The 56085-nt window shown below is 73.6% G+C and carries 48 protein-coding genes and 1 pseudogene (1 of these 49 only partly in view); 28 read left to right on the top strand and 21 right to left on the bottom strand.

Features of this window, described 5'->3' with window-relative positions; all coding sequences use genetic code 11:
- From ACFTXQ_RS11935 to dhaK, 3 genes and pseudogenes are all read right to left on the bottom strand, one after another.
- Window positions 1-213: pseudogene (locus tag ACFTXQ_RS11935) on the bottom strand (PTS fructose transporter subunit IIA); the annotation flags it as partial.
- Window positions 210-815: a dihydroxyacetone kinase subunit DhaL gene (gene dhaL / locus ACFTXQ_RS11940; protein WP_382638908.1), complete on the bottom strand. Its 606-nt coding sequence runs from the start codon at window positions 813-815 to the stop codon at window positions 210-212. The gene dhaL and the pseudogene ACFTXQ_RS11935, both read right to left, overlap by 4 nt.
- A 62-nt stretch (window positions 816-877) precedes the next feature.
- Entirely contained in the window at window positions 878-1882 is a 1005-nt protein-coding gene (gene dhaK, locus ACFTXQ_RS11945; protein WP_382638911.1) for a dihydroxyacetone kinase subunit DhaK, read from the bottom strand.
- Window positions 1883-2006: 124 nt separating this feature from the next.
- On the opposite strand from dhaK, the gene ACFTXQ_RS11950 reads away from it, so the two are divergent.
- From ACFTXQ_RS11950 to ACFTXQ_RS11960, 3 genes are all read left to right on the top strand, one after another.
- Window positions 2007-2423 (top strand): VOC family protein, encoded by a 417-nt coding sequence (locus ACFTXQ_RS11950; RefSeq protein ID WP_382638913.1) that lies wholly within the window; start codon window positions 2007-2009, stop codon window positions 2421-2423.
- 90 nt (window positions 2424-2513) lie between these two features.
- Window positions 2514-3485, top strand: a complete 972-nt coding sequence (locus ACFTXQ_RS11955) for an NAD-dependent epimerase/dehydratase family protein (protein ID WP_382638916.1) — start codon at window positions 2514-2516, stop codon at window positions 3483-3485.
- Between the two features lie 86 nt (window positions 3486-3571).
- The gene (locus tag ACFTXQ_RS11960; protein WP_382638919.1) at window positions 3572-4207 is read left to right on the top strand and encodes an alpha-ketoglutarate-dependent dioxygenase AlkB; all 636 of its coding nucleotides are present in this window, start codon (window positions 3572-3574) and stop codon (window positions 4205-4207) included.
- A 30-nt stretch (window positions 4208-4237) separates the two neighbouring features.
- Here the strand turns inward: ACFTXQ_RS11960 and ACFTXQ_RS11965 are convergent, their stop codons facing one another.
- Entirely contained in the window at window positions 4238-4528 is a 291-nt protein-coding gene (locus ACFTXQ_RS11965) for a YkvA family protein (protein WP_382638921.1), read from the bottom strand.
- 50 nt (window positions 4529-4578) lie between these two features.
- Window positions 4579-5043, bottom strand: coding sequence for a MarR family winged helix-turn-helix transcriptional regulator (locus tag ACFTXQ_RS11970; RefSeq protein WP_382638924.1), 465 nt, complete (start codon window positions 5041-5043; stop codon window positions 4579-4581).
- Window positions 5044-5163: 120 nt separating this feature from the next.
- Here ACFTXQ_RS11970 and ACFTXQ_RS11975 point away from each other — a divergent pair, with 120 nt between their 5' ends.
- Window positions 5164-5736, top strand: coding sequence for a DoxX family protein (locus ACFTXQ_RS11975; protein ID WP_382638926.1), 573 nt, complete (start codon window positions 5164-5166; stop codon window positions 5734-5736).
- Window positions 5737-5800: 64 nt separating this feature from the next.
- The gene (locus ACFTXQ_RS11980) at window positions 5801-7600 is read left to right on the top strand and encodes a glycoside hydrolase family 15 protein (protein WP_382638929.1); all 1800 of its coding nucleotides are present in this window, start codon (window positions 5801-5803) and stop codon (window positions 7598-7600) included.
- Between the two features lie 4 nt (window positions 7601-7604).
- Here the strand turns inward: ACFTXQ_RS11980 and ACFTXQ_RS11985 are convergent, their stop codons facing one another.
- Window positions 7605-8426: a helix-turn-helix transcriptional regulator gene (locus ACFTXQ_RS11985; RefSeq protein ID WP_382638931.1), complete on the bottom strand. Its 822-nt coding sequence runs from the start codon at window positions 8424-8426 to the stop codon at window positions 7605-7607.
- Window positions 8427-8563: 137 nt separating this feature from the next.
- Between ACFTXQ_RS11985 and ACFTXQ_RS11990 the strand changes: the two genes are divergently transcribed.
- Window positions 8564-9592: an NAD(P)-dependent alcohol dehydrogenase gene (locus ACFTXQ_RS11990; RefSeq protein ID WP_382638934.1), complete on the top strand. Its 1029-nt coding sequence runs from the start codon at window positions 8564-8566 to the stop codon at window positions 9590-9592.
- Here ACFTXQ_RS11990 and ACFTXQ_RS11995 read toward each other — a convergent pair.
- The 4 genes from ACFTXQ_RS11995 to ACFTXQ_RS12010 all read right to left on the bottom strand — a co-directional run bounded on the left by ACFTXQ_RS11995 (window position 9589) and on the right by ACFTXQ_RS12010 (window position 16932).
- Window positions 9589-11148 carry an alpha/beta fold hydrolase gene (locus ACFTXQ_RS11995; protein WP_382638936.1) on the bottom strand — a complete coding sequence of 520 codons (1560 nt, stop codon included), beginning with the start codon at window positions 11146-11148 and terminating at the stop codon, window positions 9589-9591. The two genes, ACFTXQ_RS11990 and ACFTXQ_RS11995, sit on opposite strands and share 4 nt — an antisense overlap.
- Before the next feature lie 81 nt (window positions 11149-11229).
- The gene (locus tag ACFTXQ_RS12000) at window positions 11230-12780 is read right to left on the bottom strand and encodes an alpha/beta fold hydrolase (protein WP_382638939.1); all 1551 of its coding nucleotides are present in this window, start codon (window positions 12778-12780) and stop codon (window positions 11230-11232) included.
- A gap of 299 nt (window positions 12781-13079) precedes the next feature.
- Window positions 13080-14486 (bottom strand): APC family permease, encoded by a 1407-nt coding sequence (locus tag ACFTXQ_RS12005; RefSeq protein ID WP_382638942.1) that lies wholly within the window; start codon window positions 14484-14486, stop codon window positions 13080-13082.
- Between the two features lie 283 nt (window positions 14487-14769).
- On the bottom strand, window positions 14770-16932 hold the full coding sequence (locus tag ACFTXQ_RS12010) for a SpoIIE family protein phosphatase (RefSeq protein WP_382638945.1): 2163 nt from the start codon (window positions 16930-16932) through the stop codon (window positions 14770-14772).
- Window positions 16933-17103: 171 nt separating this feature from the next.
- Between ACFTXQ_RS12010 and ACFTXQ_RS12015 the strand changes: the two genes are divergently transcribed.
- From ACFTXQ_RS12015 to ACFTXQ_RS12030, 4 genes are all read left to right on the top strand, one after another.
- Window positions 17104-17331, top strand: a complete 228-nt coding sequence (locus tag ACFTXQ_RS12015; protein WP_382638947.1) for a ferrous iron transport protein A — start codon at window positions 17104-17106, stop codon at window positions 17329-17331.
- A complete protein-coding gene (gene feoB, locus ACFTXQ_RS12020) occupies window positions 17328-19475 on the top strand; it encodes a ferrous iron transport protein B (RefSeq protein WP_382638950.1) in 2148 nt (715 codons plus the stop codon). Before ACFTXQ_RS12015 ends, feoB begins: the two co-directional genes overlap by 4 nt.
- Entirely contained in the window at window positions 19472-19756 is a 285-nt protein-coding gene (locus ACFTXQ_RS12025) for a FeoC-like transcriptional regulator (RefSeq protein ID WP_382638953.1), read from the top strand. The genes feoB and ACFTXQ_RS12025 overlap by 4 nt, the downstream gene beginning before the upstream one ends.
- Before the next feature lie 114 nt (window positions 19757-19870).
- Window positions 19871-20611 carry a class I SAM-dependent methyltransferase gene (locus ACFTXQ_RS12030; protein WP_382638955.1) on the top strand — a complete coding sequence of 247 codons (741 nt, stop codon included), beginning with the start codon at window positions 19871-19873 and terminating at the stop codon, window positions 20609-20611.
- 36 nt (window positions 20612-20647) lie between these two features.
- Here the strand turns inward: ACFTXQ_RS12030 and ACFTXQ_RS12035 are convergent, their stop codons facing one another.
- The gene (locus ACFTXQ_RS12035) at window positions 20648-21556 is read right to left on the bottom strand and encodes an alpha/beta hydrolase fold domain-containing protein (RefSeq protein WP_382638957.1); all 909 of its coding nucleotides are present in this window, start codon (window positions 21554-21556) and stop codon (window positions 20648-20650) included.
- Between the two features lie 211 nt (window positions 21557-21767).
- Between ACFTXQ_RS12035 and tdh the strand changes: the two genes are divergently transcribed.
- The 3 genes from tdh to ACFTXQ_RS12050 all read left to right on the top strand — a co-directional run bounded on the left by tdh (window position 21768) and on the right by ACFTXQ_RS12050 (window position 25066).
- Window positions 21768-22796 carry an L-threonine 3-dehydrogenase gene (gene tdh, locus ACFTXQ_RS12040; protein WP_382638960.1) on the top strand — a complete coding sequence of 343 codons (1029 nt, stop codon included), beginning with the start codon at window positions 21768-21770 and terminating at the stop codon, window positions 22794-22796.
- A 134-nt stretch (window positions 22797-22930) separates the two neighbouring features.
- Entirely contained in the window at window positions 22931-24139 is a 1209-nt protein-coding gene (locus ACFTXQ_RS12045) for a glycine C-acetyltransferase (RefSeq protein ID WP_382638963.1), read from the top strand.
- Between the two features lie 12 nt (window positions 24140-24151).
- Window positions 24152-25066, top strand: a complete 915-nt coding sequence (locus ACFTXQ_RS12050; RefSeq protein WP_382638966.1) for a LysR substrate-binding domain-containing protein — start codon at window positions 24152-24154, stop codon at window positions 25064-25066.
- A gap of 34 nt (window positions 25067-25100) precedes the next feature.
- On the opposite strand, the gene ACFTXQ_RS12055 is transcribed toward ACFTXQ_RS12050, so the two are convergent.
- A complete protein-coding gene (locus tag ACFTXQ_RS12055; RefSeq protein ID WP_382638968.1) occupies window positions 25101-25880 on the bottom strand; it encodes a DeoR/GlpR family DNA-binding transcription regulator in 780 nt (259 codons plus the stop codon).
- 146 nt (window positions 25881-26026) lie between these two features.
- On the opposite strand from ACFTXQ_RS12055, the gene ACFTXQ_RS12060 reads away from it, so the two are divergent.
- From ACFTXQ_RS12060 to ACFTXQ_RS12090, 7 genes are all read left to right on the top strand, one after another.
- A complete protein-coding gene (locus tag ACFTXQ_RS12060) occupies window positions 26027-26929 on the top strand; it encodes an SIS domain-containing protein (protein WP_382638969.1) in 903 nt (300 codons plus the stop codon).
- Complete coding sequence (locus ACFTXQ_RS12065; protein ID WP_382638972.1) at window positions 26926-27762, top strand: ketose-bisphosphate aldolase; 837 nt, start codon at window positions 26926-26928, stop codon at window positions 27760-27762. Before ACFTXQ_RS12060 ends, ACFTXQ_RS12065 begins: the two co-directional genes overlap by 4 nt.
- 472 nt (window positions 27763-28234) lie before the next feature.
- Window positions 28235-29407, top strand: coding sequence for an LLM class flavin-dependent oxidoreductase (locus tag ACFTXQ_RS12070; RefSeq protein ID WP_382638975.1), 1173 nt, complete (start codon window positions 28235-28237; stop codon window positions 29405-29407).
- The gene (locus ACFTXQ_RS12075; RefSeq protein WP_382638978.1) at window positions 29404-30468 is read left to right on the top strand and encodes a zinc-binding dehydrogenase; all 1065 of its coding nucleotides are present in this window, start codon (window positions 29404-29406) and stop codon (window positions 30466-30468) included. Before ACFTXQ_RS12070 ends, ACFTXQ_RS12075 begins: the two co-directional genes overlap by 4 nt.
- 287 nt (window positions 30469-30755) lie before the next feature.
- Window positions 30756-31838 carry a hypothetical protein gene (locus ACFTXQ_RS12080; protein ID WP_382638981.1) on the top strand — a complete coding sequence of 361 codons (1083 nt, stop codon included), beginning with the start codon at window positions 30756-30758 and terminating at the stop codon, window positions 31836-31838.
- Between the two features lie 102 nt (window positions 31839-31940).
- Window positions 31941-33659 carry an Ig-like domain-containing protein gene (locus ACFTXQ_RS12085; RefSeq protein ID WP_382639274.1) on the top strand — a complete coding sequence of 573 codons (1719 nt, stop codon included), beginning with the start codon at window positions 31941-31943 and terminating at the stop codon, window positions 33657-33659.
- 140 nt (window positions 33660-33799) lie between these two features.
- Window positions 33800-34990, top strand: a complete 1191-nt coding sequence (locus ACFTXQ_RS12090; protein ID WP_382638984.1) for an acyl-CoA dehydrogenase family protein — start codon at window positions 33800-33802, stop codon at window positions 34988-34990.
- A gap of 8 nt (window positions 34991-34998) precedes the next feature.
- On the opposite strand, the gene ACFTXQ_RS12095 is transcribed toward ACFTXQ_RS12090, so the two are convergent.
- Window positions 34999-35850, bottom strand: coding sequence for a LysR family transcriptional regulator (locus ACFTXQ_RS12095; RefSeq protein ID WP_382638987.1), 852 nt, complete (start codon window positions 35848-35850; stop codon window positions 34999-35001).
- 102 nt (window positions 35851-35952) lie between these two features.
- On the opposite strand from ACFTXQ_RS12095, the gene ACFTXQ_RS12100 reads away from it, so the two are divergent.
- On the top strand, window positions 35953-36684 hold the full coding sequence (locus tag ACFTXQ_RS12100; protein ID WP_382638990.1) for an SDR family NAD(P)-dependent oxidoreductase: 732 nt from the start codon (window positions 35953-35955) through the stop codon (window positions 36682-36684).
- Between the two features lie 44 nt (window positions 36685-36728).
- Here the strand turns inward: ACFTXQ_RS12100 and lysA are convergent, their stop codons facing one another.
- Both lysA and ACFTXQ_RS12110 read right to left on the bottom strand, forming a co-directional pair.
- On the bottom strand, window positions 36729-38066 hold the full coding sequence (lysA, locus tag ACFTXQ_RS12105; protein ID WP_382638993.1) for a diaminopimelate decarboxylase: 1338 nt from the start codon (window positions 38064-38066) through the stop codon (window positions 36729-36731).
- Window positions 38067-38078: 12 nt separating this feature from the next.
- Window positions 38079-38417, bottom strand: coding sequence for an SAV_915 family protein (locus ACFTXQ_RS12110; RefSeq protein ID WP_382638996.1), 339 nt, complete (start codon window positions 38415-38417; stop codon window positions 38079-38081).
- Between the two features lie 141 nt (window positions 38418-38558).
- On the opposite strand from ACFTXQ_RS12110, the gene ACFTXQ_RS12115 reads away from it, so the two are divergent.
- Genes ACFTXQ_RS12115 through ACFTXQ_RS12125 form a run of 3 tightly spaced genes read left to right on the top strand, consistent with a single transcriptional unit; the run spans window position 38559 to window position 43158 of the window.
- Complete coding sequence (locus ACFTXQ_RS12115) at window positions 38559-39497, top strand: oxygenase MpaB family protein (RefSeq protein ID WP_382639000.1); 939 nt, start codon at window positions 38559-38561, stop codon at window positions 39495-39497.
- A gap of 26 nt (window positions 39498-39523) precedes the next feature.
- A complete protein-coding gene (locus tag ACFTXQ_RS12120; RefSeq protein WP_382639003.1) occupies window positions 39524-41581 on the top strand; it encodes a tetratricopeptide repeat protein in 2058 nt (685 codons plus the stop codon).
- Entirely contained in the window at window positions 41578-43158 is a 1581-nt protein-coding gene (locus ACFTXQ_RS12125) for a phytoene desaturase family protein (RefSeq protein ID WP_382639007.1), read from the top strand. Before ACFTXQ_RS12120 ends, ACFTXQ_RS12125 begins: the two co-directional genes overlap by 4 nt.
- A gap of 36 nt (window positions 43159-43194) precedes the next feature.
- Here the strand turns inward: ACFTXQ_RS12125 and ACFTXQ_RS12130 are convergent, their stop codons facing one another.
- Window positions 43195-45048 (bottom strand): serine hydrolase, encoded by a 1854-nt coding sequence (locus tag ACFTXQ_RS12130; protein ID WP_382639008.1) that lies wholly within the window; start codon window positions 45046-45048, stop codon window positions 43195-43197.
- 302 nt (window positions 45049-45350) lie between these two features.
- On the opposite strand from ACFTXQ_RS12130, the gene ACFTXQ_RS12135 reads away from it, so the two are divergent.
- Together ACFTXQ_RS12135 and ACFTXQ_RS12140 are read left to right on the top strand one after the other, a co-directional pair.
- The gene (locus ACFTXQ_RS12135) at window positions 45351-46457 is read left to right on the top strand and encodes an NAD(P)H-dependent flavin oxidoreductase (RefSeq protein WP_382639011.1); all 1107 of its coding nucleotides are present in this window, start codon (window positions 45351-45353) and stop codon (window positions 46455-46457) included.
- A 16-nt stretch (window positions 46458-46473) separates the two neighbouring features.
- Window positions 46474-48024: an acyl-CoA synthetase gene (locus tag ACFTXQ_RS12140; RefSeq protein ID WP_382639013.1), complete on the top strand. Its 1551-nt coding sequence runs from the start codon at window positions 46474-46476 to the stop codon at window positions 48022-48024.
- Window positions 48025-48030: 6 nt separating this feature from the next.
- On the opposite strand, the gene ACFTXQ_RS12145 is transcribed toward ACFTXQ_RS12140, so the two are convergent.
- Window positions 48031-48582: a DinB family protein gene (locus ACFTXQ_RS12145; RefSeq protein WP_382639016.1), complete on the bottom strand. Its 552-nt coding sequence runs from the start codon at window positions 48580-48582 to the stop codon at window positions 48031-48033.
- 168 nt (window positions 48583-48750) lie between these two features.
- Here ACFTXQ_RS12145 and ACFTXQ_RS12150 point away from each other — a divergent pair, with 168 nt between their 5' ends.
- On the top strand, window positions 48751-49854 hold the full coding sequence (locus tag ACFTXQ_RS12150) for a calcium:proton antiporter (RefSeq protein WP_382639019.1): 1104 nt from the start codon (window positions 48751-48753) through the stop codon (window positions 49852-49854).
- A 27-nt stretch (window positions 49855-49881) separates the two neighbouring features.
- Here ACFTXQ_RS12150 and ACFTXQ_RS12155 read toward each other — a convergent pair whose 3' ends face one another.
- Entirely contained in the window at window positions 49882-52332 is a 2451-nt protein-coding gene (locus tag ACFTXQ_RS12155; RefSeq protein ID WP_382639022.1) for a penicillin acylase family protein, read from the bottom strand.
- Between the two features lie 137 nt (window positions 52333-52469).
- Here ACFTXQ_RS12155 and ACFTXQ_RS12160 point away from each other — a divergent pair, with 137 nt between their 5' ends.
- Window positions 52470-53972: a fatty acyl-CoA synthetase gene (locus ACFTXQ_RS12160; RefSeq protein WP_382639025.1), complete on the top strand. Its 1503-nt coding sequence runs from the start codon at window positions 52470-52472 to the stop codon at window positions 53970-53972.
- A gap of 181 nt (window positions 53973-54153) precedes the next feature.
- On the opposite strand, the gene ACFTXQ_RS12165 is transcribed toward ACFTXQ_RS12160, so the two are convergent.
- The 3 genes from ACFTXQ_RS12165 to paaK all read right to left on the bottom strand — a co-directional run.
- Window positions 54154-55053 carry an oxidoreductase gene (locus ACFTXQ_RS12165; RefSeq protein ID WP_382639028.1) on the bottom strand — a complete coding sequence of 300 codons (900 nt, stop codon included), beginning with the start codon at window positions 55051-55053 and terminating at the stop codon, window positions 54154-54156.
- A 70-nt stretch (window positions 55054-55123) separates the two neighbouring features.
- Complete coding sequence (locus ACFTXQ_RS12170; protein ID WP_382639277.1) at window positions 55124-55900, bottom strand: YhjD/YihY/BrkB family envelope integrity protein; 777 nt, start codon at window positions 55898-55900, stop codon at window positions 55124-55126.
- 149 nt (window positions 55901-56049) lie between these two features.
- Window positions 56050-56085, bottom strand: partial view of a phenylacetate--CoA ligase PaaK gene (gene paaK, locus ACFTXQ_RS12175; protein ID WP_382639031.1) — the final stretch only. 1293 nt of this gene lie beyond the right edge of the window; the window shows 36 of its 1329 coding nt (coding positions 1294-1329); the start codon falls outside the window, past its right edge — the gene reads right to left on this strand; its stop codon occupies window positions 56050-56052.

Here is a 56085-nt window from a genome sequence, read left to right on the forward strand (position 1 = left end):
GGCGCCGCGGTCCACTTCTCGCGCGGCCGCGACGATCAACTCCTCGCTCGTGCCGATGCCGCCTTCGGCGGTGCCCCCGGCCGCGGCCACCGGGGCCATCGGGCCGCCCGCCGCCAGGCCCCGCGCCAGCTCGGCCACCGACTCGGCGACCACCGCGCTGTGCGACACCAGCACGATGCCGACCAGGCTGTCCCGCTCCGGGGCGCCCGTCACCGTACGTCCTCGGCGACGTCCGCCAGCGCCCCCAGCAGCAGCGCCGAGGAGGTGGCGCCCGGATCCTGATGGCCGATGCTCCGCTCGCCCAGGTAGCTCGCCCGGCCCTTGCGCGCCAGCATCGGAACCGTCGCCCGCGCGCCGTGCTCCGCCGCGTCGCCGGCCGCCCGGTACGAGGTGCCGAGCGCGGCGGCCCCCGGTACCAGGGCGTCCAGCATCGTCTTGTCGCCGGGCGCCGCCCCGCCCAGCTGGGCCACCGCGGCGACCCCCGCGTACAAGGCCTTGCGCAGCTCCTCGTCGGAGACCTCGGCGGCCTCCCCGAGCTCCTTGCCGGTGCGCCTGAGCAGGGTTCCGTACAGCGGTCCCGAGGCGCCCCCGACCGTCGAGATGAGCGTCCGCCCGGCAAGCTGCAGCACCGCCCCCGGCGCCGCCGGGGGATCGGCGTCCAGGGCGGCCCGTACGGCGGTGAAGCCCCGCAGCAGGTTGCTCCCGTGATCGGCGTCGCCGATGGGGGAGTCGAGCTCGGTCAGCCGGTCCGCCTCGCGTTCCACCGCCGCCGCCGCGGCCGTCATCCACCGCCGGAAGAATTCTGCGTCCCGCACCGGATCTCCTCGCCTCGAACCCGTCTCGCACCCGTCTGGCCGGCCCCCGCCCCACCTTACGGTCAGCGCCCCCAGCGCAGTGCGGTCGTCTGCACGGGCGCGTCCCACAGCCGCAGCAGCTCCTCGTCGGCGCGGCACAGCGTCACCGAACAGCCCGCCATGTCCAACGAGGTGACGTAGTTTCCGACGAGGGTCCGCGCCACCGGCACGCCGCGTGCCCCCAGCACCCGCGCCACCTCCCCGTGGAACCCGTACAGCTCCAGCAGGGGCGTCGCCCCCATCCCGTTGACCAGCGCCAGCACCGGCCCGCCGGCCGGACCCACCTCCGCCAGTTCTTCCAGTACGGCTCCCACCGCGATCTCGGCGATCTCCCGCGCCGGCATCATCGCGCGCCGCTCCCGGCCCGGCTCGCCGTGGATCCCGATGCCCAGCTCCAGTTCCCCGTCCGGCAGGTCGAAGGTCGGACTGCCCTTCGCGGGCGTGGTGCAGGCACTGAGCGCCACCCCGAAGCTGCGCGAGCGCTCGTTGACCCGCCGGGCGACCGCCGCGACCCGCTCCAGCGGCGCGCCCTCCTCGGCGGCCGCCCCGGCGATCTTTTCGACGAACAGCGTGGCCCCGGTGCCGCGCCGCCCCGCGGTGTACAGGCTGTCGGTGACGGCGACGTCGTCGTTGACCAGCACCCGCTCGATCCGCAGGCCGTCCTCCTCGGCGAGCTCGGCGGCCATCTCGAAGTTCAGCACGTCACCGGTGTAGTTCTTGACGACGAACAGCACTCCCTGCCCGGCGTCCACGGCCCCGGCGGCCCACAGCATCTGGTCGGGCACGGGCGAGGTGAACACCTCCCCGGGACACGCGGCCGACAGCATCCCGTACCCCACGAACCCCGCGTGCAGCGGCTCGTGCCCGGAACCGCCGCCGGACACCAGCCCGACGCGCCCGCCCTCCCGCGCGTCACGCCGTACGACCACCCGGCGCTCCACGTCGACGTCCAGCTCGGGATGGGCCGCCGCCATCCCCCGCAGGGCGTCGGCGACCACGGTCTCAGGACTGTTGACGAGCATCTTCACGGTCATCTCCTCGGTGTTCCGTCGAGCCTGTCCGGCGTGCCTGGCGCGCGACCGGCGGCCGCCACCAGCAGTCTGGAGCCAGGGGGCCACCGGAACCGACTCTGCACCACGAAAGGAAGACCTCGTGCCTTCTCGACTCAACCCGTACATCAGCTTCGACGGAGACGCCCGGCAGGCCATGGAGTTCTACCAGGAGGTCTTCGGCGGCACCCTGAACTCGCACACCTACGGCGAGTTCGGTGCCAAGGAGGCCGGGGCCGCCGCGGACCGGATCATGCACAGCATGCTGGAGACCGACGGCGGCTTCACCCTCATGGGCGCCGACAACCCGCCCGGGCAGCCGCACAACCCCGGCACCAACATCTCCGTCAGCGTGAGCGGGGAGGACGCCGACGAGCTGCGCGGCTACTGGGACAAGCTCTCCGCCGGCGGCACGGTCGCGGTGCCGCTGGAGAAGCAGATGTGGGGCGACGTGTTCGGCATGTGCACCGACCGCTTCGGCATCACCTGGCTGGTCAACATCAACCAGCACCAGGCATAGGCGGGCCGGGCCGCACCCCGATCGCCGGCTCCCGTCCGCCGTCAGCGAAGCCGCCTGCCCGACCGGTGCGCGAGGTGCTTGGTTGGGGGGATGGAGATCCTGGTTCTGGGCGGAACGGCGTGGGTGGGCCGGGAGTTGTCGCGGCAGGCCCTGGGGCGCGGTCACCGGGTGACGTGCCTCGCGCGCGGTGAGAGCGGCGAAGTGGCGGACGGTGCACGGCTGGTGGCCGCCGACCGGCGCGACCCCGGGGCGTACGCGCCGCTGTTCGACCGGGAGTGGGACGCCGTCTTCGAGGTGTCGTGGCAGCCGGGCTTCGTCCGCGGGGCGCTCGACGCCCTCGGCGACCGTGCCGGGCACTGGACGTACGTCTCCTCCGTGAGCGCCTACGTCTCGCACGCCGTCCCGGACGCGGACGAGTCCGCGGCCCTCCATCCCCCGACCGACCGGAGCGAGGCGGACCGCGCGATCTACGGCCAGGCCAAGGTCGCCTGCGAGCAGGCCTCGACGGCCGCCGTGGGCGACCGCCTCCTGACCGCCCGCGCCGGCCTCATCGGCGGCCCGGGCGATCACAGCGGCCGCTCCGGCTACTGGGTGGCCCGCGCCGCACGCGACCCCCGGGGCCCCATGCTGGTGCCCGACGCACCGGAGCTGCCCACCCAGGCGATCGACGTACGGGACTTGGCCGGCTGGCTGCTCGACTCGGCCGCGGCAGGGACCACCGGCACCTACGACGCCGCCGGGCCCGTCGTTCCGCTCGCCGAGTGGATCGACCTGTCCCGCTCCGTCGGCGGCCACACCGGACCGGTCGTCACCGCCGGCTCGGACTGGCTGCTCGCGCACGGCGTGGCCCAGTACATGGGGGACGAGTCGCTGCCGCTGTGGCTGGTCGACGCGGGCTGGACCAGCGGATCCGCGGCGCGCGCCGCGGGACTCCGGCACCGGCCCCGGGCGGACCTGCTCGCCGACACGCTCCGCTGGGAACGCGCGCAGGGCCTGGACCGGACCCGGCGGGCGGGCCTGAGTGCGCGCCGCGAGCGCGAGCTCCTCGACGCCCTCGGCTGATCGCCCCGCTCCGCCGGCCCGACGGACCGACGCAACGCGGCCCGTTAATCGTGCACGTGTTCGGTTCGTGGGGTTAGGCTGGCAGCATGCACGCAGTCCAAGGCCTCCAGGGATCCCTCTTCGACCAGGGGGACGAGATCCGGCTGGGGCCGCTCGCCGGGATCCGGCGCACCGAGCTCGGTGCGGGAGCCTGGGTGGACCACCTCCCCGGCTGGCTGAGCGGCAGCGACGCGCTCTTCGAGCGGCTCGCCGCCGAGGTGCCCTGGCATGCCGAGCGGCGGCAGATGTACGAGCGCGAGGTCGAGGTGCCCCGGCTGCTCGCCTTCTACGGGGAGGGGGAGGAGCTGCCGCACCCCGCCCTCGTCGAGGCACGCGAGACCCTCACCGGCCATTACGCGCCCGAGCTCGGCGAGCCCTTCACCACGGCGGGGCTCTGCCTCTACCGCGACGGCCGCGACAGCGTGGCCTGGCACGGGGACCGGACCGGCCGGTCCTCCACCGAGGACACCATGGTCGCCATCGTCTCCGTCGGCGACCCGCGCGACCTCGCCTTCCGCCCCCGCGACGGCGGCCCCACCCTGTTGCGGCTGCCCCTGGGCCACGGGGACCTCGTGGTCATGGGCGGCTCCTGCCAGCGGACCATGGAGCACGCCGTACCGAAGTCCGCGCGGGCCGTCGGCCCCCGCATCAGCATCCAGTTCCGGACACGGGGAGTCCGCTGACCGGCGGCCGGCGGTCCGGGGCCGCGGCCGTCACGAGGGGGCGGGGTCCTTGCCGGGCAGCCGCGCCGCCGCGGCGTGGAGGGAGCGCAGGGCCAGCAGCAGGATGCCGATGTCGTCCAGGTACACCGGATCCGGAATCAGATCCACCGGTGAGACCGTGTACGCCACGGCGACCCAGAACAGGGCCTTGTCGCGCAGCGGGATCCCGGCGTCGAGCAGCAGCCGCCGCGCCTTGAAGACCCGTACGAGAAGTACGGCCGCGTAGAGCGCGAGACCGGCCGCGACGACCGCGGCCAGTGTGAGCCAGACCTTTCCGTCCATTTCGGCCGTATACCCCTGTCGGGCGCCCGTGTACCGCGCGGCGCGGCCGCTCAGGTGCCCTGGGCGCGCAGTCGCCTGCCGACCTCGCCCAGCCCGTCGGCGAGCGCGTCGAGCTGTTCGGGGGTGAGCACGTCGACGAGGATCTCGCGGACCGTGGCCACGTGCCCCGGCGCCGCCTCGTCCAGCCGGGCGCTGCCGGCCTCGGTGAGGACCGCGAAGACGCCGCGCACGTCCGAGGGGCAGCTGCGGCGGCGGACCAGCCCGGCCTTCTCCATCTGGGTGATCTGGTAGGTCAGCCCGCTCTTGGAGTTGATCAGGCCGTTGGCGAGTTCGGTCATGCGCAGCTCGCGCCCGGGGGCCGCGGCGAGTCGAACGAGGATCTCGTACTGCGGGTGGGAGAGTCCTGAGTCGTCCTTCAGCTGCTGGTCGAGGCGGCGGTTCACCAGGGCCGACGCGGCCAGGAATCCACTCCAGGCCCGCATCTCGCGGTCGTCCAGCCATCTCGTTTCAGCCATGGCACCAGGGTACACGGGTTGTTCGAATTTGAATCACTGGTTAGGGTCAATGGCTGGCGGTTCGAATTTGAACAACCCATCCCCGCTCCTCGGGCCGCCCGACCGGAAGGAACCCCCACGATGACCAGCCCCTCCGTCACCTCGCCGAACGCGAACGCGAACGCCAACACGCGGACGACCGGGTTCGCGCAGGCCGTCGCCCTGTCCACCCCGGGCCACGACACCGGCCTGCTGCTCCTGCGCCTCGTCCTCGGCCTCACCATGGCCGCGCACGGCACCCAGAAGCTCTTCGGCTGGTTCGGGGGCGGCGGCATCAGCGGCACCGGCCAGTTCTTCACCGCCAGCGGCTACCCCGCCGGAGACGCCATGGCCGTCCTCGCCGGCCTCACCGAGACCCTGGGCGGCCTCGGCCTCGCCGCCGGACTGCTCACCCCGCTCGCCGGCGCCGCCATCGTCGGCACCCTCATCAACGCCATCGCCGTCCACGGCACGGGATCCTTCTTCGCCCCCGCCGGCATCGAGTACGAACTGCTGCTGACCGCCGGCGCCGCGGCCCTCGCTCTCACCGGCCCCGGCCGCTACGCCGTCGACCGCCTCCTGCCCGTGCTCCGCGGCCACCGCCTGGCCCACGGCGCCCTCGCCGTCGCCCTCGGTGTCGTCCTCGCCGCAGTGCTGCTCCTCGTACGCGGCTGACGCGCCCGAGGGTGTCCGGGGCCCCGCCTGATTGGCCCCGGACATTCGGGGGAAGAGCGTACGAATGACACAACCCATCGAAGACTACGCACTCATCGGCGACCTCATGACCAGCGGTCTGGTCGGCCGTGACGGGTCCATCGACTGGCTGTGCCTGCCCCGCTTCGACTCGGGGGCCTGTTTCGCCAGGCTCCTCGGCGACGAGGAGAACGGTCACTGGCGCATCGCCCCCCTCGGCGCCGCCGCGGGCGAGCGGTGCACCCGCCGGGCCTACGTCGACGGCTCGCTCATCCTGGAGTCCTACTGGGAGACCGACACCGGCACCGTCAAGGTCATCGACTTCATGCCGCAGCGCGACGTCGCCCCCGACGTGGTGCGCATCGTCGAAGGCGTCTCCGGCAGGGTCAGGATGGGCAGCACCCTGCGCCTGCGTTTCGACTACGGGCACGTCGTCCCCTGGGTCCGCCGCAGCGACGGCGACCGGGTCGCCGTCGCCGGACCCGACTCCGCCTGGTTCCGCAGCGAACCCCCGGTCCGCACCTGGGGCGAGGACAACAGCACCCGCTCCCAGTTCCCGATCACCGAGGGCCGGCGCGTCGCCTTCGTGCTCACCTGGCACCCCTCGCACGAACCGCGCCCCGAACCCTGCGATCCGTTCGAAGCCCTGGAGCAGAGCCTCGCCGACTGGCGGGAATGGACCGCCCAGTGCCGCTACGAGGGCCCCTACCGGGAGGCGGTCACCCGCTCCCTGATCACCCTCAAGGCCCTCACCTACGCCCCGACCGGAGGCATCGCCGCCGCGGCCACCACCTCCCTTCCCGAGGAGCTCGGCGGCGTCCGCAACTGGGACTACCGCTACTGCTGGCTGCGCGACTCCACCCTCACCCTCGGCTCGCTCCTCTCCACCGGCTTCCTCGACGAGGCCCTCGCCTGGCGCGCCTGGCTGCTGCGCGCCGTCGCCGGTGATCCCGCCGACCTCCAGATCATGTACGGGATCGCGGGCGAGCGGCGGATCCCCGAGGTCGAGCTGCCCTGGCTGCGCGGCTACGGCTCCTCCGCCCCCGTGCGCGTCGGCAACGCCGCCGTCGACCAGCTCCAGCTCGACGTCTACGGCGAAGTCCTCGACTCCCTCCACCTGGCCCGCGCCTCCGGGATCCCCTCCGAACACCACGCCTGGCGGATCCAGCTCGCGCTGCTCGACTTCCTGGAGCAGAACTGGCACCGCCCCGACGAAGGACTGTGGGAGGTACGCGGCCCGCGCCGCCACTTCGTGCACTCCAAGGTGATGGCCTGGGTCGCCGCCGACCGGGCCGTACAGACCCTGGAGCGCGACCCTTCGATGGCCGGCGCCGAGGACGTGGAGCGCTGGCGCGCCATGAGGGACGCGGTGCACCGCGACGTCTGCGAGCAGGGCTACGACCCCGAACGGGGCACCTTCACCCAGTACTACGGCTCCCGGGAACTGGACGCCGCGACCCTCCTCATCCCCCGGGTCGGCTTCCTGCCGCCCGACGACCCACGGGTCATCGGCACCGTCGACGCCGTCCGCGAGGAGCTGGGGCGCAGCGGCCTGGTCCGCCGCTACAGCACCGAAGGGCCCTCCGTCGACGGCCTGCCCGGCGACGAAGGGGCCTTCCTGGCCTGCTCGTTCTGGCTGGCCGACGCGCTCTACCTGACGGGCCGGCGCAAGGAGGCCCGCGCCCTCTTCGAGCGGCTGCTGGACGTACGCAACGACGTGGGGCTGCTCGCCGAGGAGTACGACCCCATCGCCGGACGCCAACTCGGCAACTTCCCCCAGGCGTTCAGCCACGTCGGCCTGGTCAACACCGCACTCACCCTGGCCCGGGAGGAAGCCGGGGACTGACCGGTCAGGCGCCCACGCCCGCCTCGCGGTCGGCCTCGCGGCGGCGCAGCAGGTCGGCGGTGGCCGCGTCGGCGGGCAGGAACGCCTCCAGGTGCAGCTCGGCCAGCGTGACGTCCACGGCCGTCGCGAAGGAGGTCAGGGTGGTCAGCAGCCGCAGTTCACCGCCCGCGCTGCGCAGCCGCAGCGGCACGGCGAAGCCCAGGTGGTCCGGCCCGGGCGGCGCCTCCTCCGGCAGGTAGCCGCGCAACTCCGCTATCAGGCGGTCCAGTTCCGGGTCCGGATGAGCCTGCGCGCGACCCCGTAGGTTCTCCACGACGTGCCGGCCCCACGCCGCCAGGTTCAGCACGCGCGGCGCCATGCCCCGGGGGTGCAGCGCGAGCCGCAGCACGTTCACCGGCGGCGCGAGCAGGTGTTCGGCCGCGTCCTCGGTGAGCACCCCGAACGCCTCGTTCGCCAGCACCAGTTCACCGCGCGGCCCGGCGACCACCGCCGGGTACGGCAGATGGCCGGTCAGTACGCTGCTCAGGGCCGTCATGGCCGGCTCCAGGGCGGCGCCGTCCCGGGGGGACTCCGCGTACGCGGGAGCGTAACCCGCCGCCAGCAGCATCGAGTTGCGCTCCCGGAGGGTCAGTCCCAGGGACTCGGCGAGCCGCACCACCATCGCCCGTCCCGGCCTCGACCGGCCGCTCTCGATGAAGCTGAGGTGGCGCTGCGTCGTGCCGGCGAGGGTGGCCAGTTCGAGCTGGCTCATCCGGCGCAGCGCCCGCCGTCGGCGCACTTCGAGCGAGAAGGAGGAGGGCTCGGCGGGGGCGGTGGCGGCGACCATGGAGCCTTTCTAGCCGCTGCCCGGCGGACCGGGCGATTCCCCGGAGGGAATTGCCGCGCGTGTTCGGGCCCGCGCACCATCGGCACCCGTAACGACCTGACGACCCATGGATCTGCGGAACCGCCCTGGAGGCCGGGATGCGTGCGTACCACCTGGAAACGTTCGGCGACATCGACGGGATCGTGCTGCGCGACAGCGGGCCCGCGATTCCGGAGCCGGCCGGCCCGAACGACATCGTCGTCGCGGTGAAGGCCGCCTCGCTCAACCGGCGCGACCTGATGATCCTCCACGGGCGCTACCCGCTGCCCGCCGTCCCCGGAGTGGTCGCGCTCAGCGACGGCGCGGGCGAGGTGGTGGCCGTGGGGGACGCGGTGACCCGGTTCGCCGTCGGCGACCGCGTCGCCGGCACGTACTTCCCGCGCTGGCACTCCGGCCGGATCACCCCGGAAGCCATCGATCAGCCCGGCTGCACCCTCGACGGCATGCTGGCCCAGTACGCCGTCCTGGACGAGCAGAGCGCCGTACGGGTCCCGGCCCACCTCACCTGGGAGGAGGCGGCCACCCTGCCCTGCGCGGCGGTGACCGCGTGGAGCTCCCTGACCGGGGGCGAACCCCTGCTGCCGGGGCAGACCGTCCTGACCCTCGGCACCGGCCCGGTCGCCCTGTTCGCCGTGCAGTTCGCGAAGCTGATGGGCTGCCGAGTCGTGTCGACGACCTCGGACGGCGGGAAGGCGGACCGGCTCAAGGCGCTGGGCGCGGACGCGGTCGTCGACTACGTACGCCACCCCGAATGGGGCGCGAAGGTGAAGGAGCTGACGGAGGGGCGGGGAGCCGACCTCGTCGTGGAGACGGGCGGGCCGCAGACCATCGAACAGTCGGTGCGCGCCGCGTCCCTCTACGGCCACATCGCCCTGCTCATCACGGGCAGCGCCCGCACGTCCGGGATCGAGGTGTCGAACGCGGCCTACGCGTCGAGCCTGGCGACGATCCGCCGGGTCTTCGTCGGCAGCCGGGCCCGGTTCGAGGACATGAACCGGGCCGTGGCCGCCCATGAACTGCGGCCGGTGATAGGCCGCGTGCACTCCTTCGAGGAGACGCACGCGGCCTACCGGGGTTATGCCGATGACGCGCCGTTCGGGAAGGTCGTCATCCGGGTCGCCGACTAGGACGTTCCGGCTGCAGGGCCGATCTCGAACTCGGGTGCCTCCAGGGTCTTCAGGCATGCGGTGTTCGGTGCGGCCGGGTCGTCGAAGAACGAGACGCCGATCTCCTGGGCGCACTTCGACGTGGCGAACACGACGTGCGGCTCGTAGGGGATGGTGACGACCTTGGCCTTGCCGAGCGTACGGGCGACGTAAGGCCCGTTGTCCGCCCCGGTCTGGGAGTCGAAGCTGCCCGACAGGGCGAGGGTGGGGATGTCACCGCTGGTGGCGTCCCGGATCGAGCGCGGCGCCGCGGGGACGTTCCAGGCCTCGCAGTCGGGTCGCAGGAAGGTGAGCTGCGGGGCCTGGGCCTGCACCGAGCGGGGGAAGCTCGGGAACGCTTCCTGTCCGCCCTTGAGCGCCTGCTCCTGGGTCTCGAACGGGGTCCACTCGCTGCAGAAGACGCCGTAGACGAGCCCGTGCGCGGTCCGGCCCATGGCCGCCGGGCTGTACTTGCCGCCCGCGTACTGCTTCGCGATCCGCTCCGGCTTGCCGTTGGCCAGCTCGTCCAGGGCGGCGGGCACCTGCTCCGCCACGTGGGTGGCCGAGGTCATCCAGCTCACCAGGGCTCCGCCGTCCAGCACGACCTTCACCGGCTTGTCGCTGCCGGGGACCGTGACGGTGGTGGTGACCGGCTTGGCTTCGAGGTCGCTGACGAGCTTTTCGAAGGTGGCCCACAGGTTCGGATAGCGCTTGTTGCACGCCGGCTGCTTCTCGCATTCCTTGAACAGGCCGTCGACGCCCTGCTTGAAGCTGCTCCACGTCGAGACCGACCCGCCCCTGGACGGCGGCAGGATGCCGTCGAGAGCCACCGAGCGCAGCCCGTCGGGGTGCAGGCGCATGTAGACCAGCGCCAGGTGGGTGCCGTAGGAGATGGCGTACAGGTTCCACTGCTTGATGCCGAGCGCGGTGCGCAGGGCCTCGTAGTCGGCGGCGCTCTCGGGGTCGTTGTAGGTGCCGAGGTCGAGCCCGCGGGCCGCCAGCTGGTCGCGGCAGGCCTTCGTGGCCTCGACGTGCAGGCGCTCGGTGGACGGGTCGTCGGAGACGAGGCCGACCGCGCGGGCGTTGAACTCGTCGATGTTGGGGCACAGGGCCGTCGGTTCGGCCGAGTACGTACCGCGCTGGGACATGAGGATCACGTCACGGTCGCGGTTCAGGCCGCCGCCGATCGCCATCTTCGCCTCGCCGACCGCGTCGTCCCCCGGGCCGCCCGCGAGCCACACGATCGGGTCGGGTTTCGGGGTGGTGGACGCGGCGGGCACGATCGCGACACCGAGTCTGATCGTTTTGCCGCTCGGTTTGGCGTGGTTCTCGGGCACGGTGAGCGTTCCGCACCGGGCCCCTTTGAGCTCCTCGATCGGCTCCGGCGTCTTGGGGCAGGGGCCCGGTTCGTAGCGGGCGTCGCCCACCGTCCGAGCGACCGTGCCGAGGGGCGTTCCGGGACCGGGAGTGGTGTCGGTGCGGGACTGCGCCTGGGCGGGCGCCGCGAGCAGGCCGGTGACGAGGAGACCGGTCGCCATGCCGGCCGGCGTGGCCAGGAGCCGTCGTCGTGCGGTGCGGCGATGACGCGGTGCGTGGTGGAGTCTCATCTGCCCTCCCGGTTACTTCGGGATGATCGTGAAGGGTTCGGGCTCGAGGTCGTTCACGCAACCGGTGTCGGGCGCGGTCGGGCGAGCGAGGAACGAGGCCAGCACGCGCTGTGCGCACGGCGACTGCGGGACCACCCAGTGGCCGATTCCGGGCACCTGTATGGCGGTCGACTCGGACAGGTCGCGGATCACGCCCTGCGCGTAACTCGCCCCGGTCTTCACGTCGAACGTGCCGGAGATGACGAGCGCCGGCACCGAGCTGACCGTGGCCTGGCGCTGGACCTTCGCGCGGTCCGCGACGTTCCAGACCCCGCACACCGCGTACTGGAAGGGCAGCTGCGGCGGCTGGGCCAGGACCGTGTCCGGCCACTCGGGGTAGACCTTCTGACCGGCCTTCAGCACATCGGCTTCCGAGTACCCCGGAGCCCACTCGCTGCACGCGATCGAGTTCGTCAGGCCGTGCGCGACCTCGCCGAGCTTCGGCACCGAGCCGGCCGCGCGGGCCTGCGCGAAGCGCTCCGGGTTTCCGTTGGCGAGTTCCTCGAGGGCCGCGGGGATGTCCTTGGGCCGGGGGGTGAAGGCGACGATCAGGTTCAGCAGCGCGCCTCCGTCGAGGACGGTCTTGACCGGCTTCCCCCCGTCCGGCGGTGTGACGTTCAGCGTCAGGGGGTTGGCCTCCAGCTTGCGCACCTGCTCCGTCAGCAGGCCCGGGAGGTCGGGGTAGCGGTCCTTGCAGGCGGGCTGCGCCGCGCACGCCGCGAAGATGTTGCGGATCCCCTCACTGGTACTGGCCCACGTCCACGGCAGGTTCACCGTCTGGGGAGGGGTGATCGAGTCGATCGCCACCGCGCGGATTCCCTCGGGGTACAGGCGCAGGTACGTGAGGGCCAGGTCGCTGCCGTACGAGTACCCGTAGACGTTCCACAGGGGGATGTTCAGCGCCTTGCGCAGGTCGGCGAAGTCCGCGGCGTTCTCGGTGGAGTTGTAGGAGTTCAGGTCCACGCCGTCGGCCACGAGGCGGGCCCGGCAGTCCGTCACCGCCTTCAGCATGTCCGCTTCGGCCTGCTGTGAGTCGTAGCCGAGGCCCACGGCCTGAGCGCTCGACCGGTCGACCTCCGGGCAGGCGAGGTTCGGCTGGTCGTAGAGGTTGCCGCGCTGGGCCATGACGATGAGCTCGCGGTCCTTGTTCAGGCCGGAGTCGATGAGGAACGGGATGTCGTCGATGGTGTCGGCACCCGGTCCGCCCGCCATGAACACCAGCGGCTCCACGGCCGGCTTCGCCGAGACGGCCGGAATGCGCGCCACGGCCAGCTTGATGGTCCGTCCGCCGGGGCGGGAGCGGTTCTCGGGGACTTCGAGGAAGCCGCACCGTGCGTTGCCCAGCGCTTCGATGGGCTCGGGCGGCTTCGGACAGGGCCCGGGTACGAACCGGGAGGGGGCTGCCGGACTGGGTCCCGCGGGTTGCGCGGGCGCTGACGCGGCGCTGCTGGGTGTGGGGCCGAAGGCTGCCACGCAGAGCAGAGCGGCCGCGGCAGTCACCCCGGGGATGCTGGGCTTTGGCATGGGGGTCTCGTTCCTCTGCCGACATCGGCGGCGGCCCTGCCGGGCCAGGCCGCAGCGGTTTGGGCGGAACGCGCGCTATTCGACGCTACCCCGGGGCGTGTTCACCCGCATGCGGAGCGATCGTGACCCCTGGGCCGGGTGCGGAACCGACGGGATTCGAACCCGCGGGACCCACAGCCAGGTCCGGCTGTGGGCCGCTAGCCGTCGGCACCGGGAGACCTCCGGTGCCGACGGTGCAATGGACCGCTCTGCCACAGCCCCGCACCCTGGCGGGACCGCGCGATCCCGTTGCCGAGACCTTACGCGGCGGTTTCCTCGCCGTCCTCCGGAATACTGACCAGCCAGCGCGTCTCGCGCCGCGGCCGCAGGTACAGCGCCCAGTACAGGGTGGCCGCGGCGGTGATCCCGCCGGTCCACAGCAGGTACTGGGTCTCCTGCTGGGTCAGGATGTACGCGAAGACGACGATGAGCACGATCGGCACGGCCGGCCACAGCGGCATGCGCCAGGCGACCGTCTCGCGGTGCGCCCCCCGCCGGCTGAACAGCGCGGCCACCGCGACGAGCAGGTACATGCCGGTCACGGAGACGCCGGTGACCCCGTACAGGGTGTCGAGGTTGACGAAGCACAGCGCCGCGCCCGGGACACCGACGACCAGGGTCGCCACCCACGGCGAGCCGAAGCGGCCCAGCTTGGACAGGGCGTTGTTCACCGGCGTCGGCCAGGCCTTGTCGCGGGCCGAGGCGAAGAGCACGCGCGAGTTCTGGATGACCATGACGATGCCCGCGTTGATGATGGCGAGGGCCACGCACAGGCTCACGAAGGTGCCGACGGCCGAGTTGGACCAGGCGGTCACCATCCCGCCGAGGTCACCGGCGGCCAGCGCGTCCAGATCGGGGGAACCCATGGTGATGGCGATGACCGGGACGAGGATGACGGCCGTGGAGATGGCGAGCGTCAGGAGCACGGTGCGGGCGACGTTGCGCCGCGGGTTCTCCAGCTCCTCCGAGAGGTAGACGGCCGTGGAGAAGCCCTGGGTGACGAACAGGGCGATGGCGAGTCCGGCGATGACCATTCCCGCGGTGACCGCGGAGGTGCCGCCGCCCTCGGCGGCGACGGTGCCGTGCACCAGCGCGTCGGCGCCGCGCTCGCTGTGCGCGAAGCCCAGCACGGCGACCACTGCGGCGGCGACGACCTCGAGCACCAGGAAGATGCCGGTGATCCAGGCGTTGGCCCGCAGGTCGAGGAGTCCGGCGAGCGTGGCGAGCAGCATGACGCCGCCGCCCGCGATCGGCGCCGGTATGTGGATCACCGGGGCGAGGTAGTCGGCCGTGCCCATGGCGATGACGGGCGGCACGATCATGACGACCAGCAGGGACAGGACGAACACCAGCCACCCGGCGAGCCGGCCGGCCATCGTCGAGACCATCGCGTACTCGCCGCCCGCGCTGGGGATGAGCGTGCCCAGCTCGGAGTAGCAGAACGCGACGCCGATACAGAGCAGCGAGCCGATGGCGATGGTGAGGGCGGTCCAGGTGCCGAGGCCCGCGAAGAGATCGGGCACGACGACGAAGAGGGTCGAAGCGGGCGTCACGCAGGACAGCGTGAGCAGGGTCCCTCCGACGACGCCGATGGAACGCTTGAGCTTCTGGGGGACGGGCCCGGTGGCGGGGGAGAGGGCCTGTGGTGCGCTGATGGTGTCAGTCATCGGTGCGGAGTTCCGATCGGCAGATGCGGTGAATGAGCGGGGGAGCGGTATCGCCTCCGAGGCGGTGGTGAGCAAGTGGTTCCGTGGCTCCCGGGCCGACATGCAATCTCCGCGAGAACCGCAGGTCAATAGCTGTTCACCTGCGGATTCCGTCGTCTGGGAGGCCGCCTGCCCCGATCCGCGACGTAAAGGCCGTGTTAAGGCTGCACGAAGGGCGTGTGCGGGAACCGCAGCCCGCCTGGCGAAGAATTTTCCTCCGCTTTGCCGGAGCGGATCCGGTGATCTACGGCCCGGTGAGGCCTCCCGTACGGGATGCCAGGAGCAGGGCGATGTCGTCCGGCCGGTCGGCGACCCGGCCCGCCTCGCCGATCAGCCGGTCCGCCGTCTCGGTCAGCGGCGCCGGGGCCGTCTCGGCCAGCGACAGCCGCAGCCGCTCCACCCCGAGGTCGATGTCGGTGCCCGGCACCTCCACCAGCCCGTCCGTGTACAGGGCGAGCACCGAGCCCGGCGCCAGCCGCAGTTCGGTGACCGGGTACACGGCCTCCGGGTCGATGCCCAGCACCACCCCGCCGGCCAGGTCCAGCACCTCGGTCCGGCCGTCGGGGTGGCGCAGCAGCGGCTGGGGGTGCCCGGCCCGGACGGCCCGGGTGTCTCCCGACGCCGGGTCGAGCAGCACGTAGCAGCAGCTGGCGAACTGGCCCGGATCCAGGTCGATCAGCAGCTGGTTCGTGCCGGCCACCACCTGCTCCGGTGTGCTCCCGCTCAGCGCGAAGGCCCGTACGGCGCTGCGGAGTTGGCCCATGGTCGCGGCGGCCGGCACCCCGTGGCCCTGGACGTCACCGATCACCAGGGCCAGCAGACCCCCGCCGGTCTCGATGACGTCGTACCAGTCGCCGCCGACGTCCATCCCCGCCGTGCCGGGCAGGTAGCGGCCCACCGTGTCCACGTTCTCCCGCACCGGCAGCCGGTGCGGGAGCAGGGCGGACTGGAGGCCCCGGGCGAGGGCCGCCTCGGTGTCGTAGCGCCGCGCCCGCTCCAGGGCCTGCGCGATCAGCCCGGCCAGCGCGGTCAGGACCGTACGCTCCTCCGGGCTGAAGCCGCGCGGCTGCTCGAAGCCGAGGATGCACGAGCCGACCGGCCGGCCGGAGGCGATCAGAGGCAGGAAGGCACGGGCGCCCTCGGAGGCGTCCAGCGGGATGCCCGGATAGGCGGCGGCCAGGTGCTCCATCGACTCGAAGAACATCGGCCGGCCCGAGGTCAGGGTCTCCACGCCGGGCAGCCGCACGTCGAGCGCGACCCCGTCGAAGCGGTCCAGGAAGCCCTTCGGGAAGCCGGTCTCCCAGGCGAGGTGCAGGTGCCGCTCGTCGAGCAGGTAGATCGCCAGCTGCCGGCCGCCGAAGGCCGGCAGCAGTTCGTCGGTGACCACCGCCGACACCTGGCGGGCCGTGACGGCCTCGGTCAGCGCGATGGCCAGGGCCACCGGCCGGTACAGCGCGGAGGCCCGGTCGGCCGGTGAGCCCAGCCCGGCGCCCGGGCGGACCGCGGACGGCGGCGCGTAGCCCGGCTCCGGAGCCGCACTGATCGTCACCGTCACCCCGCCGGGGCCCGGGTGCAGGTCCACCGACAGCCACTCGCCGGGCGGGTGCCGGCCGCGCCGGGCCGCGAAGCGCACCGGCCCGCTGGACAGGAACACCCCGCGGAAGTGGTCCTCGTACGCCGGGTGTCCGAGCCAGGGCAGCGCTTCCCACAGCACCTGCCCGCGCAACTGCTCCGCGCTGCTGCCGAACATCTCCTCGGCGGCGGCGTTGACGAAGCCGATCCTGCCCTGCCGGTCCATGGACAGCACGGCCTGCGCCAGCCGGTCGACGGCCTCCCGGGCGCCCGCGGCGGACGCGTCCGCTCCGGCGGGCGCCGGCGGCGGGTCCGCGGCCAGCGGTGCACCCTCCCAGATCACCTCGGCGCCGGCCGCGGTCAGCTCCGCCAGGCCCCGCGCCAGCCGGTCCGCGGTCTCGCGCAGCCGCTTGCGGTCGGCGGCCCCCACCGGCAGCCCGGGCGTCGCCGGGCGCAGCACGAACAGCACCCCGAACCGCTCGCGGCCCGCGGTGACCGGCTCGTACAGCGAGCCGAAGGGGAACGGCAGCCCGGCCATCAGCTGGGGGAAGCGGGCCATGGCCGACTCCGCGTCGGGCAGGTACAGCGAGTGCCCGGAGCGGTAGACCTCGGCCACCGGGTACGGGCGGTTCACCTGCATCCGCCCCCAGGGCCGGAACAGGGGCACCGGGAGCCCCGCGACCGCGGCCAGCAGGAGCAGGCCCTCGGTGCCGGAGCGCAGGTACACCCCGCCCGCGTACCCGCCGACGGCCGCCACCGCATCGACGGCGGCCCGGGCGAGCACCTGGGCCGTGGCGTCGGGGACGGGGCCGTCGTTGTCCGGTCTCGCCGTCACACCGCCAGGATGCGCCCTCCGTGGCGTGGGGTGCATCCGGGGGCCGCGCCGGCGCTTCGGGCGTGCCGAAAGTCCCGCCTCATCGAGGCCTTTTGAGGGCGGTTCCAGGCGGTCCGGGCTGCTTAGGGTTACCTAAGAACCCCCGAAGAACTCGAAGAAGGGCGCGCACCCGTGCCGTCACTCAACGACAGCCGTCCCGGCACCACCGTACGGATCACCGCGATCGATCCCGGCCAGTGCGGCGGCAGCCGCAGACGGCTCCTGGAGTTCGGCTTCGTACCCGGCGCCGACGTCACCGTGATCGCACGGGGCGCCACCGGCGGTGTGCTCGTCGGGCTGGGGGAGGCCCGCGTGGCGCTGGACTCCCGGACGGCCGGGCGGCTGCGGTGCGCGCGATGAGCTGCCACGGGGCCGCGGCCGAGGCCGTGACCGCCTTGGCCGTCCGGGACCCCTTCGTCGCCCTCGTCGGGAACCCCAATGTCGGCAAGTCGACCCTCTTCAACGCCCTGACCGGAGCCCACCAGCGCGTCGGCAACTGGCCCGGCAAGACCGTCTCCGTCGCCCAGGGCACCTGGCGCGCCCCCGGGCGCCCGCCGCTGCGCGTCGCCGACCTGCCCGGCTCCTACAGCCTGCTGCCCGACTCCCCGGACGAGGCGCTGGTCCGCGACGTACTGACCGCCCCGGCCGGGGACCGTCCCGACCTGGTCGTCTTCGCGCTCGACGCCGCCAACCCGGCCCGCAACCTCTATCTGCTCTCGCAGGTCCTCGACACCCGTATCCCCGTCGTCGTCGCGCTCACCATGACCGATGTCGCCGCCCGGCGCGGCACGGCCCCCGACCCCGAGGCCCTGGCCCGCGAACTCGCGCTGCCCGTCGTACCGGTGGAGGCGCGTGCCGGCGCCGGGCTCGGTCTGCTCGCCGACACCGTGGCCGACGCCCTGCGGGGAGCCGCTCCCGGTCCGCGGCAGGCTCCCCGCTGGTCGGCCGGTTCCCCCTTCGATGCCGAACTGGAGGAGCTCGTACGGGAAGCAGCGCGGGCGCGGCACCCGTACCCGGCACGCTGGCTGGCCGTCGGCCTGCTCTGCGGCGAACGGCCGCCCGGGGTGCCGCAGGAGCTCGCCGAGTGCGCCCGGCAGAGCGCCGAACGCCTCGCGCACGCCGGGGAAGAGGACAGCGGGGGCGGGGAAGGCGCCGACGCCGAACTCCTCGTCGCCGAAGCCCGCTACGACTGGGCGCACGCCGCCATCGAGCGCGCCGCGCCCCGGCCCGCGCAGACCCGGCCCACCCTCACCGACCGCGTGGACCGGCTGCTGCTGTCCCGCTCCTTCGGCATCCCGTTCTTCCTCGCCGTGATGTGGGGCGTGTTCCAGGCCACCACCACCCTCGCCCAACCCCTCCAGGACGCCCTCGGCGACCTCGTCTCCGGCCCGGTCAGCGGCGGCGCCCACCGGCTGCTGGAGGCCGCGCACGCCCCCGGCTGGCTCACCGGGCTGCTGGTGGACGGCCTGATCAACGGGGTCGGCCAGCTGCTCACCTTCGTGCCGCTGATGGTCATCATGTTCGCGCTGCTGGCCCTGCTGGAGGACTCCGGCTACTTCTCCCGCGCCGCCTTCGTCGCCGACCGGCTCATGCGCACCCTGCGGCTGCCCGGCCGCGCCTTCCTCCCGCTCGTCGTCGGCTTCGGCTGCAACGTCCCCGCCCTCGCGAGCACCCGCATCCTCAGCCGCCGCCCGCACCGGCTGCTCGTCGGCCTGCTCATCCCGTACATGAGCTGCACCGCCCGCCTCGCCGTCTACGTGATGATCGCCGGCGTCTTCTTCGGCTCGCACTCCGGCACCGTCGTCTTCTTCCTCTACGTGGCCTCCGTGCTGCTGGTCGTCGGCATGGGGCTGCTGCTGCGACCCCTGCTCTTCCCCGGCATGCGCGAGGAGCCGCTGGTCCTGGAACTGCCGCCCTACCGGCTGCCCACCCTCCGCGTCACCGGCGCCCAGGTCCGGCAGCGGCTCGCCGCCTTCCTGCGGACCGCGGGCGGCATCATCGTGGCCACCGCCGCCGGGGTCTGGCTGCTCATGGCCATCCCGGCGGGCGCGGCCACGGGGGCCGGCGCGGCTCCGGACGCCGGCTTCGGGAAGGTCGGCGTCGAGCAGAGCGTCTTCGGCACCGTCACCGAGGCCGCCTCCCCCTTCCTGGCGCCGGCCGGCTTCGGCGACTGGCACGCCACCGCCGCGCTCGCCACCGGGCTCATCGCCAAGGAGGGCGTGATCTCCACCCTCGGCCAGACCTACGCGGCCGGGGAGGACGGGGGACCGGACCTGGCCGCCCGCCTGCACGCCACCTTCGAGGAGTCCTCCGGCGGGCACCCGCAGGCCGCCGCGCTCGCCTTCCTCGTCTTCGTCCTCGCCTACACCCCCTGCATGGCCACCGTCGCCGCGCAGCGCGCCGAGATCGGCACCCGGCTCACCCTCATCGGGCTCGGGCTCCAGCTCGCAGCCGCCTGGCTGCTGGCCACCGGGGTCTTCCAGATCGCGCGGCTGCTGTGGTGAGCGGGCCCGGGAGGCTGCGCCGGCTGCTGAGGGAGTTCGAGGAGGCCGCCCCGGGCGAGGGACTGCCGCAGATCGCCGCCCGCCTGGGCATCAGCCCGTCCGAGGCCGCCGACCTGGCCGGCTACTGGGTCCGCAAGGGCCGCCTGAAGCGGGAGGAGATCGGTGCTCCGGAATGCGACGGGTGCTTCTTCGCCGGCCGCGGCTGTGCCACCGCCTGCCCGGACGGGCCTTCCCGCCCGGCGCTGATCACGCTGAGCCCCGTACGGGAACGGCGGCGATAGGCCGACCGCTTCCCTCGTCCGGGGGACGCACGGGCGTACGGGCCGTCCCCCGACGCGCCGCGGGGCACCATACGCACGCGTCCCACCCCCCGGCAGGCCACCGGAAGGCAGAGCATGCGGTACCAGTACGACACCATCGGCGAGCGTTTCGCGGAGTCCAAGAGCACGGCCGCCTTCTCGGCGGCCGACACCCACACCCTCCTCGGCGCACTCGACGCGCTCGGCGGGGTCCGAGGGCTCGACACCCTCGACCTGGCCTGCGGGTACGGCTACAACACCCGGCTGCTGGCCCGCGGCGGCGCCCGCCGCACCGTCGGCGTCGACATCTCGGAGGAGATGATCAGACTCGCCCGGCAGCACGAGGCCGCCGAGGAGCGGCCGGGCAGTATCGAATACCTCGTCGCCGACGCCGCGGGCCTCCCCGACCTCGGTCCCTTCGACCTCGCCACCGCCGTCTACCTCTTCAACTACGCGCCCGACCGCGCCTCCCTGCACGCGATGTTCCGCTCCGCCCGCGCCAACCTGCGCCCCGGCGGGAAACTCCTCGCCATCGTCCCCAACGCGGGCGCGTTCCCGCGCGTGGACTGGTCCCCGTACGGGGTCCGCATCCTCGACCGCGTCACCGAAGGCGACGCGCCGCTGCTGAAGGCGCACTTCCTGACCGAGCCGCCGGTCCCCTTCGAGTTCCGCGAATGGGCCCACGCCGACATGGCCGAAGCGGCCGTCGACGCGGGCTTCGCCACCGTCGGCTGGCAGCCCAACCGCACCCCGCCCGCCGACGCCGTGCGCGACGAGGCGTACTGGACGGCGTACCGCGCCTGGCCGATCAGCTCGCTGATGACCTGCACGGCGTAGCGCGGTGCCCGTGGACCGGATCCCGGCGCCGGGGGATCACAGCTCCGCCGCCGCCCGGACCAGCTCGACGATCCGCTCGCGCGCCGCCCGCCCCTCCGGCACCGGCAGCAGGGGATAGGCGTGCGGCAGCCCGGCCTCCTCGTGGAACTCCACCTCGGTCCCCTCCGCCCGCGCCCGGCGCAGCAGCTCCCTGCTGTCCGTGCTCAGCACGTCCCGCGTCCCGGTGAACACCGTCAGCGGCGCCAGCCCGCCGAAGGACCCGTGCAGCGGGCTCACCCGCGGATCGTCGGCGGCCAGGGTCCCGGCGTACAGCCGCCCCGCCTCCCGCAGGCCCGGGCGGGCCAGCAGCGGATCGGCAGCCTCGATGCCGGCCTGGTCCGGATGGCTCATGGTCACGTCCAGCCAGGGCGAGATCAGCACGATCCGGGAGGGCTGCGCCCCCGTCCGGTCGCGCAGCCGCTGCGCCGCGGCCAGCGCCAGCCCGGCTCCGGCCGAGTCGCCTATGAGGACCGTCCCGCCCGCGCCGCCGCCCTCGATCAGACCGCTGAGGAGGTCGGCGGCGACCGGGACCGTCCGGTCGGCCGTACCGCGCGGGGCGAGGATGTACGCGGGGACGACCACGCGCGCGCCCGCCTGTGTGACCAAGGTCCGGATCATCGCCCAGTGCGGGCGGACCAGTTCGCCGATGTAGCCGCCGCCGTGCACGTACAGCACCTGACACGTCGGCTCGCTGCCGAGCGGGGACACGTCGTACACGGGCCAGGCTCCGACGAACGTCCGCGCGATCTCCGCGACCCGGCCCAGCGAGCGCGGCGGCAGGTGCGAAGCGGGCCGGCGCGCGGACTGCGCCACCCGCGTCCGCACCGCCTCGGCGCTCCCGAACCGTCTTCGCCGCCCCGCCGCGATCAGCGCCGCCGACAGCGCCCTGCTGCGCAGACTCGGCACGCCCCTCACCTCCCCATTCCCCCCGGACCTCCCCGGTCCGGTTCCCGGCCCCGTCACGTGAGGAGCATAGGCGTGAAGCTGCGCTGTCGACCCGCTTAAGAAAGTCTCGATGGACTGATCACCACGCCGCTCGGCAGATTGGTGCACGTCACCGACGCCGTCCGGGCCCGCACGCCCGCGGCGCCCCCTTCCGCAGCCTGGAGCCACCCCCATGAAGGCACTCGTCAAGCACAAGGCAGAGCCCGGGCTGTGGCTCATGGACGTCCCCGAGCCCGAGCACGGCCCCGGCGACGTGCTGATCAAGGTGCTGCGCACCGGCATCTGCGGAACCGACCTGCACATCCGCGCCTGGGACGGCTGGGCGCAGGGCGCGGTCAAGACCCCGCTCGTCCTCGGCCACGAGTTCGTCGGCGAGGTCGCGGCGGTCGGCGCGGACGTGCAGGACATCGAGGTTGGCGCGCTGGTCAGCGGCGAGGGCCACCTGGTGTGCGGCAAGTGCCGCAACTGCCTGGCCGGTCGCCGCCACCTGTGCCGCAGCACGATCGGACTGGGAGTCGGCCGCGACGGCGCCTTCGCCGAGTACGTCGTCCTGCCCGCGCAGAACGTGTGGGTGCACCGGACCGCCGTGGACCTGGACGTGGCGGCGATCTTCGACCCGTTCGGCAACGCCGTGCACACGGCGCTGTCCTTCCCGCTCGTCGGCGAGGACGTGCTCATCACCGGCGCCGGCCCGATCGGGATCATGGCGGCGGCCGTGGCCCGGCACGCCGGCGCGCGCAACGTGGTCATCACCGACGTCAGCCCCGAGCGTCTCGAGATCGCCCGGAAGGCGGGCGCCACGCTCGCGGTCAACGTCGCGAAGACCTCCATCGCCGACGCGCAGGCGCAGCTCGGCCTGCGCGAGGGCTTCGACATCGGCCTGGAGATGTCCGGCCGCGCCGAGGCGATGCGCGACATGATCGACAACATGACGCACGGCGGCCGGATCGCCATGCTGGGCCTGCCCGCGCAGGAGTTCCCGGTGGACTGGGCCAAGGTCGTCACCTCGATGATCACCATCAAGGGCATCTACGGCCGCGAGATGTTCGAGACCTGGTACGCGATGACCGTCCTGCTGGAGGGCGGCCTCGACCTGTCCCCGGTCATCACCGGCCGCTACTCGCACCGCGACTTCCAGGCCGCCTTCGACGAGGCGTCCACCGCCCGCAGCGGCAAGATCATCCTGGACTGGACGGCGTAACCGCCCGTCCGCTCCCCCCGCAGACCATCTCCCTCCGGCCGGGCCCCGCACACCCTCCCCCCTCCGCGGGGTCCGGCCCCCTCCCGTCCGCCTCCGGGCCGCCGGACGGCACACCGCACAAGGAGAGCCCCACCATGTTCGAGTCCGTACGCGAGGACCTGCGCAGCACCCTCGACGAGATCCGCGCCGCCGGCCTGCACAAGCCCGAGCGCGTCATCGGCACCCCGCAGAGCGCGGCCGTCGCCGTCACCGCGGGCGGAGCCCCCGGTGAGGTCCTCAACTTCTGCGCCAACAACTACCTGGGGCTGGCCGACCACCCCGAGGTCGTCGCCGCCGCGAAGGACGCCCTCGACCGCTGGGGCTACGGCATGGCCTCCGTCCGCTTCATCTGCGGTACGCAGGAGGTCCACAAGGAGCTGGAGGCGCGGCTGTCGGCGTTCCTCGGCCAGGAGGACACGATCCTCTACTCCTCCTGCTTCGACGCCAACGGCGGTGTCTTCGAAACCCTCCTCGGCGCCGAGGACGCGGTCATCTCCGACGCCCTCAACCACGCCTCGATCATCGACGGCATCCGCCTGTCGAAGGCCCGCCGCTTCCGCTACGCCAACCGCGACATGGCGGAGCTGGAGACCCGGCTCAAGGAGGCCACCGAGGGCGGCGCCCGCCGCAAGCTGATCGTCACCGACGGCGTCTTCTCCATGGACGGCTACGTCGCCCCGCTCCAGGAGATCTGCGACCTCGCCGACCGCTACGACGCCATGGTCATGGTCGACGACTCGCACGCCGTCGGCTTCGTCGGCCCCGGCGGCCGCGGCACCCCCGAGCTGCACGGGGTCATGGACCGCGTCGACATCATCACCGGCACCCTCGGCAAGGCCCTCGGCGGAGCCTCCGGCGGCTACGTCGCCGCGCGCGCCGAGATCGTCGAGCTGCTGCGCCAGCGCTCGCGCCCGTACCTCTTCTCCAACTCCCTCGCCCCGGTCATCGCGGCCGCTTCGCTGAAGGTCCTCGACCTGCTCGAATCGGCGGACGACCTGCGGGAGCGGCTCGCCGCCAACACCGCCCTCTTCCGTACGAAGATGACCGAGGCCGGCTTCGAGATCCTCCCCGGCGACCACGCCATCGCCCCCGTGATGATCGGCGACGCGGCGGAGGCGGCCCGCATGGCCGAGCTGCTCCTGGAGCGCGGGGTCTACGTGATCGGCTTCTCCTACCCGGTGGTCCCGATGGGCGCGGCGCGCATCCGCGTGCAGCTCTCCGCGGCCCACTCCACGGCCGACGTGGAGCGCGCGGTGGCGGCCTTCGCCGACGCCCGGGCGGCGCTGGGCACGTCCGCAGGCTGAGACAATGAAGGGGTGATCGACCCCCGCCGGCTGCGCATCCTGCGGGCCGTGGCGGACCACCGTACGGTGACCGCCGCGGCCGCAGCCCTGTACCTCACCCCCTCCGCCGTCTCCCAGCAGCTCGCGGCGCTGGAACAGGAGACGGGCCATGCCCTGCTCACCCGCAGCGGGCGGGGCGTGCGGCTCACGGCGGCCGGCGAGATCCTGCTCGGCCACGCCCACGAGGTGCTGGCGCAGCTGGAGCGGGCGGAGGCGGAACTCGCGGCCTACGCGGGGGGCTCGGCCGGCGAGGTCACGGTGGCCGCCTTCGCGACCGGGATCGCGGAGGTGCTGGCCCCGGCCATCGCGCGGCTCGCGCTCGAACACCCCGGGATCACACTGCGGGTCCGGGACGCGGAGGGCGACCAGAGCCTGCCGCTGCTGTTGGACGGCGAGGCGGACGTGGCTCTGGCGGTCGAGTACCGGGGCGGCCCGGGGGCCGACGACGCCCGGCTGTCGGTCCTCCCGCTGTACGCGGAGCCCTTCGACGCGGTGCTGCCCTCGGGGCACCCGCTTGCCGACCTGCCCGCGGTGTCGCTGGCGGACCTGTCCGACGCGGACTGGGTGGGCCAGTACCCCGGCAACCCGTGCCACGACGTCACGCTGCTCGCGTGTGAACTGGCGGGGTTCCAGCCCCGGTTCGTGCACTCCTCGGACGACTTCCGGGCGGTGACGGCGCTGGTCGGCGCGGGCGCCGGGGTGGCCCTCGTACCGCGCTCGGCACTGCGGGGCATGGACCTCAAGGAGGTCCAGGTCCGCCCGGTCGCCGGCCCGGCCGCCACCCGGCGGGTCTTCGCGGCCACGCGCCGCGGCGGTGAGGCGCATCCGCTGATCGCACCCGTGCTGGCGGCGCTGGTACGGGAGTCGGAGCGGCTGCCGGCGCATTGACGGGGGCGGTCCGAGCCAGGCGCGGCCCCAGCCGCTACACCCGCAACACTTCGACCCCCGCCCCCTCGAACTCCCGCGTGACCGAGTCCGTCAGGCCCGTGTCCGTCACCAGGACGTCCACCGACGAGGTCGCGCAGATGCGGGCGAAGGCGCGTACGCCCAGCTTGCTGGAGTCGGCCGCGATGACCACCCGGCGGGCCCGTTCGCACAGCAGGCGGTTCACCGAGGCCTCGTCCTCGTGGCGGGTCGCCGCGCCGTCCGCCGGGTCGAAGCCGTCCACGCCGACCACCGCCGTGTCCACCGCGAGCTGGCCGAGCACCTGTTCCGCCAGCGGGCCCGTGAGCTCGTACGACTGGGGGCGGGCCACCCCGCCCGTCAGCACGATCTTGAACTGGGGGCGGATCACCAGTTCGCCCGCGATGTTGAGGGCGTTGGTGACCACCGTCAGGGCCGGGGAGCCCGAGGCCAGGTCCGGGCGGCCGGCCAGGGCGCGGGCCACCTCGGTGGTCGTGGTGCCGCCCGTCAGGCCGATCACCTCGCCCGGGGTGATCAGGCCCGCCACCGCCTCGCTGATGCGGGCCTTCTCGGCGGCGCGGCGCGAGGTGCGGTAGCGCAGGGGGAGTTCGTACGAGACCCCGTGGAGCACCGCCCCGCCGCGCGTGCGGACCAGCAGCTGCTGCTCGGCGAGCTGGTCGAGGTCCCGCCGGATGGTCGCGGCGGACACGCCGAGGGCCTCCGCGGCCGGCTCCACCTCCAGCTCGCCCCGCTCCACCAGCAGATCCAGCAGCGTCTGCCACCGCTCCTTGCGGGTCATGGCCGCCCCCTTTCCGCTCACCTTCGGCCTACCCGCAGACATTAACTCAGGCGCTCCGGCCCGGAATGCTTGAAGTTGCGCGAAAGGAGGGATTATCTTGCAGGAAAACGCATGCAAACGCATTCAGACCCGCCGAGGGAGCCTGTATGAGCCACGTCGCGTACGAATTGGGCACGCAGCCCGCATGCTGGGAGCGGGCCGCCGAACTGGCCCCGGCCCGGCGGGCGGTGCTGCCGCAGGCGGGGGAGCGTACCGCGATCGTGGGGTGCGGGACCTCGTACTACATGGCCCAGGCGGCCGCCGTGTTGCGGGAGGAGGCGGGCCAGGGCGAGACCGACGCCTTCCCCGCATCGGAGTTCCCGCGCCACCGCCGCTACGACCGGGTCGTCGCGCTGACCCGGTCCGGGACCACCACCGAGGTGCTGGACCTGCTGGGCGCGCTGCGCGACGCGGGCGTGCCCACGACCGCGGTCATCGGGGATCCGGCGACCCCGGTGATGACCCTCGCCGACGAGGTCGTCGTCCTGGACTTCGCCGACGAGCAGTCCGTCGTCCAGACCCGCTTCGCGACCACCGCCCTCACCCTCCTGCGCGCCCACGCGGGCCTGCACACCGCGGCCGTCGTCGCCGACGCCCGCACCGCGCTCACCGAGCCGCTGCCCGCCGAGCTGGAGGGACGCGGGCAGTTCACGTTCCTCGGCCGCGGCTGGAGCGTCGGCCTCGCCAACGAAGCCGCGCTGAAGATGCGCGAGGCCTCCCTGTCCTGGGCGGAGTCCTATCCGGCGATGGAGTACCGGCACGGGCCCATCAGCGTCTCCGGGCCCGGCACCGTCACCTGGTCGCTCGACGCGGCGCCCGACGGGCTCGCCGAACAGGTGCGGGCCACCGGTGCCCAGTGGGTGGCCGGGCGGCTCGACCCGCTCGCGGAACTGGTCCGGGTGCACCGCCTTGCGCTCGCCGTCGCCGCCCACCAGGGGCTGGATCCGGACGCGCCCCGCCACCTCACCCGCTCGGTGATCCTCACCACCGGCGAGGAGGCGGTCCGATGAGCCTCGTCCCCGCCGGCGGCCTCGTCCGGGAGGCGGCCGCAGCGGGCCGCGCCGTCGCCGCCTTCAACATCATCACGCTGGAGCACGCCGAAGCGGTCGTCGCCGGAGCGGAGGAGGTGGGGCTGCCGGTCATCCTCCAGCTCAGCGAGAACGCCGTGAAGTTCCGCGGCGGACGGCTGCTGCCGATCTCCCGGGCGGCCGCCGCCTGCGCCGAGGCCGCGGGAGTCCCGGTCGGCCTGCACCTCGACCATGTCAAGAGCTCCGAGCTGCTCCGCCAGGCCGGCGACGCGGGCTACGGCTCGGTGATGTACGACGCCGCGCACCTCCCGTACGCCGAGAACCTGGAGGCGACGCGCTCGGCCGCGGACTGGGCGCACGCCAACGGGCTGTGGATCGAGGCCGAGTTGGGCGAGGTCGGCGGGAAGAACGGCGCCGCCCCGCTGGACCCGCACGCGCCCGGCGCCCGTACCGACCCCGACGAGGCGCGGAGGTTCGTCGCCGACTCCGGGGTGGACGCGCTGGCCGTGGCGATCGGCAGCAGCCACGCGATGACCAGCCGGACGGCCGCCCTCGACCACGCGCTGCTGGCCAGGCTGGCCAAGGCGGTGGAGGTCCCGCTCGTCCTGCACGGCTCGTCCGGGCTGCCGGACGCCGAGCTGGCGGCCGCCGTTGCGGGCGGCATCCGCAAGGTGAACATCGGGACCGCGCTGAACGTGGCGATGACCGGGGCGATCCGCGATCACCTCACAGGGGCGGACCCCCGCCCCTACCTGACGGCCGCCCGCACGGCGATGACCACGACGGCCGCGGCCATGATCACCGCCCTGACCTGACGCCCCCTGATGCTCCGCCCCGCCCCCGCGCCTCAATCGCCGGCGGGGCTGGACATGGCGGGCCTGGCTGGGCGGGTGCAGCTGAAAGATCGGGGCTCTGCCCCGCACCCCGCGCCTCAATCGCCGGCGAGGCTGAGATTGCCCTGCGGGCAATCCAGCCCAGCACAGCTGCCCGGGCTGAGCCCCCCGTAACCCGTACGTACCCACTCAGGCGCGCCACCCCCAGCCCCGCCGGCGTTTGAGGCGCGGGGTACGGGGCGGAGCCCCGATCGTTGAGCCGCACAGGTCCTTTCAGGCGCGCCACATTCCAGCCCCGCCGGCGTTTGAGGCGCGGGGTGTGGGGCGGAGCCCCGGGGGTGCGGGGTGAAATCCCACTGAGCGGGAGCGCAGCGGCACCGGCATTGAAGGCGCGCCCCCCTCCGTGTTCCGTCGTACGGCAACCGTGCCGAGCCGCGACGGAAGGACACCGCCCATGCCCCAGCCGTACCTCCCCACCTCCTACGGGGTGTTCCTCGCCCCCTACCACCGGCCCGACCGCGACCCCGCCCTCCAGATCCGCCGCGACCTCGACCTCGTCGCGGCCCTGGACCGGCTCGGGTACGACGAGGTGTGGGTGGGGGAGCACCACTCGGCCGGCTACGAGATCATCGCCTCGCCCGAGTTGTTCCTCGCGGCGGCCGCCGAGCGGACCGGCCGGATCAGGCTGGGGACGGGGGTCAACTCCCTCCCGTACCACCAGCCGTTCGTCCTCGCCGACCGGATCTGCCAGCTCGACCAGCAGTCCCGCGGCCGCGCCATGCTCGGGGTCGGGCCCGGCCAACTGCCCTCCGACGCCTTCATGATGGGTGTCGACCCGCTGCGATCGCGCGAGATGATGGCCGACTCGCTCGACGCCATCACCCGGCTGCTCCGCGGCGAGACGGTGACCGCCGCCACCGACTGGTTCGCCCTGGAGGAGGCCAGGCTCCAGCTCGGGCCCTACCGCGGGCGGGAGTTGGAGGTGGCCGTGGCCTCGGCGGTCTCGCCCACCGGAGCAATCCTGGCCGGCCGGCACGGGGTCGGGATGCTCTCGCTGGCCGCCGCCGACCCGGCCGGCTACGCCGCCCTCGGCGCCAACTGGGCCGCGCACGAACGGGCCTGCGCCGAGGCCGGCCGGCAGCCCGACCGCTCCGCCTGGCGGCTGGTCACCCCCGTGCACCTCGCCGAGACCCGCGAACAGGCCCTGCGCGAGGCCGAATTCGGCACCCCCGACCTCGTGGCCTACATCGAGGCACTCGGCGGGACCCGGCCGGAAGGCTGCGCCACGCCCGCCGATGCCGTGGACCGCTGGGTCACGGAGGGACTGCCCACCTTCGGCCGGGCCGTCATCGGAACCGCCGAGGACGCGATCGAGCGGATCGGCCGACTCGCCGAGAAGACCGGCGGCTTCGGCACCTTCCTGATCCTCCAGCTCGACCTCGCCGAGCCCGCCGCCGCCCTGCGCAGCCTGGAGCTCTTCGCCGAACGCGTCGTCCCGGCCCTCGCCGGCACCGCCGACGCCCGCCGGGCCGGCCTCGCCTGGGCGGCCCGCAACAGCGAACGGTTCGTCGGGGCCATGCGCCGCTCCACCCTGGAGGCCATCGCACGCAAGGGGGAGGTCCGTTGAGGGCCGCGGTGCTGGAGGGCGGCCGCTTCCGCGTACGCGAGTACGCGGATCCCGTGCCCGGGCCGGGGCAGGCCCTGGTGGAGACGGTGGCCTGCGGCATCTGCGGCTCCGACCTCAGCGCGGTCGCACACACCGAGGACTTCCTCCGGGCGTCCAGGGACAGCGGCACGACCGGCTTCCAATTCGACCCGGACCGGCCCCTGGTCATGGGCCACGAGTTCTCCGGCCGGGTGCTCGCCTACGGGCCCGGCGCGAGCGGGCCCGAGCCGGGGACCGGGGTGGTCGGCCTGCCCTGGGCGCTCGACGCCGGGGGAGTGGTCCGTACGGTCGGCTACAGCAACGCGTTCCCCGGCGGATTCGGCGAGCGGATCGTCGTACAGGCGCAGGCGCTGCTGCCCGTGCCGGCCTCCCTCGACCTCGCACTGGCCTCCCTCACCGAACCGCTGGCCGTCGGCTTCGGCAACATCGCCCGCAGCTCCGCCGCCGAGGGCACCCCCGCCGCGGTGATCGGCTGCGGCCCGGTGGGGCTGGGCGCCGTCGCGGCGCTCCTGGAGCGCGGCGCCGGGCCGGTGGTCGCCTCCGACCCCTCGGCGCTGCGCCGTGCGGCGGCGGCCCGGCTGGGCGCGCACGCCGTGGTGGACCCGGCCGCGGGCGACGACCCGCTGGCCCGCTGCGCGGAGCTGGCCGGGACCGGAGCGCGTCCCACCGTCGTGGTCAACTGCGTGGGCGTGCCCGGCCTGTTGAACCGGCTCCTGCACACCGTCCCGCGCGGCGCCGAAATCCTCCAGATCGGCGGGGTGATGGCCGAGGACGTGATCCGCCCGCTCGTCGGCATCTACAAGGACGTCACCCTCCGGATGTGCCTGACCTATCCGCCGCAGGAGTTCGGCGCCACCCTCGCCCGGCTCGCCGACGGCCGCGTCGACCCGGCGGCACTGGTCACGGGCGAGGCGGGGTTCGGCGGCCTGGACGCGGCCTTCGCCTCACTGCGCCGCCCCGAGGAGCACATCAAGGTCCTGATCAGGCCGGGCCTGGAAGGTGAACAGCTGAGCTACTCGTAGGTACGCATTTGCTAGGTAAAAATGAGATTCCCTCCTTACTTGCAGGCTTATCTGACTGCTACATTCCGCAAGTGCCATCCGCGTGTCACACGAGCGGGGCGGACCACGACCTGGTCCGTCCCGCTCCGGGCGCGCGGTTTCGTACGTCCGCACGGCCCATCCGTCCGCCGATCGAGCGAACAGCCCGCTGCGGTACCGGCCCGCGCCGCATCGGCGCCGTGCCTGCCACCTTGACCCTCGTGCGCGTGGCTTCGCCTGCCCGAGCTCCACCTCCGAAAAGGAGAACAATGATGAGGAAGTTCCTGCTGCGACGCCCCGTCGCAGGCAAGGCGCTGGTCGTGGGCGCCCTGCTCGCCATGGCCGCGCCGGGCATCGCCTACGCCAACACCGTCGCCGTGACGGTGAAGACCCCCGGCGCCACCTCCGGACCCGGCAGCGCCTTCTCCGAGATCTCGACCAACGCCCACTGCAGCAGCGGTCTCATCTCCGGCGGCGGCATCAACCAGGCCATCGGCACGGGCACTTCGTCGAACGGCAACAAGATCAACGGCACCTCGCCGAGCCCCGACGGCAGCACCGAGTACACCGGCTCCACCGGCGTCGTCGGCACCGACGTCACGTACTGGCTCGGCATCGGCGGGAGCGGCGGCGCGGTCAACGCCTCCTTCTCCAGCACCCCGTACGCGATGTGCTTCAGCAGCAACCTGATCAACCACACCCAGGTGGTGATGAACAAGGTCGCCGGCCCCACCACCGCCTCGACGGTGGGTCTCGTCACCGCGACCTGCCCGTCGGGCACCCGGCTGCTCGGCGGCGGGGCCCGCATCACCCCGGCCTCCGTCGGCAGCCTCAAGCCGATCGCCAGCTTCCCCACCTTCAACGACTCCGCGCACAGCTACGGCCAGAAGGCCGCGGCCGATGGTGAGACCAACCCCGACTCCTGGAGCGCCGTGGGCTGGAACGGCGGCGGCGGCGACAGCGGCAACACCACGTACGCCTACGCCATCTGCAGCGGCAACAACATCAACATCAGCGGTACGACCGTCAAGGTCCGCTTCAGCGAGGTGAGCGGCCCGACCGCGGGGACCGCCGGTCTGACCACCACCGTCGGCTGTGGCCAGAACGACGGCAAGCTGGTCAGCGGCGGCGCCGCGATCAGCGGGGGCTCCGTCACGACCACGAACTTCACCGGGCCGGGCTCCCCGGGCGACCACCTCAACGGCAGCTACCCCAGCGACTCCGGGGGCAGCCCGGTCACGGACGGGACCACCACGGCCTCGTACTGGTCGGCCTTCACCCACACCGGCGCGCCCTCCTCGCCGAACACCTACTCCGACGTCTGGGCGCTGTGCGCCAACGACGGCGTCTGAGCCACCCGTAGCACGGTTGCCGCAGCCCCGGCCACGGTCGTGGCCGGCTGCGGCCCCGCACGCCTCGTCTCACAAGTACCGTCGTTTGGAACCCCCTTGAGCATGTACCGATCGAAGATCCTGAAGGCGGCCGGTGCGGCCGGCCTCGTGGCCGCCGCGATGGCGCCCCTCCCCGCGACGGCCGATGCGGCGACCCCGGCCGCCGTCGCTCCCTGCGGCACGGGCGGCGTCTTCACCGCTTCGACGCCCACCTGCACCTATGTCGCTGTCGGTACGGACACCTTCACCGTCCCGGCGGGGGTGACCGAGGTGACGGTCGACCTCTTCGGCGCCGAGGGCGGCAGCGCGGCCGGCTTCGTCGCCCCCGCTCCCCCGAACGCGGGCGCGCCCGGCGGTCTGGGCGGCGAGACCCGCGCGAACCTGGCCGTCACGCCGGGCCAGGACCTCCAGATCACCGTCGGCGGAGTCGGCAGCTCCGGCACCTCCCGGCACGGCGAGTACGCCCGGCCCGGCGGCACCGGCCACGGCTCCGGCGGTGGCGGAGCCCACGGCGGCGGCGGTTCCGGCGGCGGCGCCACCGACCTGCGTACGGGCGCCTTCGGCGGGGCCGACCGGGTCCTGGTGGCCGGCGGCGGCGGTGGCGCGGGCAACGGCGGGCCGCTGCTGCGCGGCGGCAACGGCGGCGGGCTCGAAGCCGAACCCGGCGGCCAGGGCGGCGGACCGGAGGGCTCCGGCCTCGCGGGTGGCGGCGGAACCCAGTCCGCCCACGGGGCGGGCGGCCCCCGCAACAACTCCGTCGGCGCTCCGGGAGCCCCGGGCAGCGACATCGACTCGTGGGGCAGCAAGCCCAACCCCGGGAGCGGTGGCTCCGGCGGCAACGGCGGCATGGGCGGCAACGGTGGGGGTGGCGGTGGCGGCGGCTGGTTCGCCGGTGGCGGCGGCTCCGGCGGCGGCAGGCCCGGCAACATCTACGGGGCGGGCGGCGGCGGGGGCAGCAGCTTCGCGGCGCCGACGGCCACCGGCGTCACCCTCGCCCAGGGCGTCAACCACGGCAACGGCAAGGCGGTCGTCTCCTTCCGCTACGGGGCCTCGGTCACCGTGGCCGCGGACACGGCCACCCCGCTCTTCGGGCGGCCCGTCACCCTCACCGCGACCGTCGCCCCGGCCAACCCGGACGCCGGCGTCCCCGGCGGGCAGGTGACGTTCTTCGACGGGCCGACCCCGATCGGCACCGCCCAGCTCCAGGACGGCCGGGCGAGCATCCGTACCGGCACGCTCCAGCCCACCGCCCACCCGATCACCGCGCGCTACAGCGGTGACCCGGCCTTCACGGCGGCCGGGACGGCGGCGCCCACCGACCTCACCGTCGGGTTCAGCAGCCCCTGCATCACGACGGCGCACACCGGTCCCCTGACCGTCGCCTCCGACGAGGCGCTCTGCATCGGGGCTGGCGGCAGCCAGAGCGGCCCGGTCACCGTGCGGCCCGGCGGCGCGCTCGCCGTCTCCGACGCCACGGTCACCGGCCCGCTGTCGGCCAGTGGTGCCGGCGCCCTCACCATCTGCCGGTCCGACCTCACCGGCCCGGTCACCGTGGAGAAGGGCACCGGCCAGGTGCTCATCGGCTCCGGCCGCGAGGCGGAGGCCTGCGGCGGCAACACCTTCCGCGGCCCGGTGGCCGTCGACTCCAACGCCGGCGGCACCGAGCTGTCGGCCAACACGGTGACCGGCCCGCTGCGCTGCAACGGCAACGAGCCGGTCTTCCTCCAGACGGGCAACACCGTGACCGGCCCCCGGTCCGGACAGTGCCGCCAGGCCGGATAGCGGACTCACGTCCACCGAAGGGGCGGGCGGCGCCCGCCCCTTCGCGCCCGGGTCCCGGCCCTTCCGGATTCTTGCAACAGGTTCTACTCTGACCGCCGCCACACAGCGACCGGCTGGACCGCGAGACTCCCGGAGGGGCCGTGCACCTCGAATACACGCCTGAGCAGCAGCAGTTGCGCACCGAACTGCGCGCCTACTTCGCCGAGCTCGTCCCCGAGGACGTCTACGCCCGCTACGAGGACCCGGCCGCCCAGAAGCGCTTCTACCGGGAGACGATCCGACGCCTCGGCGCCGACGGCTGGCTCGGGGTCGGCTGGCCCGAGGAGTACGGCGGCCGCGGCATGTCCCCGATGGACCAGTTCATCTTCTTCGACGAAGCCGCGCAGGCCGTCGTACCGCTGCCCCTGATGGCGCTCAACACCGTGGGGCCGACCATCATGCAGTTCGGCACCGACGAGCAGAAGTCGTACTTCCTGCCCAGGATCCTCGCGGGCGAGATCGACTTCGCCATCGGCTACAGCGAGCCCGACGCCGGCACCGACCTCGCCGCCCTCAAGTGCAAGGCCGTCCGCGAGGGCGACGAGGAGACCGGCACCTACGTCGTCAACGGACAGAAGATCTGGACCACCAACGGCGACACCGCCGACTGGGTCTGGCTCGCCGTCCGCACCGACCCGGAAGCCCCCGCCCACAAGGGCATCACCATGCTCCTCGTGCCGACCTCCGACCCCGGCTACTCCTGCACCCTCATCAACACCCTCGCCTCCCACGACACCACCGCCAGCTACTACGAGAACATCCGCGTCCCCGCGAGCCGCCGCGTCGGCCAGGAGAACAAGGGCTGGCGCCTGATCACCAACCAGCTCAACCACGAGCGCGTCACCCTCGCCGCCCACGGCACCATGGCCATCCGGGCCCTGCACGACGTCCAGCGCTGGGCCGCCGAGACCAAACTCGCCGACGGCCGCCGCGTCATCGACCTCTCCTGGGTCCGTGGCCGCCTCGCCCGCACCCACGCCCGGCTCGACGCCATGAAGCTGCTCAACTGGCAGATGGTGAACGCCGTCCAGGCCGGCACGCTCACCCCCCAGGACGCCTCCGCCGTCAAGGTCTACGGCTCCGAGGCGCGCAGGGACGCGTACGCCTGGCTGATGGAGATCGTCGGCGCGGCCGGCCCCCTGAAGGACGGCTCGGCCGGCGCCGTCCTGCACGGCGAGCTCGAGCGCGGCTACCGCAGCGCGGTCATCTTCACCTTCGGCGGCGGCAACAACGAGATCCAGCGCGAGATCATCTCCTGGATCGGCCTCGGCATGCCCCGCGTCCGCCGCTGATGGCGGAACTACGGGAGACGTGTCGCAGTGCGGACGAGGTCGGCGACGGCCCTGGACCGACTGTGCGGTGGCCAGGCGATCACGGTGGTGACTTTCGGCGCGTCCGGCACGGGCACGGCGGCGAGGTCATCGGGCAGTTGGGCCCGGCACGACTCCGGTGAGACCGCGCAAGCCCGGCCGAGCGCGACGAGCTGCAACAACTGCGCGTGGTCACGGACCCGCGGGCCGGGGCCGGGCGGGTAGGTGCCGTCCGGGCCGGGCCAACGGGGCAGAGGAAGGCCCGGCAGGTCGGTGATGTCGGCCATGTGCACACGGGCCCGGGCGGTGAGCGGATGCCCGGCCGGCAGCACCACGACCTGGCCCTCCGTGCTGAGCTCTTCGGTGTCGAACCCGGCCGTCGAGTCGAACGGCCGGTGCAGCAGCGCCACGTCGGCCCGGCCCTCGCGCAGGAGTCGCTCCTGCTCGGCCGGCCCGCACAGGATGACGTCGACAGGGACCGCACCGGGTTCGGCCGCGTACGCGTCGAGCAGTCTCGCCAGCAGTTCGCGGGACGCGCTGGCCTTCGTGACCAGGACCAGACCGGGACGCCCGGTCGCGGAAAGGGCAGCGCGGCGGGTCCGCCGCTCGGCGGCGTCGACCGCGTCGAGCGCCGCCCGGCCCTCGGCCAGCAGCACCGAACCGGCCTCGGTCAGCGTGACGGTGCGGCTGGTCCGGTCCAGCAGCGTTACCCCCAGCCGGCGTTCGAGCTGCTGGATCGCCCGTGACAGGGGCGGCTGCGCGATCCCGAGCCGCTGCGCGGCGCGCCCGAAGTGCAGCTCTTCAGCGACCGCGACGAAGTAGCGCAGTTCCCGGGTCTCCATCCGGCCACGCTACCCCGGACCCCGGACCAATACCCGGACGGTATGGCTGCCCACCCGATCGGTCTTGGCCTCCCGCCCGAGTCCGAGGGCAGCATGGTCCCCATGAGCGAACGAACGATTGCGCTGGTCACCGGCGCGAACAAGGGAATCGGCTACGAGATCGCCGCGGGCCTGGGCGCCCGTGGCTGGAGCATCGGCGTCGGCGCCCGCGACGAACAGCGCCGTGAGGCCGCAGTGGAGCGACTGCGAGCGGCCGGCGTCGACGCGTTCGGCGTACCGCTGGACGTGACCGACGACGCGAGCGCGACCGCCGCCGCACGACTGATCGAGGAACGGGCCGGGCGCCTCGACGTGCTCGTCAACAACGCCGCCATCACCGGTGGCATGCCGCAGGAGCCCACCGGGGTCGATCCCGCCACCATCCGGACGGTCGTGGAGACCAACGTGATCGGCGTCATCCGCGTCACCAACGCGATGATGCCGCTGCTGCGCCGCTCCCCCTCACCGCGGATCGTGAACATGTCCAGCAGCGTCGGCTCCCTCACCCGGCAGTCGGGAACCGCTGCTGAACAGACGACGGGTCCGGTGGCCGTGGCGTATGCGCCGTCGAAGTCGTTCCTGAACGCCGTCACCCTCCAGTACGCACGAGAGCTGAGCGGCACGAACATCCTGATCAACGCCGGCTGCCCGGGCTACGTCGCCACCGACCTCAACGGCTTCCGCGGTGTGCGCACCCCGGAGCAGGGCGCGGCGATCGCCATCACACTCGCGACCCTGCCCGACGACGGCCCGACCGGCCGCTTCTTCGACGACGCCGGCGTAGTGCCCTGGTGATGTGCACAGAGGCCATCACCCACCGGGTGAAGAGCGGACACCTCCTACCCGCCGATGTCGCGGCTGCGGAAGTCCTCCAGGGTCTCGCGCCGGACCAGCAGCCGCGCCCCGCCCCCGTGGACCGCGACCACCGGCGGGCGGCCCACGAGGTTGTAACCGGAGGCCATGGACAGCTGGTACGCGCCCGCCACCGGTACGGCCAGTAGGTCGCCGGGGCGGACATCACCCGGAAGGAGGACGTCCGAGGCCAGGACGTCCCCCGCCTCGCAGTGGCGTCCCACCACCGTGGCCGTACGGGGCTCCGCCGTCGAGCCGCGGCCGACGAGCCGGGGCGCGTAGCGGACCCCGTACAGGGCGGGCCGGGGATTGTCGCTCATGCCCCCGTCCACGGCCACGAACACCCGCCCCCCGACGGCGTGCTTGACGGACAGCACCCGGTACAGCGCCACCCCGGCCGGACCCGCGATCGCCCGGCCCGGCTCGACGGCCAGCCGGGGCACGGGCAGCCCCGCCGCCGCGCAGCTCCGGGCCAGTTCCGTACGCAGCCGGCCGGCCAGCGCCGTCAGGTCGAGCGCGGGCTCGCCGGGCCGGTAGGCGACCCCGTGCCCGCCGCCCATGTCGAGCTCGGGGAGCGTGACGCCGTGGGCGTCGCGGATCCGCGCCATCAGCCCCACCATGCGGCGCACGGCGGTCGCGTACGGCTTGACGTCGGTGATCTGCGAACCGATGTGGCAGTGCAGGCCGACCAGTTCGAGCTGCGGCTGACCGAGTATCCGCGCGATCGCGTGCTGGGCCGAGCCGTCCGCCAGGGACAGGCCGAACTTCTGGTCGTCCGTGCCCGTACGGATCTTCTCGTGGCCCCCGGCCGAGATCCCGGGTACCACCCTGACCAGCACCTTCTGGCGGCCGCCCGGTACCGCCGCGGCGGCCAGCCGCGCGATCTCCGACGGACCGTCGATGACGATACGGCCCACTCCGAGCCGCAGCGCCGCCTCGATGTCACGCGGCGACTTCGCGTTGCCGTGCAGCACGATCCGCTCGGGCAGGAAACCCGCCGTGACGGCGAGTTCGAGCTCGCCGGCCGAGCACACGTCGAGCCCCAGCCCCTCCTCGTCGATCCACCGCACCATGGCACGGGAGAGGAAGGCCTTGGCCGCGTACAGCACGTCGGCGTCGGGGAACGCGTCGCGGTACGTCCGGCACCGCGCCCGCACCTCACCCTCGTCCAGGACGTACACGGGAGTGTCGAAGCGCTCGGCGAGCTCCGTCAGCGGCACCCCGCCGACGGCCAGCCCACCGTGCGGGAGGCGGGCCGTGGACGCCGGCCACACGGACAGGTCCTGCGCACCGGCCCCGACCTCGGGAAGAACGGCAATGGTCATGGAATCGTCCCCTCAGAGAGCGCGGACCGGCGCCGGCGCGGCCGCCGCGTCCGGCACCGGAGTGACGGCGGGAGCCGAGAACGTCGGGTCGACCGTGAGCGCGTACGCGCCGAGCGGCGCGGCCAGGGCGCGCAGCGCGGCCTCGGACAGTCGGATCCAGGGCTGCCCCGCCCCGAGGGTGGCGGCCAGCCGCTCCGGACGGGTGAACCCGACGGCGGTGCGCCCGCCCAGCGGGGTGCGGAACATCCGGAGCACCACCTGCGGTGTCCCCGGCCGGACGGGCACGTACAGCGGTCCGGCCGGGGTCCGTTCCTCGGGCTCGGGATCGTCGGCGTACTGGATCAGGCACATCGGGGCCTCCTGGACGTTCGGTTGGTGACGCCGAAGCTATGCCCCCGCGCGGCTCCTCCGCGCCACCCCCTGACGCGGCCTTGACGCCGCACGGCCCGGTCCATACGCATCACTGACGGGCACTACGGGTAGGCCTGCGGGGTGGACGACACCACGAGAGCCGGGACCGGCACGGCCCCCGCCCGCGCCCCCGACCCCGGCCTGTACGGGCCCGGCTCCGTCACCTGGCAGTGCCACGGCGACCCGATGATGTGGATCGCCGGCGTCCGCGCGCTCTACCTCCAGGCCCTGCACCCGCGCGCCGTCCGCGGCGTCATGGAGAACAGCGCTGCTTTCCAAGGTCGAAGGGGCAGACACGACGCCTGGGGGCGGCTGCTGCGCACCGCCGACTTCGTCGGCACCCTCACCTACGGCACCACCGGCGCCGCCGAACGCGCCGGCGCCCGGGTCCGCGCGATCCACCGCACCCTGTCCGCCACCGACCCGGACACCGGCGAGCGCTTCCCCGTGGACGACCCGGACCTCCTGCTGTGGGTGCACTGCGCGCAGATCGACAGCTTCCTGCACGTCCTGCGCCGCTCCGGCGTCCCCCTCACCCCCGCCCAGGCCGACCGCTACGTCGACGAGAACCGCGTCAACGCCCGTCTCGTCGGCCTCGACCCGGCCGGGGTCCCGGCCGACACGGCAGCCCTCGCCGCCTACTTCGAGACGGTCCGCCCCGAGCTCGCCGCCGGCCCCGACGCCCACGACGTGGACGACTTCCTGCGCGCCCCGCCCGTCCACCCGCTCCTCGTACCTGGCCGAAACCTGCTGTGGCGCCCGCTCGCCGGCCTCGCCTACGGATCCCTCCCCGGCTGGGCGCACCGGCTGTACGGGCGGCCCGCACCGGCCCCGCGCAGCGTCACCCGGCGCCTGCGCCTCACCGGACGCCTGCTGCGCAGCATTCCCGCAGGTCTGCGCTGGCAGCTGCCTCCAGGTCACATCTTGAAAGCGATGCGTCGCATGGGCCCCGGGAGTCGCCCCTCGCCGTACACACTGCGCGCGGCAGCGGCCATACTGGACCGGCCGGGGAGGGCGTAGCACGACGACGGGGGCGGCTTCAAGACATGGCGGAGTCCAGACTGATCCAGGGCCGGTACCGGTCGCTCGATCTGATCGGCCGCGGCGGCATGGGCGAGGTGTGGCGCGCCCGCGACGAGTCGCTGGGCCGGCAGGTGGCAGTGAAGTGCCTCAAACCGCTCGGACCGGAACAGGACGCCCACTTCACCCAGGTGCTGCGCGAGCGGTTCCGCCGCGAGGCGCGCGTCGCCGCCTCCCTCCAGCACCGGGGCGTCACCGTCGTCCACGACTTCGGCGACGACAGCGCCGCGGGCGGCCCCCTCTACCTCGTCATGGAGCTGCTCGAAGGCCGCAACCTCAGCCAGCTCCTCGCCGACAACGAGACCCGCCCGCTCCCCGTGGACGTGGTCGTCGACATCGCGGAGCAGATGGCCGCCGCCCTCGGCTACACCCACGACCAGGGCGTGGTCCACCGCGACCTGAAGCCGGCCAACATCATGCGGCTCTCCGACGGCACCGTGAAGATCTGCGACTTCGGCATCGCCCGCCTCGCCCACGACATCGGCTTCACCGCCAAGCTCACCGGCGGCGGCATGGCCATGGGCACCCCGCACTACATGTCGCCCGAGCAGATCGCGGGCGGCGAGGTCGACCACCGCAGCGACCTCTACTCCCTCGGCTGCGTCCTCTACGAGATCGCCACCGGCGCCCCGCCGTTCGACCTCGGCGACTCCTGGTCGGTGCTGGTCGGCCACCGGGACACCGCGCCCGTACCGCCGCGCGAGCACCGCCCCGAACTGCCCGACTACTTCGAGGAGCTCGTCCTCGACCTCCTCGCCAAGCGCCCCGAGGACCGCCCCGGCGACGCCCGCCACCTGCACCGGCGCCTGGTCGAGGCACGCCTCGGCCCCGGCGGGCTGCCCGGCGCCCAGGCCCCGCTCCCGGCCTGGGCCCGCGGGATGACCGCCGGGCGCAAGGCCGGCATCGACGCCCGCCCCGCCAGCGGCGAATGGGCCGTCCTCACCGGCTCCTGGGCGGCCGCCCGCACCGGCAGCCCGCGGATCGTCCGCCCCGCCCCCGACCAGGACCCGCGGCTCACCGCCCCCTACGGGGTGCCCCGTGTCCCCGGCCCCGGGGAAACCGGGCCCGACGCGCTCGCCGCCGGTCACACCCGCGCCTTCGCCCTCAGCCGCGCCGGCCGCCCCGAGGAAGCCCTGGCCGTCTACGAAGGGGTGGCCGAGGGGCGCGCCCGGGTGCTCGGCCCGGACCACCCCGACACCCTCGCGGCCCGCCAGGAGGCGGCGTACGAACTGGGCAGGCTCGGCCGTTATCGGGAGGCCTACGACATCTACGGCGCGGTGCTCGCCGCCCGCCGGCGCACCGTGGGGCCCCGCCACCCCGACACGCTGCGCTGCCGCCACAACCTGGCCTGCGCCCTGGGCGCCCTCGGCCGCTTCTCCGAGGCCCACAAGGCGGCCGCCGAAGTCGCCGCCGACCGGGCCGCCGTGCTCGGCGCCGAGCACGCGGACACCCTCCTGACCCGCTACGAGGTGGCCTACGCGCTCGGACGCCTCGACCGCTGGGAGGAGGCCCTGGCCGGCTTCCGCGAGGTCGCCGCCGTACGGGAGCGGGTCCTCGGCCGCGACCACCCCGACACCCTCGCCGCACGCTACGAGGTCGGCATCGCGCTCGGCCGCACCGGCAACAGCGCCCAGGCCCTGGACCTCTTCCGGGCCCTGGTCCGCGATCGCACCCGGGCCTACGGGGCCGCCGACCCGGAGACGCTCCGCGCCCGGCACGTCCTCGGCGTCAACCTGGGCCGCCTGGACCGCTGGGAGGAGGCCGTCACCGAGGCCCGGCAGGTGGGCGCCGCCCGGGCCAGGGCCCTGGGCGCCGAGCACCCCGACACCCTGGTCAGCCGCCGCGAACTCGCCGCGGGACTGGGCCGGCTGGGCCGCTGGGACGAGGCGCTGCCCATCTACCGGGACCTCGCCGGCATCCGCGAACGGTCCCTCGGCGACGAGCACCCCGAGACCGCCCTGGCCCACGCCGACGAGGCGCACTGTCTGGAGCGGCTCGGCCAGGTGTGCTACCAAGAGCCATGACAGCCATGCGGGGCTCCGGTGCCTTCGGGCGCGACGTATACGACGACGTGATCGTGGGCGGCGGGCACAACGGCCTGGTCGCCGCCGCGTACCTGGCCCGGGCGGGCCGCTCGGTCCTGGTCCTGGAGAGGCTCGGGAACACCGGCGGGGCGGCGATCTCCAGCCGCCCGTTCGCCGGGCTCGACGCCCGCCTGTCGCGGTACTCCTACCTCGTGTCCCTGCTCCCCGCGAAGATCGTGCGCGACCTGGGGCTGCGTTTCTCGGTACGGCGGCGCACGGTGTCCTCGTACACGCCCGTCGAGCGCGGCGGCCGCCCCGGAGGGCTGCTCGTCGGCGGCGGCGAGGCGCGCACCCGGGAGTCGTTCGCGCGGCTGACCGGCTCGGAGCGGGAGTACGAGAGCTGGCGCGCCTTCTACGGGACCACCGGGCGGGTCGCCGAACGGGTGTTCCCGACCCTCACCGAGCCGCTGCCCACCCGGGAGGAGCTGCGGGCCCGGATCGACGACGACGCCGCATGGCGGATGCTGTTCGAGGAGCCCCTCGGGCGGGCGGTGGAGGCGCACTTCGCCGACGACCTGGTGCGGGGCGTCGTCCTCACCGACGGGCTGATCGGCACCTTCGCCGACGCCCACGACCCCTCGCTCGCGCAGAACCGCTGCTTCCTCTACCACGTCATCGGCGGCGGCACCGGCGACTGGGACGTCCCCGTCGGCGGCATGGGCGCCCTCACGGACGCGCTCGCGGCGGCCGCCCGGGAGGCCGGGGCGGAGATCGCCACCGGGCACGAGGTGCTGCGGATCGACACGGACGGGATCGCGCCGGCCGAGGTGGTGTTCCGTACCGCGGTGGGGGAGGGGCGGGTCGTCGGGCGCACGGTGCTGGTGAACGCCTCGCCGCGGGCGCTGGCCGAACTCCTCGGCGAGACCCCGGAGGCAAAGCCGGCCCCCGAGGGCGCCCAGCTCAAGGTCAACATGCTGCTGCGGCGGCTGCCGCGGCTGCGGGACACCGGCGTCGACCCGCGCGAGGCCTTCGCCGGCACCTTCCACATCGCCGAGGGGTACGCCGAACTGGCCCGGGCCTACGCGGAGGCGGCCTCCGGCGAACTGCCGTCCGTGCCGCCCTCGGAGATCTACTGCCACTCGCTGACCGATCCCACGATCCTCGGGCCGGACCTGGTGGAGCAGGGCTACCAGACGCTCACCCTCTTCGGCCTGCACACCCCGGCCCGGCTCTTCGGACACGACAACCAGCAGGCGCGCGAGGTGCTGCTGACCGCCACCCTGGCGCAGCTCGACGCGCACCTCGCCGAACCGCTCACCGACTGCCTCGCCTTCGACGCGGACGGCCGCCCGTGCATCGAGGCGAAGACCCCGCTGGAGCTGGAACGCGACCTGCGGCTGCCCGGCGGCCACATCTTCCACCGGGACCTGTCGTGGCCGTACGCGGGCCAGGGCGGCCGGTGGGGCGTGGAGACCGCCCACCGCAACGTGCTGCTGTGCGGTGCGGGGGCGGTCCGGGGCGGCGGCGTGAGCGGGGTCCCCGGCCACAACGCGGCGATGGCGGTGCTGGGCCACTGACCCCGCGGGCACGGTCTTCATCCCGGGACGGCGGGGTCAGTCCGACGACCTCGTCCACCCGGTCGCCTCGATGCGGGCGGCGTCCGCGGGGCGGTCGTCCGCGAAGAGCAGGCGGGCCGGTTCCGAGACGCGGATGACGTCCACGTAGACGCCGCGGCCCACGTAGCGGCCGGTCGCGGTGTGGCGGAAGCGGAGCCGGACCTCGCGGCCGGCCCGCGCGGGCGTCAGGGGGGCCTCCAGGCGGTGCCAGATGCGGCCGGACCACCCGCTCGCCGAACCCCGCGGCCAGGATTCGGCGGCGCCGCCGGTGGCGCGGAGCGTGGTGAACGGCAGCGGCTCCCAGCTCACCCCGTCCGGCGAGGCCTCCAGGTGGAAGGCGCCCTCGCCGGGCACGGTGTCCCACCACACGGCGCAGCGCAGCCGGGCGGAGCCCGTGGCCGGGGTGAGCGGCGGCAGGGTCAGGGTGCCCGAGCCGCCCGTGTCCATGCCCGAGTACCAGGCGGGGCCGCCGTGCCGGGTGCGGACGGGGACGGCGCGCGCGAAGCGGTTGCCGACGGCGACGCGGGGCGCGCTGCCGGCCCGCCAGGTGCGGACGGGGTGGACGGAGTTGCCGAGCAGGATCAGGAAGGAGTCGGTGGAGGGGTCCAGGACGAGGGAGGTACCGGTGAAGCCGGTGTGGCCCGCCGAGTGCGGGGTGGCCATGGCGCCCATGTACCAGTGCTGGTAGAGCTCGAAGCCGAGGCCGTGGTCGTCGCCGGGGAAGGCGGTGTTGAAGTCGGTGAAGAGCAGCTCGACGGAGGCGGGGCGCAGGATGCGCCGGCCCGCGTAGGACCCGCCGTCGAGGAGGGCGCGGGCGAGGACGGCGAGGTCCCAGGCGGTGCCGAAGACCCCGGCGTGGCCGGCCACCCCGCCGAGGGCGTGGGCGTTCTCGTCGTGGACCTCGCCCCAGACCAGCCCGCGGTCCAGGCCGGACCAGGGCGGGCGCTGCACCTCGGTGGCGGCGGTGACCCGGCGCCAGGAGCGCGGGGGGTTGTACCGAGTGCGGTGCATCCCCAGCGGAGCGGTGATCTCGTCGTGGAGCAGGGTGTCGAGGGTGCGGGCGGTGATCCGTTCCAGGAGCAGTTGGAGGGTGATCAGGTTCAGGTCGGAGTACCGGTAGACCGTTCCGGGAGTGTCCTGCGGCTGTACCGACCACAGCAGCCGCAGCCGGCCCTCGGGCGTGGACTCCCGGTAGAAGGGCGCCCACGAGCGCAGCCCCGAGGTGTGCGTGAGCAGCTGACGGACCGTGATCAGCTCCTTCCCGCCGCCGGTGAACTCGGGCAGGTACCGCACCACCGGGGCCTCCAGCTCCAGCCGGCCCCGTTCCATCTGCTGCACGGCCAGGAGGGAGGTGAACAGCTTGGTCAGCGACGCCAGGTCGAAGACGGTGTCCTCGGCCATCGCGATCCGCTCGGCCGCCGGGAACTCCCGCACCCGGTCGGTCCGCCCGTCGTAGTCGGCGTACCGCACCGCCTCGCCCATGGCCCGGTGCAGGGCGATCGTGCGGCCGCGGCCGGCGAGGACCACCGCCCCCGCGTAGTAGGGGTGCTCCGGGGAAGGGCCCAGGAACCGCCGCGCCTCCTGCGCCACCGCCTCCAGGTGGCGTTCCACGAGCCCGGCCTGGCGGGCGGATCCGTACCGCAGCCGCAGCCCCTGGAGCGCGCGGCGCTCCGCCGGGTTGCCGGCCGCCGCCCCGGCGCTGCCGGGGAGTGCGGCGTGCAGTACGAGCACCCCGCCGAGGGCCAGGAGCCGGGCCCCCAGGCGGCGCCGGGTCAGCCCTTTGCCCGCGGCGCCCGGCCGTTCCTTCGCCGCCCCCGCTGTCACCTCGTCAGCCCCCGTGCCTGCTGCCATGTCCGACCCTCCTGTCCACTGTCCTGGCCGGCCTGCGGCGCCGTTGCCGGGGGCGCTGCCCCCGGACCCCCGCGCCTCAAACGTCGGCGGGGCTGGATGTGCCCGCCCCGTCCGTTTCAACGCGGGGCTCCGGACCCCGGCCCCATCACGGCGGGGGCGGGTGTGCCGGCCGACTGCGCCGCACGCTAGTGGGTATCTGCCCGCCCGCCGGTCACCCCCCGCACGCGTGGGCTCGTAAAGAATCTGACACTGCATCAGAAAACCTCTTCCCTCGCATGCCGGGCTGCGGCATCCTGCCGCCCATGGAGACGGAGCTGAGCAAGAAACTCGGAGTCGAACACGCCATCTTCGGCTTCACGCCCTTCCCCGCGGTCGCCGCCGCCATCACCAGGGCGGGCGGATTCGGCGTGCTCGGCGCGGTCCGCTACACCGCGCCCGACGATCTCAAAGGCGACCTCGACTGGATGCAGGCGCACACCGACGGCAAGCCCTACGGCCTCGACGTCGTCATGCCCGCCAAGAAGGCCGTCGACGGCATCAGCGAAGCCGACATCGAGGCGATGATCCCGGCCGGGCACCGCGACTTCGTCCGCGACACCCTCGCCAAACACCACGTGCCCGAGCTCGCCGAGGGCGAGGCCTCCGGCTGGCGGATCACCGGCTGGATGGAGCAGGTCGCCCGCAACCAGCTCGACGTCGCCTTCGACTACCCCATCAAACTCCTGGCGAACGCCCTCGGTTCCCCGCCCGCCGACGTCATCGCGCGCGCCCACGACCACGGCGTCCTCGTCGCCGCCCTCGCCGGCAGCGCCAAACACGCCCGCCGCCACGCCGAAGCCGGCATCGACATCGTCGTCGCCCAGGGCTACGAGGCCGGAGGCCACACCGGCGACATCGCGACCATGGTCCTGGTCCCCGAGATCGCCGAGGCCGTCGCCCCGCTCCCGGTCCTCGCCGCCGGCGGCATCGGCAGCGGTGAGCAGATCGCCGCCGGGCTCGCCCTCGGCGCCCAGGGCGCCTGGCTCGGCTCCCTCTGGCTCACCACCACCGAAGCCGACCTGCACTCCCGCGCGCTCACCGAGAAACTGCTCGCCGCCGGTTCCGGCGACACCGTCCGCTCCCGCGCCCTCACCGGCAAACCCGCCCGCCAGCTGCGCACCGAGTGGACCGACGCCTGGGACGACCCCGAGGGGCCCGGCGCGCTCCCCATGCCCCTCCAGGGCCTGCTCGTCGCCGAGGCCGTCTCCCGGATCCAGAAGTACGAGGTCCAGCCGCTGCTCGGCACCCCCGTCGGCCAGATCGTCGGCCGGATGAACACCGAACGCAGCGTCCAGGCCGTCTTCGACGACCTGACCAGCGGCTTCGAGCGTGCCATCGACCGCATCAACCGCATCGCCGGCCGAGCCTGAGAGAGGTGTGAGCAGCATGACCGAAAGGCCCAACGGTTTCTGGGCGCAGGCCGCCGCCGACCCCGAACGCACCGTCCTGGTCACCCCCGAGGGCGAGGAGTGGAGCGCCGGCCGGCTGCACGCCGACGTCAACCGCCTCGTCCACGGTCTGCGCGCCGCCGGGCTGGAGCAGGGCGACGTCTTCGCCGTCGTCCTCCCCAACGGCGTCGAGTTCTTCACCGCCTACCTCGCCGCCGCCCAGGCCGGCTTCTACCTCGTCCCCGTCAACCACCACCTCGTCGGCCCCGAGATCGCCTGGATCGTCTCCGACTCCGGCGCCAAGGTCCTCATCGCCCACGAGCGCTTCGCCGACGCCGCCCTCGCCGCCGCCGACGAGGCGGGCCTGCCCGCGAGCCACCGCTACGCCGTCGGAGCGGTCCCGGGCTTCCGGCCGTACGGGGAACTCCTCGACGGGCAGCCCGGCACACCCCCCGAGGGGCGCACCCTCGGCTGGGTCATGAACTACACCTCCGGCACCACCGGCCGCCCGCGCGGCATCCGGCGCCCGCTGCCCGGCAAGCTCCCGGAGGAAACGTACCTCGGCGGGTTCCTCGGCATCTTCGGCATCCGCCCCTTCGACGACAACGTGCACCTGGTCTGCTCGCCGCTCTACCACACCGCGGTCCTGCAGTTCGCGGGCGCCGCCCTGCACATCGGGCACCCGCTCGTCCTGATGGACAAGTGGACCCCGCAGGAAATGCTGAGGCTGATCGACCAACACGCCTGTACGCACACCCACATGGTCCCCACCCAGTTCCACCGGCTCCTCGCGCTGCCGCAGGAGACGAAGGACGCGTACGACGTCTCCTCGATGCGCCACGCCATCCACGGCGCTGCACCCTGCCCCGACCACGTCAAGCGGGCCATGATCGACTGGTGGGGCCGGTGCGTGGAGGAGTACTACGCCGCGAGCGAGGGAGGCGGGGCCTTCGCCACCGCCGAGGACTGGCTGAAGAAGCCGGGAACCGTGGGCAGGGCCTGGCCGATCAGCGAACTCGCCATCTTCGACGACGACGGCAACCGGCTGCCCCCCGGGGAACTGGGCACCGTCTACCTGAAGATGAACACCGGCGGCTTCAGCTACCACAAGGACGAGGGCAAGACGAAGAAGAACCGCATCGGCGACTTCTTCACCGTCGGAGACCTGGGCCTCATGGACGAGGAGGGGTACCTCTTCCTGCGCGACCGCAAGATCGACATGATCATCTCGGGCGGGGTCAACATCTACCCCGCCGAGATCGAGTCGGCCCTCCTCACCCATCCGGCGGTCGCCGACGCCGCCGCCTTCGGCATCCCGCACGCCGACTGGGGCGAGGAGGTCAAGGCCGTCATCGAGCCGGCCGAGGGATTCGAGGCGGGCGACGCGCTGGCCGCCGAGATCCTGCACCACTGCGAGCGGCAGCTCGCCGGCTACAAGCGCCCCAAGACGGTCGACTTCATCGAGACGATGCCCCGCGACCCCAACGGCAAGCTGTACAAGCGGCGCCTGCGCGACCCGTACTGGCAGGGACACGACCGCGCGATGTGAGGCAGCCTAGACGCCGACGGCCCCGTCGATCCGCTCCCTGAGCAGGTCGGCGTGGCCGTTGTGCCGTGCGTACTCCTCGACCATGTGGATGAGCACCCAGCGCAGCGAGACCGTCCCCCGCCACGCGTCCGCGCCCTCGACGTCCAGGTGCGGCGCCTCCGCGGTGAAGCGCTCGGCGAACGCCACCTCGGCGCGCCACGCCTCCCAGGCCTCCTTCACGGCCGCGGGACCGGACGCGGCGCCGTCGAAGGCCCCGTCCGGATCGGCCGGCGAGGAGAAGAGCCCCGGCACCTCCTGCCCGGCCAGCACCTGCCGGAACCAGCGGCGCTCCACATCGGCGAGGTGCCGCACCAGGCCCAGCAGCGAGAGCGTCGACGGCTCCACGGACCGCTGCGACAACTCGGCCTCGAGCCCCGAGCACTTCAGCTCCAGGGTCGCGCGCTGGGCGGCCAGCACGGCGACGAGCATCGGCCGTTCGTCCCCGGTGGCCGGGCCGCTGAACCGGCCGTCGTCCCCGGAGCCGGCAAAGAACTCCGCTCTCTTCCTCGGATTCACCATGTTTGGATCATGCAACACACGGGCGACGGCACGGAAGCCCCCGGCGCGGGCGCACCCGGCCGCCCGATGCCCCGCCACGCCCGGATATTTCGTGAGAAGTACCACGCCGGCGCCCCGGAGGCGTGCGTCGCGCCGCACCGGACGAACAGTTCTGGCAACTTGGCTGACATGAGTACGGCAACGCGCACCTCCCCCCTGACCGACTGGACCCTCCTGGTCCCCGTGGTGGCGCTCGTGGCGCTCGTCCTCAGCTGGGGGCGCGATCTGCCCGGCCCCGCGGTGGCACTGGTCTCGCTCTGCCTCGCGGGCGCGGTGCTGGCGGCCGTCCACCACGCCGAGGTCGTCGCCCACCGCGTCGGCGAACCCTTCGGCTCCCTCGTGCTGGCCGTCGCCGTCACCGTCATCGAAGTGGCGCTCATCGTCACCCTGATGGCCGACGGCGGCGACAAGACCGCCTCGCTCGCCCGCGACACCGTCTTCGCCGCCGTCATGATCACCTGCAACGGCATCGTGGGCCTGTCGCTGCTCGTCGGCGCCCTGCGCAACCGCGTCGCCGTCTTCAACGCCGAGGGTTCCGGCGCGGCCCTCGCCACCGTCGCGACCCTCGCCGTCCTCAGCCTCGTCCTGCCGACCTTCACCACCTCCAAGCCCGGCCCCGAGTTCTCCACCGCCCAGCTGACCTTCGCCGCCGTCGCCTCGCTCGCGCTCTACGGCCTGTTCATCGCCGTCCAGACCGTCCGCCACCGCGACTACTTCCTGCCCGTGGACACCGGGCGGGGCCCCGACGAGCACGACGACCACGCCGAACCCCCCACCGCCCGCGCCGCCCTCGTGAGCCTCGGCCTGCTGCTGGTCGCGCTCGTCGCGGTGGTCGGCAACGCCAAGGCCGTCTCCCCGACCATCGAGAAGGGCGTGGCCGACGCCGGCCTGCCGGGCGCCGTCGTCGGTGTGATCATCGCCCTGCTCGTGCTGGCCCCCGAGACCCTCGCCGCCGTCCGCGCGGCCCGCCGCGACCGCGTCCAGACCAGTCTCAACCTGGGTTACGGCTCCGCCATCGCCAGCATCGGCCTGACCATCCCGGCCATCGCCCTGGCCTCGGTCTGGCTCTCCGGTCCGCTGACCCTGGGCCTCGGCCCGACCCACATGGTGCTGCTCGCCCTGACCGTCGTCGTCAGCGCCCTCACCCTCGCCCCCGGCCGCGCCACGCTGCTCCAGGGCGGGGTGCACCTCGTCCTGCTGGCCGCGTACCTCTTCCTGGCCGTCAGCCCCTGAGGGCCACGGCCAGGAAGCGGTCACGGGTCACCCTCGCTCGCGCGGCCACACCACCTTCAGCCGCGGCGAGCCGAGGATGTCCCGCTCGCAGAACCTCGACGTCACCCAGCGCTCCTGCGAGAACAACCGGGTCTGGTCCGCGTGGTACGGCGAGTCCGGGTTGGACGACTGGCTGTACGTCAGCAGCGTGCGCGCCACCGGGCAGCGCCCGCCGTCCCAGCCCACCGCCTGGATGTGGCTGGAGCCGTGCACGACCTCCGGGTAGCCGCCGGCCGCCGCGTTCCACGGCGCCTCGATCTTGTTCCAGACGCCGAGCGCCTCCGTGCCACCGCCCACCGGCAGCCGCTGCCCGCCGCGGACCACGAACTGGTGCTCGCCGAGCGGCGCGTCCAGCGCGATCCCGGCCGCCCTCAGCTCGGCGACCGCGTCCGCGAGGGACCGCCCGACGCCGGGCGCGGCCTGGTTGAGCGTACGGGGCGTGCGGATGGGATCGGCCGCCGAGAACGGCACCAGCCACAGCTCCTTGGCCGGGGTCGACGCCGTCAGCCTGCGCCAGAACCGGTCGAAGGGCAGCGCGCCCCGGCTGGAGCCGTCGACCGTGCGGTCCCAGCCCGCCAGCACCCCGCAGGCCGCCGAAACGTCCACGGTGCTGCCGTCGCTCGCCGTCGCCGCACCACCGGGCAGGGCGGCGCAGGCCCGCGCCGCGTCGGCCGCCGCCAGCCCACCGGCCGGCGCCCGGTTCGCGAACTGCTGCTCCTGCAGGTCGGCCACGGTCAGCCGGCCCCTGGCGGCCATCGCCGACACGTCCTCGACGGCGCCGCGCGTACGCATCGAGCGCGGGGTGGAGACAGTGCCCCAGACGCGCTCGTAGCCGGTCAGCGGCCGGTCGGCATTGGCCAGCCAGGCGCTGTCGTTGGAGTTCTCGGCGTACGGGGCGTCGCGCAGCGTCGGCGCCTTCCCCGGCCCGAACACGCCCGGCTGCACGGCGTCCGGGTCCGAGCCCGGCGCGCAGTCACCGCGCGAACCGTCCAGCACCGCCAGCCCCGAGGCCGGATACGTGGCCCGGCCCAGCGGGGTGGAGCAGCGGGCGGCGAGCTCGTCGGTGATGCGGGGGAGCACCTGGGACTGGGTGAAGAGGGTGCCGCCGGCGGAGTCCGCGGCCACCGTGTTGACCCAGGGCAGGCCCTGAGTGCGGCGCAGGGCGTCCTGGATGCCCGCTACCGAGCGGGCCTTGCCCATCGCGAGAGCGGAGTCGGAACCGCGCAGGTTCGCCGCGTTGGGGTCGTTCAGCGCGTACGCGGTCCCCGCCGTCCAGGGCAGGGGCAGGCCCGGGCCGAGGGCCGTGATCACGGGACCGTAGCGGGTCCACCACTGGGTGCGGGTGACCGGATCGCCCTTCGCGACGGGGACGGTGACGGTCCGCCGGGTCATCCTCTCCGGCTTCCCGTCGACCAGGTAGGCGGTCGGATCGGCCGGGTCGAGGGTGAGCTGGTGCAGGTTGACGGGGGTGCCGGTGGCCACCGTGTGGCTCCAGGCCACCTTCTCGTTGAAGCCGATGTTGACTACGGCGGTGCCGAGCAGGGAGCCGCCCGAGACGTTCAGCTCGCCCGGGATGGTCTGCTGCGACTGCCAGAAGCGGCGCCCGCCCTGCCAGGGGTAGTGCGGGTTGCCGAGCAGCAGGCCGCCGCCGCTCGCCGTGGTGGAGCCGGCGAAGGCCACCGCGTTGGAGCCCATGTCGTAGCGGGCGGTGTCGAAGAACTCCCGCGCGGCCTCGGCCGCGGTGGCCGGATCGACCTCGCGCGGTGCCTGGACTCCGGGCGGCAGCGTGACCGGCGGCTGCGCTCCCGTGATGCCGTCGATGCCGCGCCCCTGGCCGCCGAGGACCGAGACCGCGAAGCCGCGGGCGGCCACGTCGGCGGCGGTGACCGGGCGCACCCAGGCGGCGCCCTTGCAGGCCGGGTCGGTGATCCGGTTCTGGGCGAGCCAGGCGTTGTAGCCGGCGGCCCAGCCGCGCATCAGCTCCTTCAGGTCCGTGCTGGGACCGGCCGGAGCGGGGGTGGCGAGCAGCCGCTCTACCGTCCCGGACTCCCGTACGCCCTTGAAGTACAGGTCGCTGGAGAGGTTCCCGGTGGCGGAGGAGAGCGAGCCGTCGGGCGCGGCGTCGGCACCGAACCAGCGTGAGCGCTCACCGGCGACGGTCACGAACCCGTCGGCCAGGACGCACACCTGGTCGGCGGCCTGCGCCCAGCCGGTGCCGAAGCCGAGGTGCGCGTAGTCCCGGGCGAGTATGTGGGGTATGCCGTTCTCGGTGTAGCGGATGACCGCCGAGAGCCTGCCGTCGGAGGCGGCCGTGCTGTCGTCGGTGGCCGCCGCGGCCGGAGGTGTCGCGGCGCCGGCGGCGAGCAGGGCGGCGCCCAGCAGGGCGACGCGGCGGAGTACAGGACGGGTGGACCGGTGTGCATCGAAGGGGCGCAACATGTCTCCCAAGTGGCCTGCGATCGAGCATGGTTGCTCGTGAAACCGGTGGTGCTCGGGTTGCCCCACACTCATGCAGGTGATCGGATGATCTGTCAACATCCCGTTTGGTATCCCACGGGGGAGACGAGGTTCGCGTCATGAAGGAAGTGCGGCTCAACACGGTCGACGGACTGGTGCGGGACAGTGCGCGGCGGATCCCCGACCGGACGGCGGTCCGCTACCGGGACCGGAGCTGGAGCTACGCCCGGCTCGACTCGGCCGTGTCCACCGCCGCGGCCCTGCTGAGGGGGCACCACGGGCTGGCCGCCGGCGACCGGGTCGCCACCTTCGCGCACAACTCCGACGCCTACCTGATCGCGTACCTCGCCTGCGCCCGCGCCGGGCTCGTCCACGTCCCGGTCAACCAGAACCTGACCGGCGAGGACCTCGAGTTCATCCTGCGGAACTCGGGGAGCTCCCTGGTGCTCGCCGACCCGGAACTGGCGGACCGGGTGCCGGCGGGGTACGAGGTGGGCCCGCTGCGGGCGCTCGCGGATCCGCAGGCGCCGCAGATGCCGTACGAGGGCACCGGCGACCGGGAGACGGTGGTGCAGCTGCTCTACACCTCCGGGACCACGGCCCTGCCCAAGGGCGCGATGATGACGCACAAGGCCCTCGTCCACGAGTACGAGAGCGCGATCGAGGCCCTGGACCTGGCCGAAGGGGACCGGCCGGTGCACTCGCTGCCGCTGTACCACTCGGCGCAGATGCACGTCTTCCTGCTGCCGTACCTGGCGGTGGGGGCGGAGAACACGATCCTGGACGCGCCGGTCCCCGAGCAGGTCTTCGACCTGGTGGAGGCCGGCCGGGCGGACAGCCTCTTCGCCCCGCCGACGGTCTGGATCGCCCTGGCCAACCACCCGGACTTCGGGCGGCGCGACCTGGGCGCGCTGCGCAAGGCGTACTACGGGGCCTCGATCATGCCCGTGCCGGTCCTGGAGCGGCTGCGGAGCCGGCTGCCGGGTCTCGGGTTCTACAACTGCTTCGGGCAGAGCGAGATCGGGCCGCTGGCCACGGTGCTGGGGCCGGCGGAGCACGAGGGGCGGATGGACTCCTGCGGGCGTCCGGTACGCCACGTCGAGGCGAAGGTCGTCGACGAGGAGGGCAAGGACGTTCCGGACGGCACGGCGGGCGAGGTGGTGTACCGGTCGCCGCAGCTGTGCCTGGGGTACTGGAACGACGCCGAGGCGACGGAGAAGGCCTTCCGGGACGGGTGGTTCCGCTCGGGGGACCTGGCGGTACGGGACGCGGAGGGCTACTTCACGGTCGTGGACCGGGTGAAGGACGTCATCAACTCGGGGGGCGTACTGGTCGCGTCACGGCAGGTGGAGGACGTGCTGTACACCCATCCGGGGGTGGCGGAGGCGGCGGTGGTCGGGCTGCCCGACGAGCGGTGGATCGAGGCGGTGACGGCGGTGGTGGTCCCGCGCGGGGAGGTGACGGAGGCGGAGCTGATGACGTACGCGCGGGAGAAGCTGGCCCACTTCAAGGCCCCGAAGCGGATCCTGTTCGTGCCGGCCCTGCCGCGCAACGCGAGCGGCAAGATCCTCAAGCGCGAACTCCGCGACCGCTTCGCGGAGCCCCCGGCTTCCGGCCACTGACCTCCGAGGGCCGGTTCCGGCCGGAGTGGCCGCGGGACAGTGTTCGGCGCCCTGTGGGGGCGCCCTGGCACACACCCGCCCCCGCCGAAACCGGCGGCGGGGGCGGAACGGCCTGCATCGGTCGAGCTTTCAGGGCGGCGCCTGCGCGCGTGACGCGCTGGCTCCGGGCCCGGGGTGTGGGCTACTGCGTCGGGGTCGGGGTCGGGGTCGGGGTCGGGGTGGGGTCGAAGTCCGTGCCGCGGCTGACCGACTCCCAGGCGAGGGCCTCCTCGCGGCCGGCTTCCGCGTGGGCCGCGATGGCGTCGACCGCGTCGTTGCCCAGCACCAGCCGCAGCGGCGTGTTCTCGGCGTCCAGCGCCGCGAGGATCGCGGCGACCGCCTTCACCGGGTCGCCCGGCTGAAGGCCGTCGCTGTCCGGCAGCCCGCCCCGCACCGGGCCGACCACGTCCTCGTAGGCGGGCAGCGCCTCGCTGAGCTGCAGCGCGTTGCCGCCCGCGAAGCCCGTGCGGAACGAGCCGGGCTCCACGATCAGGGCCTTGATGCCGAAGCCGGCGACCTCGGCGGCGAGCGCCTCGGTCAGGCCCTCCAGGGCGAACTTCGTCGCGCAGTACGCCCCCACGCCGGCGAAGGCGAGCCGCCCGCCCATGCTGCTCATCTGCACCACCGCGCCCGACTTCCGGGCCCGCATGTGCGGCAGCGCGGCCCGCGTGAGCGCCGCCGGGGCGAAGAAGTGCAGCTCCATCAGGGCGCGGAGTTCGGCGTCGGAGGTCTCCTCCACGGCGCCGATCAGACCCCGCCCGGCGTTGTTGACGAGGACGTCGATGCGGCCGAAGCGGTCCACCACCTCGGCGACGACCTCCCCTGCGCGGGCCGTGTCCGTCAGGTCCACCGCGAGGGGCACGACGCGCCCCGGGTGCGCGGCCGCCAGCTCGCCGAGCGACTCGGGGCGGCGGGCGGCCGCCACGACGGTGTCCCCGGCCGCGAGCGCGGCCTCGGCGAGGGTCCGGCCGAAGCCCGACGAAGCCCCCGTGATCAGCCATACTCGGCCCGCGGTGTCGGGCCCCTGGTGCTGTGCAGTCATCAATCCCCCTGTAATGACGCGAAGTTGATCGGCGGTGCCCGCACATCCTGGCATCGCCGGACCGGTTCGGTCAGCCCGTTCCCGGATCATGAGAAGAGGAGTCGTCGGGGGGAAAGATTCCGCTGTGGCGCAGGCGGCGCAGGGTGAGGTGCTCGTGCAGGAGCCGGCCGACGAGGGCTCCTCCGTAGACCACGAACCCGACGCCGACCAGCCAGGACTGGACGACCAGCAGCGTTCCGAAGGGGCCGTACGTGACGGCGTTCGAGGCGATCAGCGGAGAGAACACCAGCTGCGAGAAGATCCGCAGCCCGAGCAGCCCCACGCTGGTGGCCACGGCCCCCGGGACCAGGGCCCGCCACCGGACCCGGCCGCCCAGCAGCAGCCGCTGCGAGCCCCAGAAGAACAGGCAGGTGCCGACGAGGTCGCCGAGGGTGCCCAGGACCGTGCCGATGGCGTCGTTCGAAGGAGCGGGGATCTCGACGAGCAGGGCGAGGTAGCAGACCAGCAGGGCGAGCCAGACGACGTGCCGCCACATGGTGTGCCAGCGCGCGGTCGGCAGGTCCCAGACCTTCTCGTAGCCGGTCTGCACCGCCGAACCGAAGGTCAGGCCGAAGACGGCCAGCGCCGCGAGGCCGAAGGCGGTGGTCCGCTCCAGCGCCAGGTCCGCCGCGCTGAACAGCATCTCGACGCGGGCGCGCGAGGACGCCGCCACCCCCAGGGCCTGCCCGAGCCAGCGGCCGAACCCGGAGCCGCTGCCCGGCGCGGCGGCCGCCACGACCACCAGCAGCGGCACGAGGGTGAGGAACCCGAGGGCGGCGAAGCCCATCGCCCGGTGCATCAGCTCCATCTCCCGGCCGCGGCTCCAGGCCAGCCCTGCGGGGGAGCCCTGGAGGCGGTCGTACAGCTGCCGGATGAGGGAGATCACGTCTCATGCACTACCCGGCTGGGCCCACCGGCTCCCGGAAGCCGCGCCGAAATAGGCCCGAAGGGGTGGTTTCAGCCGCCCGCAAGCGTGTCTCCTCCCTCTCCGCC

The sequence above is a fragment of the Streptomyces sp. NPDC057010 genome, from assembly GCF_042673805.1.
GTDB lineage: Bacteria > Actinomycetota > Actinomycetes > Streptomycetales > Streptomycetaceae > Streptomyces.

Bases quoted from the DNA above. Each gene is read 5' to 3' on its own strand.
- ACFTXQ_RS11985 (WP_382638931.1), bottom strand. From the start codon at position 8,426: ATGGTCGCCGCCACCGCCCCCGCCGAGCCCTCCTCCTTCTCGCTCGAA.
- ACFTXQ_RS12155 (WP_382639022.1), bottom strand. From the start codon at position 52,332: ATGTTGCGCCCCTTCGATGCACACCGGTCCACCCGTCCTGTACTCCGC.
- tdh (WP_382638960.1), top strand. From the start codon at position 21,768: ATGAAGGCACTCGTCAAGCACAAGGCAGAGCCCGGGCTGTGGCTCATG.
- feoB (WP_382638950.1), top strand. From the start codon at position 17,328: ATGAGCTGCCACGGGGCCGCGGCCGAGGCCGTGACCGCCTTGGCCGTC.
- ACFTXQ_RS12160 (WP_382639025.1), top strand. From the start codon at position 52,470: ATGAAGGAAGTGCGGCTCAACACGGTCGACGGACTGGTGCGGGACAGT.
- ACFTXQ_RS12145 (WP_382639016.1), bottom strand. From the start codon at position 48,582: ATGGTGAATCCGAGGAAGAGAGCGGAGTTCTTTGCCGGCTCCGGGGAC.
- ACFTXQ_RS12060 (WP_382638969.1), top strand. From the start codon at position 26,027: ATGAGCCACGTCGCGTACGAATTGGGCACGCAGCCCGCATGCTGGGAG.
- ACFTXQ_RS12045 (WP_382638963.1), top strand. From the start codon at position 22,931: ATGTTCGAGTCCGTACGCGAGGACCTGCGCAGCACCCTCGACGAGATC.
- ACFTXQ_RS11995 (WP_382638936.1), bottom strand. From the start codon at position 11,148: ATGGCGACCGGTCTCCTCGTCACCGGCCTGCTCGCGGCGCCCGCCCAG.
- ACFTXQ_RS11970 (WP_382638924.1), bottom strand. From the start codon at position 5,043: ATGGCTGAAACGAGATGGCTGGACGACCGCGAGATGCGGGCCTGGAGT.
- ACFTXQ_RS11990 (WP_382638934.1), top strand. From the start codon at position 8,564: ATGCGTGCGTACCACCTGGAAACGTTCGGCGACATCGACGGGATCGTG.
- ACFTXQ_RS12080 (WP_382638981.1), top strand. From the start codon at position 30,756: ATGATGAGGAAGTTCCTGCTGCGACGCCCCGTCGCAGGCAAGGCGCTG.
- ACFTXQ_RS12100 (WP_382638990.1), top strand. From the start codon at position 35,953: ATGAGCGAACGAACGATTGCGCTGGTCACCGGCGCGAACAAGGGAATC.
- ACFTXQ_RS12085 (WP_382639274.1), top strand. From the start codon at position 31,941: ATGTACCGATCGAAGATCCTGAAGGCGGCCGGTGCGGCCGGCCTCGTG.
- ACFTXQ_RS11955 (WP_382638916.1), top strand. From the start codon at position 2,514: ATGGAGATCCTGGTTCTGGGCGGAACGGCGTGGGTGGGCCGGGAGTTG.
- ACFTXQ_RS12120 (WP_382639003.1), top strand. From the start codon at position 39,524: ATGGCGGAGTCCAGACTGATCCAGGGCCGGTACCGGTCGCTCGATCTG.
- ACFTXQ_RS12000 (WP_382638939.1), bottom strand. From the start codon at position 12,780: ATGCCAAAGCCCAGCATCCCCGGGGTGACTGCCGCGGCCGCTCTGCTC.
- ACFTXQ_RS11960 (WP_382638919.1), top strand. From the start codon at position 3,572: ATGCACGCAGTCCAAGGCCTCCAGGGATCCCTCTTCGACCAGGGGGAC.
- ACFTXQ_RS12030 (WP_382638955.1), top strand. From the start codon at position 19,871: ATGCGGTACCAGTACGACACCATCGGCGAGCGTTTCGCGGAGTCCAAG.
- ACFTXQ_RS12130 (WP_382639008.1), bottom strand. From the start codon at position 45,048: ATGGCAGCAGGCACGGGGGCTGACGAGGTGACAGCGGGGGCGGCGAAG.
- ACFTXQ_RS12165 (WP_382639028.1), bottom strand. From the start codon at position 55,053: ATGACTGCACAGCACCAGGGGCCCGACACCGCGGGCCGAGTATGGCTG.
- ACFTXQ_RS12125 (WP_382639007.1), top strand. From the start codon at position 41,578: ATGACAGCCATGCGGGGCTCCGGTGCCTTCGGGCGCGACGTATACGAC.
- ACFTXQ_RS12150 (WP_382639019.1), top strand. From the start codon at position 48,751: ATGAGTACGGCAACGCGCACCTCCCCCCTGACCGACTGGACCCTCCTG.
- ACFTXQ_RS12095 (WP_382638987.1), bottom strand. From the start codon at position 35,850: ATGGAGACCCGGGAACTGCGCTACTTCGTCGCGGTCGCTGAAGAGCTG.
- ACFTXQ_RS12140 (WP_382639013.1), top strand. From the start codon at position 46,474: ATGACCGAAAGGCCCAACGGTTTCTGGGCGCAGGCCGCCGCCGACCCC.
- ACFTXQ_RS11980 (WP_382638929.1), top strand. From the start codon at position 5,801: ATGACACAACCCATCGAAGACTACGCACTCATCGGCGACCTCATGACC.
- ACFTXQ_RS12070 (WP_382638975.1), top strand. From the start codon at position 28,235: ATGCCCCAGCCGTACCTCCCCACCTCCTACGGGGTGTTCCTCGCCCCC.
- ACFTXQ_RS12135 (WP_382639011.1), top strand. From the start codon at position 45,351: ATGGAGACGGAGCTGAGCAAGAAACTCGGAGTCGAACACGCCATCTTC.
- ACFTXQ_RS12005 (WP_382638942.1), bottom strand. From the start codon at position 14,486: ATGACTGACACCATCAGCGCACCACAGGCCCTCTCCCCCGCCACCGGG.
- ACFTXQ_RS12170 (WP_382639277.1), bottom strand. From the start codon at position 55,900: ATGGAGCTGATGCACCGGGCGATGGGCTTCGCCGCCCTCGGGTTCCTC.
- lysA (WP_382638993.1), bottom strand. From the start codon at position 38,066: ATGACCATTGCCGTTCTTCCCGAGGTCGGGGCCGGTGCGCAGGACCTG.
- ACFTXQ_RS11975 (WP_382638926.1), top strand. From the start codon at position 5,164: ATGACCAGCCCCTCCGTCACCTCGCCGAACGCGAACGCGAACGCCAAC.
- ACFTXQ_RS12065 (WP_382638972.1), top strand. From the start codon at position 26,926: ATGAGCCTCGTCCCCGCCGGCGGCCTCGTCCGGGAGGCGGCCGCAGCG.
- ACFTXQ_RS12110 (WP_382638996.1), bottom strand. From the start codon at position 38,417: ATGTGCCTGATCCAGTACGCCGACGATCCCGAGCCCGAGGAACGGACC.
- ACFTXQ_RS11965 (WP_382638921.1), bottom strand. From the start codon at position 4,528: ATGGACGGAAAGGTCTGGCTCACACTGGCCGCGGTCGTCGCGGCCGGT.
- ACFTXQ_RS12055 (WP_382638968.1), bottom strand. From the start codon at position 25,880: ATGACCCGCAAGGAGCGGTGGCAGACGCTGCTGGATCTGCTGGTGGAG.